Genomic DNA, 55241 nt, shown 5'->3' on the forward strand with positions numbered 1-55241 from the left:
GGCGGCTGTCGGACCAGGACAGTTCGAGGTCGAACAGCCCGCCCGGGCGCAGCACCGCGCTCCCGTCGAGCGGGACGAGGGCCTGGGACCAGTGCGAGGCGGTCTTCTCCGGCTCGTTGCCGAGCACGATGCCCTCGCCGTAGTCCAGCGCGAACCACACGACGAGCCCGTCGGCCCGGCCGCCGTCCGTCACCGGCAGCGACACCCGCCGCGAACCGGGCAGCAGCGGCGCCGCGCGCAGGTCCCACCGCGCCAGGGGCGCCCGCTGCGACAGCGTGCGGTGCGGCCAGGTGTTCAGGCGTACGGGGAAGTGGCCCGGGGTGGCGACCGTGTTCATCAAGGACACGTCGTAGTCGGCGGCGGACCGCACCCGGTTGAGCCCGGCCACCGCGGCGCTCTCGATGAGCTGGCCGTGCAGCTGCGCGCCGGCCGGCAGCATCAGTCCGCCCGGCGCCAGCAGGTGCTCGCGCGCGTGCCGGACGGCGGGGAACAGCCCCTCGCCGACCAGCCCGCAGTCGACGATCTCCGAGATGAGCACGTCCGCGCGGCGCGGCAGCTCCCCGCCGACCGACAGCGCGGTGGAGCGCCGGGGGACCACGGTGACGGCGTCGGACATGCCGTGCCGCGCGATCGTCTGCCGGGCGATCTCCGCCATCAGCGGGTTCTCCTCGCAGGTGACGACGTGTCCGGCGCCGGCCTTGACCGCCGCCATCGCCAGGAACCCCGTCCCGGTGCCGATCTCCAGCACCAGGGACCCGGACGGGATCTGCTTGTGCAGCGCCAGGGCCAGCGCCTCGTTCCGCTCGGTGTCATTCAGCATCGGGAAGTGCCAGCGCGGGATCGAGCGCCGGGCGATGTCGGTGAAGCCGTCGGACTGCGGCGTCCCGGCCCGGGCCAGCGCCTCGGCGGTCTCCTCGGCCAGGCGGCTGAGCTCCCACGCCCTGGTCTGCAAGGACGCCAGGGCCAGCCGGGCGGACGGCGACGACCAGGCAGGGGTGCTGTCGGTGCCGTCGGCGTGGTCGGCGCTGTCCGGCGGGGCGAGGTCCGCGGCGGCCCCCGCGGCGGGACTGTTCTGCACGGAGTCGGTCATGCTGTCGAGCACACTCCTTCGTGGTGCTCCAGGGGGATCAACAGGGGCGGCGGTGCGCCGCGGGTTCCCGCGTCCGGTACGCGGCCGGCGGCCGCGCCCTCGGCGGGCACGGCGCAGCGGCAACCGGAACGTGCGGAGTACGGCTGCCGACGAGGTCAGGGCAGCTGAGGATGCGGGCCTGACGCGGCCCGGTCCGGGCGCGCGGCGGTCACGCCCGGGTGCGGGGACAACACGCCGCGCGGAAGGGCGGGAACAAAGGGCGCGGGTGGCTGTGCGCGCGCCGGCAGAAGGTCGCTCGGGAATCGTTCATCAATTCCTCCCGCGTCTCAGGACGGTCGGGGGCGTATCGCTGCCGAGGGCAGCCCCCTCAAACGGTCGGTCCCGTCCGCAAGATGCTCTTCCGTGTCGGCCGGAGAAATACTGATCAGAGCGCGCGACTGAATCAATAAAGTCGGCGGGACGGCACCCAACATAAGCCAGCCCGGGGGAAGTGAAAACCGATTCCCGCAGGTTCCGGTCGTTGCGTGAATGGCCGGTAGTGGCCTAGGGAGAGATTCCGGATTCCGGTGCGTGAATTCGATCAACTGCCGCGGTGATCGCGTGTTTCCGGAAATCGATCTCCGGGGCGCCGGGGGCCCCGGCACCGGGCCCCGGGTGCCGGCCGGCCGCGCGGGGGCCGCAGGAGCCAAACGGCGTGGTCACCCCCGGGAGCACTCCGGCCCGCCCGTCGCGGCGGGAACACCGCCGCGCCCGGCCCGCGCCGCCGCCGCGGGCGGCGCCGGCGGGCGCGGGCGCGGTGCCGGCGGGCCGCTCGCCGGTCCGCGGTGGCCGCCCACCGCTCAACAGCGCTCACCGGTGGCCGAGTTGTGACGCAGGCCACCCCGGCGCGGGCGGGCGCATCCGGCGGTTTCTGTACCTCTGCCCGACCGCCCGCGCCCACCGGCGTACGCCCCCGGGGCCGGTCGGGGGCCGGCGGGAGCCCTCCGGGGGCCGGGTGCGGGGGATCAGGACGCGTCGAGCCAGGCGTGGCCGGCGGCCTTGATGTCGGCCTCCAGGGCGCTGCCGCGGGTGGGGAACTCCCGCACGATCGGGAAGCCGGACTTCACCAGCAGGTAGGCCAGTGCGGCGTACTCGCGCGGGAAGCCGCGTACCGCCTTCTCGTCGATCTCGTGGACCTTGGTCAGGAAGTTGAAGTAGCTCATGTCGTAGAAGCTCTGGCGCTTGGCGATGCGCCACTCGCCGTCGCGCTTCTCCACCTGGTCCCAGAAGCGGTTGTGCGCGGTGGCGCCGAGTTCCAGGTCGGTGTTCTCGGCGAGGACCATCGCGTTGGTCTCCACCAGGGCGCGGTCGCCGTTGAAGGTGATCGAGGGCCCCGCGATGACGTGCTTGGTGCGCAGGGCGGACGCGCCCATGCGCGCCGATCCGTCGACGAAGTCGGTGGCCAGGCCGTCGAACCAGGTGATCTCGACGGTGGCGCCCGGGTGGAAGAGGTCGCGCAACCGGTCCCACTCGCTCAGGTCGCGGTGAATCCAGGCGGTCATCAGGTCGGCGATGGCCGCGCGGTCCTCGAGGCGTGTGCCCATGGTGTGCTGCTCCTGTAAATAGAGAACGATTTGGTTTCTTAAAGCCACGTTACACCCCGCTGCCGATCGACGTGCGCAGAGATCAGGGGCTATAACGGGGAGGGTGACCGCCTCTCCAGCAGCCCCCACCCCGCCGCCGGGCAGGGCCCCGGGAACCCGCCGGCGCGGCGCGGAGCTGACCCGGGCGATCTACCGGGCGACGCTGGAGGAGCTGGCCGCGAGCAGCTTCGAGGAGCTGAGCTTCGAGAAGATCGCGCCGCGGGCCGGCACCGGGAAGTCCGTGCTGTACCGCCGCTGGAGCACCACCGCGGAACTCGTCCTGGACGCGCTGAAGGACGAGGACGCGGGACTCGGCCGGCTCACGGCGCCAGACACCGGCACCCTGCGCGGCGACCTGCTGTTCCTGCTCACCAGGTTCGCCCGGGTGCTGGACGAGCCGCGCGGGCGGGCGCTGCGGCCCCTGCTGACCCAGCGCCCGCGCCACCCCGAGCTGTTCGCCCGGATCATGGACCAGGTCGTGCTTCCGCACCGGGCACTGCTGCTGGACTGCATCCGCGCCGCCGTCGACCGTGGCCAGGCCGCCCCGGAGCGGGCCACCGTCCGCACCGCCTCGGTGGGCCCGCGGCTGATCGTGGCCGAGTCGATCGACCGCGGTTCCGTCCCGGACGAGGAGGTCAGGGCCGTGGTCGACGAGGTCCTGCTCCCGCTGCTGGCGCCGTAGCCTCCCGGTGGTAGCCGCCGCGGGTAGCCGTCGGCGGGCAGGTCAGCGGCGTCGGCGCAGCGGGCCATCGCGCCGACATGCGCGCTGAGCTGCGCGTATCCTGATTCTTCCGGCCGACTCGGCCGACCGAGCGCGCAACCACCGGGACGCGCACGGCGAAGACCTAACCCCTGCCGGTGTCCGGCTCGCGGCTCAAGGACAGCCCTGCGTGATCGAGGGCGGCGAGGTGGCTGTTCCAGACCAGGGTGTCGAAGAACGCGGAGCCCAGGTCGGGCAGTTCGGCGATGTCCTCGGGAGGCAGCACCTCGGGCAGCCGCGGGCCGGCGGCGCTGCGGAGCGTCATCACCGCCAGGGTCTCCACGGCCAACGCGCGGACCACCGCCTGCTCGACGCTGGTCCCGGTGGCGACGATTCCGTGGCCGCGCAGGATCGCCACCGGTCGGTCTCCGAGCGCCTCGGCCACCTCCCGCCCGAGTTCCGGCCGCGTGACCAGCACACCGCGCGGGTAGACCGGGATACCGTCCAGGGCCATCCGCATGGCGGGGATGTCGTAGGCGCCGACGATCGGACGCAGCGGGAGGCCCGCAAGGTCTGCGGCGACCACGTGGGGCGGATGCACGTGGACGACCGCGGACACGTCCGGCCGTGCCCGCAGGACCTCACGGTGGATGGGCAGTTCGTTGGGCACCCGGTAGCCCTCGGGCACTTCCGGTTCCCCGGACAGCGCCACCGGGTGGACGTCCCCCGGCTCGGTGAAGAGCAGACCGCGTTCCCGCGGGCCGCGGCAGCGGACGTGGAGGCCGTCGCCGTCGCCGGTGCGTACGGAGATGTGGCCGAGGATGTCGGCGGCCAGGCCCCGGAAGGCGAGGATGCGGCAGCCGAGGGCTACGGTATCGGGCGCGGTATCGGGTGCTGCGGTGGTCATGGGCCTTCCCTTGCAGAACTGCAGGACTTTCTCCCCGAGGCCCTCCGCGTCGGTCAGTCCTGGGCTTCGGTGACTTGCTGTTGCGTCTGGTGCCCGAGCCACCGTACGTGGCGGGCAGCCGCCGCCGTCCGACCGGCCTGCGCGCGGCCCCGGTCCCCGTGATCCGGCAGGGGTAGGTCCGCTCGTACGCGGCCTTGTCGAGGCGGGCCACCGGCCCGAAGGCGGCCACGCCGGCGCCGGACATGGTGGGCTGGAGGGAGGTGTCGTACTGGTTGAAGAAGTAGTTCGCGACGGGGTGGCGTGTACGTATCGTTTCGGCGGAGGCCGCCTGCCGGCGAGCGGAGCGGCGCGGGCGGACGCCGCTCGCCGCAGGTCGGGACCACCAAGCCGGGCGGCTACAGGACGAAGGTGTCGGAGGCGGCGGCGAGCACCAGTTCCTCCGCGGTGCGCCGGTGTTTCACCAGGTGCTGCTCGTGCTGGTAGCGGGCGAAGGTCTCCAGTGCCTTGCGGTTGCGCTCCAGGCCGTAGTCCCACCAGCCCTCCCCGAGGGCTTCCACGGTGGCGGCGAGGTGCTCCTGCAGCCACGGCAGCATGACCTTCAGGGCGCTGCGGTAGCGCAGGTCCGCGTAGGCGATGTCCAGCGACTCCTCGAACGCCTTGGTCAGGGAGCGGGCCACCCAGGGGTGCCGCTCGGCGATCTCCCGGCGTACGGCCACGACGTGCATGATGGGGAAGATCCCGGTGCGGGCGTAGTAGGCGCGCTCCTCGGCCGCGAAGTCCTCGAAGAGGTGGCGGATATGGGGCTCGCGGCCCATGCACGACGGCTGGCTGGCACTGTAGATCGCGTCGATCTCGCCGTCCGCCAGCATCCGGGACAGCGTCTGGCCGGCTCCGAGCGGGGTGATCCGGACCGAGTCCGGCAGGTCGAGCGGGAGCTTCTCCGGCCGGCCCGGCTGCTCGATCCCGCCGGTGAAGTAGCGCACCGACTCGACCGGGACGCCGTACTCCTCGGCCATGATCCCGCGTTGCCACACGGCCGCGGTCATCTGGTACTCGGGGATGCCCACCCGCTTGCCGACCAGGTCGGCCGGAGACTCGATACCGCTGCGGGAGTTGACGTAGATGGACTGGTGGCGGAAGAAGCGGGACGGGAAGACCGGCAGCGCCACGAACGGCGGGTCGTCCCGATCGAGCGTCATCGCGTAGCTGGAGAGGCTGAGTTCGCTGACGTCGAACTCGCGGTGGCGCAGCTGGCGGTAGAAGGTCTCCTCGACGCCGAGCGGAAGGAAGGTGAGGTCGATGCCTTCCGGTCGCACCCGGCCGTCCTGAAGGGCGCGCATCCGGTCGTAGTCGCCGCAGGCGAAGGAGAGGCGGAGTCGGTGGGTCACGGGTAGGACACCTCCATGGTGGGGCCGGTGCGGGGCGCGCCGGTACGGCGGGCCAGGGGCACGCACAGCAGCAGCGCGAGCAGGGCGCAGGCCCCGCAGACGGCGAATCCGGTCAGGTAGGACGCGAGGGCGGGCAGCCCGGCGGGGGTGGTGAGCGAGGTGAACAGGACGCCGGCGATGGCGCTGCCGGCCGAGTTGCCGACCGCGTACATCACGACGGACAGGCCCAGGGCCACGCCGGACTCCGCGGGCGCCACCGCGCGCAGCACCAGGAGTTGGGTGGCGGCCAGGGTGACCGCGAGCCCCATGGCGTCGAAGCCGAGTGCGACCAGTTCGACCAGTGGCACCGCGTGGCCCGCGGCGAAGCCGAGGAATCCGACGCAGATGGCGGCGAAGCCCACCGCCGCGGTCAGCACCAGTCCGCGCGGACGCAGCCGGCGCAGCACCACGATGCCGGCGACGCTGCCGAGGGCCTGCGGCAGGGCGAACCAGCCGGCGGCCAGCGCGCTCCAGCCGTAGCCGAAACCGGTGGCGGACGGGGTCTGGGCGAGGCGGGTGACGGCCGACAGCGAGCCGTAGATGCCCACCGCGATCAGGAAGGTCATCAGGTAGGGGAGCGCCACAGCCGGTCTGGTCAAGTAGCCGACGTCGATCAGCGGTGTGCGCGTGGAGCGTTCGTAGCGCCACCAGACCGCGCCGACCGCGACGCCGCCCACCAGCAGGGCGAGTACCGCCGCCGAGGACCAGCCCCAGGTGGGGCCCTCGCTCAGGCCCAGCAGGAACGCGCCCAGCGCGACCGCGAGGAGCAGTGCACCCGGCACGTCGAGGCGGCCGGCGGCGCGCAGCGGCGAGTCCCGGACGGTGAGGGCGGTGGCCACCAGGCCGATCAGCCCGGCCACCGCGCCGACGGCGAAGTAGACGTGCCAGCCGTTCTCCTGCCGGCCGGTCAGCGCGCCCAGCAGCAGGCCGCCGGAGATGCCGAGGCCGGTGCCGACGTGGATCGCGCTGATCGCGGTGTGCGCGCGGGCGGGCGGCAGGGTGTCGCCGGCAACCGCCTCGGGCAGGGCGAGCATGGGCAGTTGGGCGCCGATCAGCACGCGGCCGGTGATCAGCAGCGGCAGGTTCTCCGCGAACGTGCACAGGGTGCAGCCGACGACGACCAGGGCCATGGCGATCAGGATCGCGGTCTTCTTGCCGATGATGTCGGCCAGCCGGGACAGCACCGCCAGGAAGATCGCGCCGGACAGCAGACCCGAGGTGAGGACCCAGGAGGTCGCCGTGGCCGAGGCGTGCAGCGAGCGGCCGATCGACGGCAGCAGCGGGATCAGGCCGACCTGCACCAGTTGCAGGGCGAAGCCGAGATAGGTCAGCGTGCCCACGGCCAACCGGCCGTTGACAGTATTCGGAGCTGCCATGGGGATGTCCCTCCTCATTGAAGGAGCGGTGGGTGCCGCGTACGCTAGGCGTGCCCCAATGTTTATGTCAACGCTTACGTAACGCCTTACGTACAGAAGGCCGCGGGAGATGGAGTCGGAGTGTCGCTGCGCCACGCACTGCTGGGCCTGCTCGATTCGGGGCCGAGGACCGGTTACGAACTGGCCCGGCTCTTCGACGCCTCCGCGCATCGCGTCTGGCACGCCACCCATCCGCAGGTCTACACCGAGCTGCGCAAGATGGAGGCGGACGGCCTGGTCACCGCGGAGGAGCAGCCGCGCGGCGGCCCGGAGGCCCGCGCGGTCAAGCGCGCCTACGGGCTGACCGGCGCCGGGCGCGACGAGCTGGCAGCCTGGGTCGGCGCCCCCGAGGAGCCCCCCGCCCTGCGCGACTCCGGCCTGCTGCGTACCACGTACCTGGAGTACACCGACCCGGAGGGCGCCCGGCGCCACTTCCGTCTGCACCGTGACCACTACGCGCGGATGGGCGAGTACTGGCGGCAGGAGGCGCGCCGCCTGGAACGGCACGAGAGCGATCTCCTGCGGGCCCGGCTGGACCAGGCCCCTCCAGGGCGGCACCAGGCCATCGTCCGCTACAAGGTGCACGTCTACCAGGGTCTGGCCGAGCGCGCGGATGCCGAGATCGCCTGGGCCGAGAAGGGCCTGGCCCTGGTCGACGAACTCGGCGATGAGTCCGTCGGGTTCGGTTCCCCGACTGGTGAGGGGGCGTCGCTCTGACGAGCCGATCCAGTTGATCGGATACGTCCCGCCCGCCCCGCCGCCAGGAGCGGGCGGCGTGGCCCTGCCGGCAGGGGAGGGGCGCCGCGGGACGGTGCCGCGGCCTCCGGCGAGCAGCCCGGCCGGCGCCCTGGTGCGGCGCGCCCATGGCGCCCGTCCCTGCCCGACGACCGGGCTGACATCGCGCCGCTCCGGGACCAGTCCGCGGGGACGGCCGGTGATCGGCCTACCAGGGCGGTGGGCGAGCGGAAGCCGACCGCGGTCGGCGGCGTGCAGTCGCGTCCCGTCCGGGAGCCCGACGGCGACCTCGCAGGCGCCGTGGTGGTGGACATCTCCACCTCAAGCCGGATGAGAGCCGAGCAGCTTGCAAGGGGCGCCACCGCGCGCGGGTGGGCCTCGGCGGCCACCGTGGGTTCTCCCACTTCACCGTGCTCACCGGCTTCTCTGCGAAGTCCAGCGGTGCACCGCGTAGTTCAAGGCCGCGACGAAGGTCTTGCGCTTGCGGCGTCGCCGTCGCTCCGAGAGCCGCTTTCCCGTCCAGCCGCAGCTTGAAGGCGTCCAGCATCTCCGGCACCCCGAGCGGCTCCTTCAAATCCGTCAGCGGCCGGGACGCCTTCGCCACCCCCGAGCACCCGGGTGCGGAGGTCACTGAGTCTGCTCGGCGGCGGTGAACAGTTCGACGAAGCCGAACGGTGCGCGGTCGCCGAGCAGAAGGTCCAGCATGGCGTGTGCCTGGGCGTAGAAGGGTTCGGTGCGGGCGAACAGGGCCTCTTCGTAGGCGGTGAGAGCCGCGTGGATGTCGTCGGGGTGAGTGGCGATGGCCTTGCCGAGTTCGGCGCCGTCGAACATCGCCAGGTTCGCGCCGTCGCCGGACGGCGGCATCAGGTGTGCGGCGTCGCCCAGGAGCGTCACGCCGGGGACGCGTTCCCACCGGTGTCCGTCGGGGAGCGTGTGGATCATGCGCGCGACCGGCGCGGTCTCGCCGTCGGTGATCAGTGCGGTGAGTTCGGGTGCCCATCCGTCGAACTCGGCCGCGACGCGGGCGGTGGCGGTGGCGGCGTCGGTGAAGTCGATGCCGGCGACCCACTCGGCGGATCGGTTCAGCTCGACGTAGGTGTGCAGGACGTTTCCCGCCTCGCGGTGCCCGGCGATTCCCGCACCCGGTGCCAGCGCGCACATCGCGCCGGCTCCGACCGCCTCGGCCGTCGCGGCGTGCCGCTCGTCGGCGTCGTGGAGGTAGGTCTCGATGAAGGTGGTGCCGGTGTACCGCGGCTCGGCGTTCGACAGCAGCGGCCGGACCTTCGACCAGGCGCCGTCGGCGCCGACCAGCAGAGCGCTGGTCACGGTCGCGCTGTCCGTGAACGCCAGCTCGTGCCGGCCCTCGCCCAGCGGCCGGACGCCGGTGACCTTGCGTCCCCATTGGACCGTCTGGTCGGGGAGGGAGTCGAGCAGGATGCGGCGCAGGTCTCCGCGGAGCACTTCGGGGCGCCGCCCCGTGCCGTCGTCCGGCTGGTCGAAGAGCACCTTGCCGTGCTGGTCGAGGATGCGCATCGCCTCGGCGCCCTCGTGGATGATCGAGCGGAACTCCTCGGTGAGGCCGGCGTCGGCCAACGCGCGTTGCCCGTCCTCCTCGTGGATGTCGAGCTGGCCGCCCTGCGCGCGGGATGCGGCGGAGGGGTCGGCCTCGTAGACGGTCGCGGGGATGCCGTGGACGTGCAGTACCCGGGCGAGGGTCAGGCCGCCGAGGCCGGCGCCGACGACGGCGATCGGGTGGTGGGCGGTGTTCATGGGCTTCCTCTTTCCCGCACGGGCGGCACTGGGCCGTACCGGGCCATTATGGATCGGCGTTCCATAAAGATTATGGAACGCCGTTCTAGGCGTGTCAAAATGAGGTCATGCCACGGACACGAGGAAGAGCACCCGCCGGAGGGCGCGCCGACGCCCTCTCACAGGAGGTCGTCGTCGGCGCGGCGATCACCCTGCTGGACGAACTCGGCGAGCGAGGACTCACCTTCCGGCTGCTCGCCGAACGGCTGCAGACCGGCACCGGCGCCCTGTACTGGCACGTGGCGAACAAGGACGAGCTCGTGGCGCTGGCCGCCGACCAGGTGCTCGGCCACGCCATGGCCGCGGCTCAGCTCCCCGCGGAAGGCGCCGGCTCCGCGCTGCGCGCGCTGGGCATCGCCGTCTTCGACGGCCTCGACCAGCACCCGTGGGCCGCCTCCCACCTCACCGCGCCCACCGCCCTGCACCACGGGCTGCGCCTGCTCGATCGCATCGGCACGCTCGTCGCGCGCACCGGGCTGCCCGCGGAGCGGCAGTTCGCCGTCTCCACGGTGATCTTCTACTACGTCACCGGAGTCGGCGCCCGCATCATCGCGCCGGCCGTCACCGTCGGCGCGGTCACCAGCCGGGAGGACTTCCTCGCCCGGGCCGGCGAGCGCTGGAGCAGCCTCGACCCCGGTGAGTACCCCTTCCTGGCCGGCGCCGTGGAGGACCTGCGCGGCCACGACGACCGCGACCAGTTCGTCACCGGCCTCGACATGCTCCTGAACGGCCTCCACACGACCCCGGACCCGACACCGCCGGCGTGACCGAAACCCCGACGGCGACGGACCGCCGGCGAGCTGGAGCAGGAGGACGACGATCCGTGCGCCGGCACGGCGGGACAGCCGTTGCGGTGGGCGGCGGGAAACGCCGGACCAGCCGCACGCCTCGGAGCGCTCGCTGGCCGCGCCGCGCTGGGTCCCGAACGCAGGCACCGCCGCGCGCGGCCCCCGACTCAGAGTGCTGCGGCGTCGTCACGCGAGGCTGCGGGCGATTCCCCGGGCGGCGACACGCAGGGCCGCCACCAGCCGCGGGCGGGTGCGCCGCAGGTCGGGCACGACAAAGCCGACGGAGGCCACGACGCGGTCGGCGACAACGACCGGTACGGCGACCGAGCAGGCGCCCAGTGACATCTCCTCGACGGTCGTGGCGAAGCCGTCGGCGCGCACGCGGTCGAGCTGCTGCCGCAGCCGCGCCGGCGCCGTCACCGTATACGGCGTGAACCGGCGCAGCCGCTCGCCCAGGACCGTCTGCCGCACCTCGGCGGGCCCGTACGCGAGCAGGACCTTGCCGACCCCGGTGCAGTACAGGGGCAGGCGCGAGCCGATGGTGCTCACGATCGGGACCGACGCGTGGCCCGCGAGCCGGTCGACGTACAGCACCTCGGTCCCGTCGCGGACCGCCAGGTGCACGGTCTCCAGGGTCGCCCCGTAGAGGTCGTGCAGGAACGGCGAGGCGGCCTCGCGCAGACCGGTCTGGACCGGGGCGAGCATGCCGAGGTCCCACAGCCGCCGGCCGACGACGTACGCGCCGGTGTCGAGACGGCGCAGGGCTCCGCACGCCACCAGTTCCGCGGCCAGCCGGTGCGTGGTGCTCAGCGGCAGGCCGGACCGGGTCGCGATGTCGGTCAGCCGCAGGGTCCGGTGGCGCTCGCCGAAGGCCCCCAGGAGCGCGAAGACGCGCGCGGTGACGGAAGGCGTCGACATCGGGGCCTCCTTCCGCTCAGTGGAAGTCCAGAGTGGATGCGGACACCGCGGCGGCGCCAGGGTGACGGCTATGAGCTTCACCACCCAAGCGCAGATCTCGGCCGAGATCGCCGAGATAGCAGCGGCCCCCGGCCAGGACGCCGTGCCGCAGCCGCGGATCGACTATCCGCCGTACCGTTCCAGCGTCCTGCGCCACCCGACCAAGAACCCCCGGCACGCCGACCCCGAGACGATCGAGCGCTGGGCTCCCTGCTTCGGCCACCGCGACGTGCACGCGCTGGAGGCCGACCTCACCATCGGGGCCGGCCGCGGGCCCGAGCCGGACTTCTCCGGCGAGCCGATCGGCGAGCGGATGACGGTGTCCGGCCGGATCGTCGACGGCGACGGGCGGCCGGTCGCCGGCCAACTCGTCGAGATCTGGCAGGCCAACGCCGCCGGCCGCTACATCCACAAGCACGAGCAGCACCCGGCGCCGCTCGATCCCAACTTCACCGGCGTCGGCCGCTGCCTCACCGGAGCGGACGGGTCCTACCGCTTCCTGACCATCAAGCCGGGACCGTATCCGTGGGGCAACCACCGCAACGCCTGGCGGCCCGCGCACATCCACTTCTCGATCTTCGGGAACGCGTTCACCCAGAGGCTCGTGACCCAGATGTACTTCCCCGGTGATCCGCTCTTCGCGCTCGACCCGATCTACCAGTCGATCACCGACCAGAAGGCGCGCGACGCGCTCGTGGCCACCTATGACCACGACCTGACGGTGCCCGAGTTCAGCACCGGCTACCGCTGGGACGTCGTCCTCACCGGCAGCGGCCGCACCCTGATGGAGCCCGAGGAGGCTGCGCAGTGATCACCCCCGGACAGACGGTCGGCCCCTTCTTCGGCTACGCGCTTCCCTACGACGGCGACAGCGAACTCGTGCCCGCCGGCCGCGCCGACGCGATCCGGCTGCACGGCACCCTCTTCGACGGCGCCGGTGAGCCGATCCGGGAGGCGCTCGTGGAGATCTGGCAGCCCGACGCGCAGGGCAACGTCCCGCGGGAGCCGGGCTCGCTGCACCGCGACGGCTGGACCTTCACCGGCTGGGGCCGGTGCGAGGCCGACCGGACCGGCCACTACTCGTTCTCCACGGTGCTGCCCGGCGCCACCGACGAGGGCAGGGCCCCGTTCTTCGCGGTCACCGTCTTCGCCCGCGGGCTGCTCGACCGCCTCTTCACCCGCGCCTACCTGCCCGGCCACCCCGCCAACGCGGCCGATCCGCTGCTGTCGTCGCTGCCGGCCGGAGAACGTGATTCCCTGGTCGCCGTGAAGGAACCCGACGGACTGCGGTTCGACATCCACCTCCAGGGCGAGCGCGAGACGGTTTTCCTGACCCATGGCTGATCTGTTGTGGCCGGGCGGCGAGCGGGCCGGCGACATCTTCACCGACGCCGCGTTCCTCGCCGCCATGGTCCGTGTCGAGCAGGCCTGGCTGGACGCGCTGGCCGGCGCCGGGCTCGCGGCGCCGGTGTCCCTGGTCGCGCCGGACGCCGACGTCGTCGCGGCCGGCGCGGAGTCGGGCGGCAACCCGGTCATCCCCCTGGTGTCGGCGCTGCGCCGGCAATCGCGCGACGTCCACCGGGGCCTGACGTCGCAGGACGTGCTCGACACCGCCCTCGTGCTGTGCCTGCGCGACGCCGTGCGCGCCGTCGAAGGGGCGCTGTCCCGCCAGGCCGCCGCACTGGCCGGACTGGTCCGCGCCCATCGCGGGACCGTCATGGCCGGGCGCACCCTGACGCAGTACGCCGTGCCGATCACCTTCGGGCTGAAGGCCGCCACCTGGCTGAACGGGGTGACCGCGGCCGCCGACCGGCTCACCAGGTGCGCCCCGCTGCCCGTGCAGCTCGGGGGCGCCGCCGGCACCCTGGCCGCGTCGGACGCCCTCGCCGGCGGCCCCGACGGGGCACTGCGGCTGGTCGAGGACACCGCCGGTCGGCTGGGTCTGCCGGTGTCGGCGCCGTGGCACACCGAGCGCTCCGTCCTGACGGAGCACGCCGACGCGCTCGTGGCCTGCGCGGACGCCTGGGGCCGGATCGCCGGGGACGTGGCCCTGCTGTCCCGCCCGGAGCTGGGCGAATTGCGCGAGGCCGACGGCGGCGGCTCCTCGACCATGCCCGGCAAGAGCAACCCGGTGCTGTCCGTCCTGCTGCGCCGGCACGCCCTGGCGGCGCCCGGTCTGGCCGCGACCCTGCACACCGCCGCCGGTTGCTACGTCGACGAGCGGCCGGACGGCGCCTGGCACGCCGAGTGGGACACCCTGCGGCTCCTGGCACGGCGCAGCGTCGTGGCCGCCTCGCAGGCCGCCGCACTGGTGGAGGGCCTCGTGGTCGACGCGGACCGGATGACCGCGCGGGCCGGCCAGGAAGCCTCCCAGCTGACCGCCGAGCAGTGCAGCATGGGCGGCGGTCAGGGCCCCTACCTCGGCGCGGCCGACGCCCTCGCCGACGCAGCACTCGGGCGCGCCCGCCGCCTGTGGAAGGACCTCCCGTGAAGCTCTCCCTCGTCCAGTTGGCAGGCGCCGAGGGGCGCCCCACCCTCGTGGTGGGGCCGTCGCTCGGCACCTCCGTCACCGCGCTGTGGAGCCGTGCCGCCGCCCATCTCGGCGAGCGGTTCCACGTCGTCGGCTGGGAACTGCCCGGCCACGGCAGCGGCACGCCCGTGCAGGACCCCTTCACCATCGCCGATCTGGCCGCCGGGGTGGTCGAGGCCGTCGACCGCACGCTGGGCGCGGTCACCTTCGGCTACGCCGGCGACTCGGTCGGCGGCGCGGTCGGACTGCAACTCGCCCTCGACGCACCGGACCGGCTGACGGGAGCCGCGGTGCTGTGCACCGGTGCGCGGATCGGCAGCGACCGGTCGTGGCACGAGCGGGCGGCGCGGGTGCGCTCCATGGGCACGCCGGCCGTGGTGGAGATGTCCGCCAAGCGCTGGTTCGCCCCGGGGTTCCTGGAGCGCGAACCCGAAGCCGGCACGGCCCTGCTGCGCTCGCTCCAGGACGCCGACCGGGAAAGCTACGCCCTCGTCTGCGAGGCCCTGGCCGCGTTCGACATCCGCGGCCGGCTGTCCGCGATCGGCGTGCCGGTCCTCGCCCTGGGAGGCAGCCACGACGCCGCGACCCCGGCCGCGGTGCTCCGGGAGGAGACGGCGGCCGTACCCGGCGGGCGGTTCGTGGAACTCGACGGCGTGGCCCACCTCGCCCCGGCCGAGGCGCCGCGCACGGTCGCCGACCTGCTCACCGACTTCTTCGTCCGCGTACCGGCCCGCGACCCCGTGCACGAGGCCGGCATGAAAGTGCGCCGCGCGGTCCTCGGAGACGCCCACGTCGATCGCGCGATCGAGCGGACCGGTGACGTGACCCGGGACTTCCAGGAGTTCATCACGCGGTACGCGTGGGGGTCGGTCTGGACACGCCCGGGCCTGGCCCGGCGGGACCGCTCGATCGCCGTGCTGACCGCGCTGGTGGCCGGACGCCACTTCGAGGAACTGGAGTTCCACCTGCGGGCCGCGCTCACCAACGGGCTCTCCCGGGAGGAGATCGTCGAGGTGCTGCTGCAGTCGGCGGTCTATGTCGGGGTGCCGGCGGCCAACACCGCATTCGGTGTCGCCGCACGGGTCCTGGCCGAGGGCTGACGCCCGCCGGGGGGTTCAGAACAGACCGCGGATGACCTCCACCGCCCGGGCCAGGTGCGGCTCTCGGCGGTCCGCACGGTGCGCGACGGCCAGTTCGATCGACGCCGATCCCGCGAGGGGCCGGTAGACCACACCGCTGAGAGCGAGTGCCGTGACCGGCTCGGGCACGACCGCGACCCCCAGGCCGCCGGCGACGAGGGTGACGAGGGTGGACGTCTCCCCGACCTCGTGCCGGATGCAGGGCTCGACGCCGGCGGCCCGCAGGAGGTCGAGCACGACGTCGTGCATCACCGAGTGCCGGTCCGCCAGGTGCACGATCAGGTCGGCGCCGGCGAGGTCGGCGGCCCGCACCCGGGACTCGGCGGCGAGCGCGTGCTCGGCGGGGAGCGCCGCCACCAGGCGCTCCCTGCGCAGGACATGGACCGACAGCGCGGGATCGGCGGCGGGCGGACGCAACAGGGCCACGTCGATCGCGCCGCTGTGCAGCGCCCCCACCTGGTCCGGCACGAGCATCTCGCCGCGGAAGGCGAAGTCGATGCCCGGCAGTTCGGCGGTGAGGTGGCGCGACAGCGTCGGCAGCAGGCTGTACGTGGCCGAGCCCACGCAGCCGAGTGTGAGGTGGCCGACCACGCCGGCGGCGACCCGGCGGGCGTGGTCGGCGGCCTCGTCGATCCCGGCGAGGACCGCCCGCACCCGGTCGAGGTAGGCGCGGCCGGCGTCCGTGAGGTCCACCCGGCGGGTGGTGCGGTGGAAGAGCTCGACCCCGAGCTCGCCCTCGAGTTGCCGGATCGCCTGGGACAGCGGCGGCTGGGCCATGTGGAGCCGGGCGGCCGCGCGCCCGAAGTGGCGTTCTTCCGCGACCGCGGCGAAATACCGGAGCTGGCGTAGATTCATATCCTCAGCATCTCAATCAACGACGGAACTGATACTTCCGGATATCGGCGTGGGCGTCTAGCGTCGAGCCATGAGCAGCGCATTCCTCTACGCCGCCGTCCGCACGCCCTTCGGCAGGTACAACGGCGCCCTGTCCGACGAACGGCCCGACGACCTGTCCGCCACCGCCGTCAACGCGGTGCTCGCGCAGGCGCCGTCGCTGGCCCCCACCGCGATCGACGAGGTCGTCTGGGGCAACGCCAACGGCGCCGGCGAGGACAACCGCAACATCGGCCGGATGGCCGCGCTGCTGGCGGGGCTGCCGACGAGCGTGCCCGCCACGACCGTCAACCGGCTCTGCGGCTCGGGTCTGGACGCCGCGATGATCGGCTCCCGGGCGATCGAGACCGGCGACGCCGCAGTCGTCCTCGCCGGCGGGGCCGAGTCGATGACCAGGGCTCCGTGGGTGCTGCCCAAACCGTCACGCGCCTTCCCGGCGGGCGACGTCACCGCCGTGTCGACGACGCTGGGCTGGCGGCTGGTCAACCCGCGGATGCCCAAGGAGTGGACGGTCCCGCTGGGGGAGTGCAACGAGCAGCTCCGGGAGCGCTTCGGCATCTCCCGCGAGCGCCAGGACGAGTTCGCCGTCCGCTCCCACCGGCTCGCACACCAGGCGTGGCAGGACGGCTTCTACGACACACTCGTCACCCCGGTCGCCGGCCTCCTCCGCGACGAGGGCATCCGTCCGGACTCGACCACCGAGAAGCTCGCCGCCCTCAAACCCTCGTTCCGGCCCGACGGCACCATCACCCCGGGCAATGCCTCCCCGCTCTCCGACGGCGCCTCCGCGGTGCTGCTGGGCAGCGAGGCGGCGGCAGCGGCCGTCGGCCGCGACCCGCTCGCCCGGATCGCCGGCAGGGGCGCGGCCGCGCTGGACCCGCAGGACTTCGGCTACGCGCCGGTCGAGGCGGCCGGCCGGGCGCTCGCCCGCGCCGGGATCACCTGGGACCAGGTGGGAGCCGTCGAGCTCAACGAGGCATTCGCCGTCCAGTCACTGGCCTGCGTCGACGCCTGGCTGAAGGACGGCCTGCGCGACCCCGGCGTCGTCAACCAGCGCGGCGGGGCCCTCGCGATCGGGCACCCGCTGGGCGCCTCCGGCGGCCGGGTCCTCGCGACGCTGGCCGCGGTCCTGAAGGAGCGCGGCGAGCGGTACGGCGTGGCAGCGATCTGCATCGGAGTCGGCCAGGGGCTGGCCGTCGTCCTGGAGAACCCGGAGGCGTCGAAGTGAGCCGCGCCGTCGTGCTGGAATCGACCGACGAGGCCGTCGCCGGGATCGAGGACGGCTCGACCGTGCTCGTCGGGGGCTTCGGCCTGGCCGGCATGCCGTTCGACCTCATCGACGCCCTCATACGGCAGGGCGCCAAGGACCTGACGATCGTCTCCAACAACGCCGGCAACGGCGACGTGGGCCTGGCGGCCCTGCTGGCGGCGGGGCGGGTCCGCAAGGTCCTGTGCTCCTTTCCGCGGCAGACCGACTCCTACGTCTTCGACGCTCTCTACCGCGAGGGCAAGGTCGAGCTGGAGGTCGTGCCCCAGGGCAACCTCGCCGAGCGGATGCGCGCCGCCGGCGCCGGGATCGGCGCGTTCTACTGCCCGACGGCGGTCGGAACCCCGCTCGCCGAGGGCAAGGAGACCCGCACCATCGACGGACGCGACTACCTCCTGGAATACCCGATCAAGGGCGACTACGCCCTGATCGCCGCCCACCGCGCAGACCCGGTGGGCAACCTCGTCTACCGCAAGACCGCCCGCAACTTCGGACCCGTCATGGCGACCGCCGCCGCGACCACGGTCGTCCAGGTCGACGAGGTCGTCCCGCTCGGCGGCCTCGACCCGGAAGCCGTCGTCACACCGTCCCTCTACGTCGACCGCATCGTCCCGGTGCCGTCCCGTCACTACACCGTCCAGGGGGCACGATGAGCACCGACGCCACCGCCGCGACCGGCCCGTCCACCACAGGCGGCGTACCGGTGGCCGCGGACCGACCGCTCGGCGTGGACGAACTGGCCGCCGTGATCGCCCGGGACATCCCCGCCGGGGCTTTCGTCAACCTCGGAATCGGCCAGCCGACCCGGATCGCCGACCACCTGCCCGCGGACCTCGGCGTGGTCCTCCACACCGAGAACGGCATGCTCGGCATGGGGCCCAAGGCCGAGGGCGACCTGATCGATCCCGACCTCACCAACGCCGGCAAGGTCCCCGTCACCGAACTGCCCGGTGCCGCGTACTTCCACCACGCCGACTCCTTCGCCATGATGCGCGGCGGCCACCTGGACGTCTGCGTGCTCGGCGCCTACCAGGTCTCCGAACGAGGCGACCTGGCCAACTGGCACACCGGCAAGCCCGACGACATCCCCGCCGTGGGCGGAGCGATGGACCTCGCCATCGGGGCGAAGGACGTCTACGTGATGATGACGCTCTTCACGAAGTCCGGCGCACCCAAGCTGGTCCCGCACTGCACCTACCCGCTCACCGGCGTCGCCTGCGTCAGCAGGGTCTACACCGAGGTCGCCACCTTCGACCTGCGCCCCGACGGCGTCCACGTGCTCAGGACCTACGGCCTGACCGTCGACGAACTGCGCGCACGCCTCGACATCGAACTGCACTGACCGCGCCCCGCGGCCGGACCTCCCACTGAACGGAAGACGACGCCGGCACAGGCGGACCTGGCCGGCGTCGTCGCGTCCCGGGCCGGTTCGACGTACCCGGCGGCGGGCTGCGCCGGGTGGCCGGGACACCCGGTCAGAAGGGGTAGCGAGCGGCACTACCGCGCATGGTGATCCAGCGGGTCTCGGTGAATGCCTCGATGTTCGCGGTCGCACCGCCGAAACGGGAGCCCGTACCCGATGCCTTCACCCCGCCGAACGGCGCCACCGCCTCGTCGTTCACCGTCTGGTCGTTGATGTGCACGATCCCGGTGGGGATCTGCTCGGCCACCGCCAGACCGCGCATCACGTCCCTGGTCACGATGCCGAGCGACAGCCCGTACTCGCTGTCCGCCGCGATCCTGACCGCGTCCTCCACCGACCTGACGCGTGTGACCGGCGCCACCGGGCCGAAGACCTCTTCGGTGAAGGCCGGCGCCGTCAGCGCCATGTCCGCCAGTACCGTCGGGCGGTAGAAGAGGCCCTCGTGGGTGCCGCCCGCCGCGAGCCTGGCTCCCTGGGAGACGCTTCCGGTGACCAGGCGGTGGATCTTGTCGCGCTGACCGGCGTCGATGATCGGCCCCAGAGCGACGTCGCCGCCGAACGGGTCGCCCACCGGCAGGCTCTGCGCCTTCGAACTCGGCGGCCTGCCGGACCTGGTCACCGAGCACTTCCCGGGGCTGCTCGCCCACCCCACCCGCCTCAACGTCTACATGGACGGTTCCACCCCCGACGGACAGCCCGTCCTCGGCCCGCTGCCCGGCACACCGGAGGTCGTCGTCGCCGGGTTCTCCGGCCGCGGCTTCAAGATGGCCCCGGCGATCGGACACCTGATGGCCGAACTCGCCGTCCGGGGTGGGACCGCCACCGACCTGAGCCACTTCGACCCGGCCCGCTTCCTCCCGGAGCCCGGGGTCGCCTAGGGCCTGTCGTTTGGATCTCCGTGGGAGAAGGAGCGGGGTCCGGTGCGTGCAACTGCAAGGCGGAGGAGGGAGTCGACGCGGAGCGTCGGTGACCGACGAGAACGCAGCAGATGTGCGTGCCGGGCGACGCGACGCCGCGGAGATCCAAACGACAGGCCCTAGGGACCCATCCGATGGGCCGGCGGGGAGAAGAGCGGGCGGCACGCCGGCGTCGGTGCCCGCGCGGGCCTCTTCTGAAGGTCAAGGCAGTGAGCTTCTCGCGGAGGTGTGCGTGGGCAAGAGGATGCGGACGACCACGGATTGGCCTGCCCGGGGAAAGGCGGTAACGGAGCCGGTGCTCTGACCGGGAAGGGCTGCCGGGTTGGGCTGGCGCGTCCGTATGGCCAGCAGGCAAGATCGCCTGATGACTCATCTCGGACTGGTGACCGTTGTCGTGCGGGACTACGACGAGGCCATCGCCTTCTACCGGGACATCGTCGGCTTCGAGCTCCTGGAAGACACCCGGATCGACGAGGGCAAACGGTGGGTGGTGGTCGCTCCGCCGGGCGCGCGGGAGACCGCGGTGCTCCTGGCCAGGGCCGTGACCGGCGGGCAGGAGGCGCGCATCGGAGACCAGACCGGCGGCCGGGTCGGCTGGTTCCTGAACACCGACGCCTTCGAGCACGACTACGAGCGGATGCGGGCAGCCGGGGTCGTCTTCGAAGAAGCGCCCCGGCAGGAGCCCTACGGCACGGTTGCCGTCTTCCAGGACCTGTACGGCAACCGCTGGGACCTGATCCAGCTGCGCCGGCCCAGTGGCGTCGGGCGGTGATCCGTTCCGGCAGCTCGGGAGCCGAGCATGTCCGGGATCGTAGCGGGCGGCTGAGCTGCGGCAAGCAGGAACCGGACGGTCAACTCCCCGCTTGTGCTGCTGACCCCTTGCCCAGGAACTGCTTTGCGGATCTCCACCCACGACAACATCAACGACCCACCTGCGCACCCGTCAGGGGCAGTAGTCGTCCGGGTTGATGCCCTCCCGGAACCGGGCGAACAGCGGCGGGGAGTTCCATCCTGGCTGCTGACCGCCCATCCACTCGTCCACCGCCGGCGTGGGCGGGTGGCGCACCCCGCCGGCCACGTACAGGGCGACGCCGATCACCGCGCCCGCGACGGAGATGCCGAAGCAGATCCACAGGGCCGTCCTGGTGCCCGCGTCGAGGTCGGGGCCGACGGTGGCGGCGATGTACAGCAGGATCGGAGCGATCAGGAACGCCGCGACCGCCCGGACGAGTTCGATGATCGCGAACACGCGCTGCACGTTGTTGGAGCGCAGCGAGAACCCGGCGATGAACAGCGCCGGGACGACCGAGGCGCCGACGCCGATGCCGACCAGTCCGGAGCCGACAGCGGTGAGCACTGCAGTGGGCGGGGCGGCGGCGTTCATGGCCACGATGCCCGCAATGAGGAAGCCCATGCCGACAAGGACGTAGTAGTGCAGCGCGCGGGTGCGGAAGATGACGCTGAAGGCGGCCGCGGTGACCACCGCGCCGCCGAACTCGGGAAGGTAGAGCAGCCCCAGGTGCAGCGGGCTGTGGTGGGGTGCGAGCGAGGTCAGGGTCAGCGAGATCGCCGACACCGACGCGGCCGCCGCGCAGATCGCGGCGATGATGCCGGCGACCGGGAGCGTGCTGGCCAGGCTCCGGACGCACAGCAGCGGATACTTCGCCGTGTACTCGTGAACGAGGAGGGCGACGATCAGCAGCAGCCCCCCGAGCAGCGGCCCGCACGCCGTGGGATCGAGGAAACGGTGCGTGAGCAGCCACGAGGCGCCGAAGAACGAGGCCGCGCAGCCCAGTGTCGCCAGCCCGAGCGCGACATAGTCGATCGGAGCCCCGGGATTCACCGGCGGCGTGTCCTGGAACGTCAGCAAGGACAGTACGAGCGCCGCGAAGGCGATGCCGGCGATGATCCAGAACAGCGGCCGCCAGCCGTGCGCGTTCGCCTGGATGCCGCCGAGCACCGGACCGAGCGCGACCGCCCCGAAGATGCACACGTTCAGGATCACCACGGTCCCGCGCAGCTTGTCCGGCGGATAGCCGATGATCAGCGGTGGCGCGGCGGCGATCAGCAGCAGACTTGTACACAGACCCTGCAGGAGGTGCCCGACGATGAACATCGAGGGGTCGACGGCCGCGGCGGTGAGCACCGAACCGATCACCAGCAGGGTGCCGTAGACGATCAGCATCCGCCGCTGGTGCAGATGCTGGGCGAACTGCACAGCCAGCACCGTCCCCACCGCGTAACCGGCATTGGCCATGCCCGTCGTCACGCTCATCGCCTGCACGCTCATACCCAGTTCTTCGGCGATATGCGGGGTGAGCGGCCCCAGCGCCGCCGACAGGGCCAGGTACGGCACCAGGGCGAGCACCACCATGGCCGCCACTACCGGATAGCGACCAGCCAGCGGACCCTCGCGCATCGGGCATTCCCTCCCGTTCACCAACGATGATGAGACGACTGCATGAGGTCACCATGCTGCTCCGTGGCCGCTGCCTTGGCGTCAAGCACACCCGCGATGTCACCTGATCGACCCTCAAGCCGGTGCGCGCCACCCGGTACTCTCCGGTAACGGGACTGTGAGACGTTCGGGTCTGTTCCGTAGTCGGTGGTGACGGAGGATGTGGTCAGCCCAGGAGGATGCGGTGGCGGAGGAGGGGGAAACTCGCGCGGCCGTACATCTGGCGCTTGATCAGTTTGGTTTTGTAGTTGACGCCTTCGGTCCCGCCGTTATGGTGCGGCAAGGTGAGGGCGGCGTCGACTGCCGTGTGCCGCAAGGCGGAGGCGTATGACACGGGCACGGCCATCGATGGGGCGAGCCGGGCGGAGGCCCGGCCGCACGACTCCTTGACCACCTCGGAGAGCTGGCTGGTCAGATGCGCGGTACGGCGCTGATGGCGCTCCAGGAGCCCGGGGACCTGCTCTCGGAGGGTCTGCCGACCGCAGCCCCGAACCGGGTAGACCCGCCGCCGTATCCTCACCCGGACCACGACCTGCCGGCCATCGACCGGCACGTCCCGCACTGTCCGGCCGTGATACCCATGGACCCTCCCCGTCAGCACCCCGCGCGCCGGACAGGGAACGGGAACATCCCGGGTCCGGGCCGAACCCCGGACCATCTCGCCGCCGTCCGCCACATCCTCGATGACCAACGCGGACAAGCCCGAAGACACCGTTCCCACAAGCGTGTTCGCATCATGCACGCTCGATGATCACAGGCGCGCACTCGCCGTCACCACCGACTACGGAACAGACCCGAAGGTCTTACAGTCCCGATCCCGTGGCCGCAAAGCGCTTCTCGAAGGAGACCGGGCCTATCGTCGGTGGTTCGCCACCGCGGGCGGCATGGGTGGGTCGGCGTCGTAGGTGGCCTGGGCCGCCTGAATGGTGCTGGTGTGGTGGTCGACCCAGGTGACGAGGTCCTTGAGGCGCGGGGCCAAATCTCTTCCCAGGTCGGTCAGTTCGTAAGTGACCTGGATCGGCACGGTGGGGGTCACGGTGCGGCTGACGAGCCCGTCCCGGGTCAGGGCCCGCAGGGTCTGGGCGAGCATCTTCTCGCTGACGCCTCCGATGCGGGCGGCCAGCTGCGAGAAGCGGTGCGGCCGGGCCGTCAACGCCGTGATCACCAAGGTGGCCCAGCGGCTGGTGATGTCGCCGAAGATCGGCCGGACCGGGCAGTCAGCGGCGAAGACGTCCCGTTGTGGGCGCACCCGCTCCTGATCGTTGGCCGTCTCCGGCATCGGCTGGTTCATGGGTAGGTAGCTTACCAAGAGGTATGTCCTTACGATCGGTAAGCCTGTATACCGTCGACTCGTCAGGAAGTCAGTGCTGAAGCGAGGAGCAGGACAATGGTCGACCTGAACGGACGTGTCGCCTTGGTGACCGGAGGAGGCAAGGGCATCGGCCGGGGAATCTCCTCCGCGCTTGCCGCTGCCGGTGCCGCGGTCGCGGTGAACTACGCGGCCGACCGCCCGGCCGCCGAAGCAGCCGTTGCCAGTATTGTCGGCAACGGCGGCAGGGCCGTGACGGTGGCCGGCGACGTCGGCAGCCCTGACGACGTCGAGCGTATGTTCCAGCAGGCCAACGCCGCTCTCGGTCCGGTCGACACGCTGGTGAACAACGCGGCGGTCTACTCCTTCCAGCCGTTCGAGGACGTCACGCCGAGCGAATTCGACCGGCAGTACCGGACCAACGTGCTCGGCGTGTTCCTTACCTGCCAGACTTTCGTCAAGCAGGTGCCCGAAGGCGGCGGGTCGATAGTGAACATCTCGACCTCCGACATCTCCAGCAACACCCCCGGCTCGGCCCTCTATACCTCGACCAAGGGCGCCCTCACCACGCTGACCAGAGTTCTGGCCAACGAACTTGGGCCGCAGAACATTCGGGTCAACGCCGTCGCTCCGGGTGCCACCGACACCGAAGGCGCCCGAGCGCTCGGCCTCATCAACGACGAGAACGTGGCCAGGGTGGTCGCCACCACGCCGCTCGGCCGTCTCGGGCAAGCCGGCGATGTCGGCTCCGCGGTGGCTCTTCTTGCCTCCCAGGACGCCGCATGGATCACGGGCGACGTTGTTTTCGCCTCCGGCGGGCTGCGCTGACGCCGCGCTTGCGGGGGTGGGGCGGGATGGTGAGAGCGTCCCAAGGGGGCGGTGGGGTGGTGGTCACGGGCTCGGCTTTCGGTCCAGTGGTCGTCCGATACCGGGCACTGTCCGGAGAACCGAAGGTTTGGTCGCGGCGCGATCCCCTGGTAGGGGCGACGCCGAACGCGTGGATACTGGCCGCATGCGTATCGACTTCGATCCTGCCCAGACGGACCGGAATGCGTTCTACCGGCTGTTGACCTCGGTGGTCGTGCCGCGGCCGATCGCCTGGGTGTCGACCACCAACCGGGACGGTACGGCCGACAACCTCGCGCCTGCGAGGTTCGCCGGACAGCGGTATCGGTGAAGGCCGACGGTACCTTTCGCGGCGTCGCCCGATCAAGAACCTTGGACCGTGTAGCCGCCGGCGGGCAGGTTGGCGGCGTTGGCGCAGCGGGCCAGGCGGCTTGCGAGATGCCGCTGTTCGGGTGATGTGCGGTTCGGGGCATGGGCCCGTGCCAGGAGCGCGTCGTGTGCGGCTCGCAGAATACGCACGGTAGGTCATCGGCTGGTCGGCGACGGGCGAGCGCGGGGAGCGGCGGGGGACCGCTCAGGCCGGTGGCCGCAACTGCCGGAGGACGGTGCGGTTGAAAGCCGGCAGGTCGCCGTGCCTACGGCTGGTGATCAGGGTGTTGGGTCTCACCGTGCAGATTTCCACTTCTGGCCCACCCACGTTGCTCCTGCGTTGCGCAGATCGGTCTGCAGACTCGGCCACGAGGTGAGGGTGCGGTCGCGGGCCGTGCCCGCCTCGATCAGCGTCCACGGCGCATGGCCGATCGCCGCTACCGGCTTGCCCTCGAGGAAGAAGCCCCGGCGAGTTAGAGCGCTCGGTGTCCTGATGCAGCATGTCGGGGTTAACCACACCGCCGGGTAGTACCAGCACGTCGAAGTCGTCCACCGACGCCTCGCGCACGGCGAGGCCGGCGGGGAAATATCGGCCTTGTCCAGGTGGTCGAACCTCTGGACCTCCCCCCGTCGGGCGCGATCAGCGACGGCGTCGCGCCGACGCCGGACAGGCCCTCCCTCCCACGGTGAGGTCAGCTCAAGCTGCTCGACTCCTTCGCCCGGGGTCAGGAATGCGGCTCGCACGACATCACGTCCTCTCGTTGCCGGCGACCCGTATCCGGCGCCGTCACCAGAGAGCCCTTTTCATACGGGGCGAGGCACCGCGGGTACCTGGCCCGACCGCCGGGAGAGGGACACCAGAACTACGGGGCGAGTTGACGGTTCGGCTCGTCCAAGACGATGCCGGGATCGACGACGCAGGTGCGCCCCTCGGCATCGACCGAGACCAGCAGGTCGCAGAGCTTCGTCCAGTCCACGACGACCGCGGTGTTCATGCACTGGCCGCCCAGGCTGGTGCGGCGGCCCCGGGAAAGCACGGGGCGCGCCTAACCGGCGCCCGCTGCTGCGCAGTTGTCAGCCGGCGGCATCGGCAATGGCGTCCCCGCGCTTGCGTTCCAGGATCACGAGTGGACAGTTCAGCGCCTGGGCGATCTTGATCAGATTGGCGGGCGTGGCGTTGCGCCGGCCTGACTCGATGTCGCCCATGAGCTGCTCGGAGATCCCGACCCGAGCGGCCAGGGCCCGCTTGGTCAGCCCCTCCCTTTCGCGGGCCCATGTGACGGCCGCCGGTTCCTGACAGAGCCTTCTGGGCCGAGTCCCAGCACGTGATGGCATCCCTGCTCCCAAGCTGTTCAATCGCCGGCATCACACCGGCGGTTTGCTGAAGGTTTCCTGCATCAGGGGGCGGGTTGGCCGGCGATGGCCAGGCCGAGGACGAGTCCGATGGTCAGGGCCAGGGCAGCGATCAGGGCGATGCCGGTCCAGCCGGCGATGAGGGCGATCTTCCAGTGGCGGATCACGGGAGATCGGCCTTGCTCTCGTTGTCGGCGGGGGGCGTGGGGTGGTGGGTGGCCCAGTCCTCGCGGGCGGTGGTCAGGGTGGGGAGGACGGTGGTCTCGAAGTAGTCGGCCTGGGTGCGGATTTGGGTGGCGAAGCGGGCGAGGTCGGCAGGGGAGAGGCCCTCGAAGTCCCACTCTTCGATGATCGTGAGGCTGGCGGTGGGGACCTGCTGGTGCGGCTGCGGGGAGTAGGGGTGGCAGGCGATCTGGGAGGCGAACATCAGGCTGGTGGACTCGCGGTAGCGGGTGCCGTTGATCTCGATGTCGAGGGTGGCGGGCGGCAGGACCGGGTCGACGGGCAGCATCGTGTAGTGGGCGTGTTCGCGCAGGTGGTTCATGGCCTGGTCCAGCGTGATGTCGGTCCGGCTGGGGTCGTCCATGGACCAGTCGGGCTGGCGGCCGGTGAGGGTGATGCCCTCGATGGTGCTGATCGTCCAGGTGCGCGGCGTCACGGTGGGCTCGGGGTCGGGGGGCGGCGTGACGGTGGGTTTGGTGAGCAGGGTCGTGAGGCTCATGTCCGATGGCTCCTGAGTGGGTGTGGAGTTGGTTGGTCAGCGGGTGCCGGTGCGCAGGGCGTGGAGGTGCTCGATGGTCTGCGCGGGAGTGAGGGCCACATCACGCAGCTGGTCGTACTGCCGACTGAGTTCCTCGACGTCGTCGGGGTCGTCGGTGAGGTGGTCGGTGAGGGTGCCGTGCGCGTAGGCGAGGGGGTTGCGGGCGCGGAAGGACAGCAGCTGGAGGGGGCCGCGGAGGTCGTGAGGCCCTGCGTGCAGCGGGAGGAGTTGCAAGGTGACCGCAGGTTCGTGGGCGGTGGCGATGAGGCGGTCGAGTTGGCCGTCCCAGGTCGCCTGGCTGCGGGCGCGGCGGTGGAGGACCAACTCGTCGAGGACGGCGCGGTAGCGGACCGGGTGGGGTGTGGTGGCGGTGAGGCGGGCTTGGCGTTCGCGGAGCGCGTCGAGCTGTGCGGCCAGGGCTTCCGGCGACTGCGGGATGGTGGTGGCGAGCTGCTCTTCGGCGTACGCGGGCGTCTGGAGCAGGGCAGGGATGGTGGTGAGGGCGTATTCCTGGATGCTGGTCGCGGCGGCTTCCAGGGCGGTGAGTCCGCCGGCCGCGCGTTTGGCTTCCCGTTTGGCCAGGCGCCACAGGCCGGCGAGGAGAGTGCCGGTGCCGTAGTAGCGGTCGAGGGCTTGGGCGACGGTGAGAGTGCCGAGACGGCCGCCGGTCTCCAGACGGTGGAGGTAGGACTGCTCGTAGTGACACTGATCGGCCAACCCCTGGAGGGACAGGCCGGCCTTCTCACGGAGGAACGCGAGGTGGTGGGCATACAGGGCCCGAGCGCTGACCTGACCGGCCGCGAACGACGCGGCAATGCGAGCGAGTTGGCTGGCGCTGGTGCTCTCAGGGCCCGTGGCGGCGGGTGTGTCGGTGCTCACTGGCGGGCCCCCGTTCCGGAGGTGTGGTGGGTGGTCCATTCGGCGCGGATGTCGTTGAGCTGGGGGATGACGACGCGGTCGAGCCGGTCGGCCACCGCGCGCAGCCCCTGGACGATCTCGGTCAGGCCTGCCGGATCGAGGCCAGTGATCTGGTACGCGTCGGCGACCCACACCGTGGCGACCGGGATCGCCGGCTCGGTCACCCCGGCATAGGGCGTGCAGGTGATGCTGGAGCGCAGGATCTCCAACCCCTCCGGCGCGTCCGTCCCGTTGCCGGGCGGGTACGCGTGCAGGACCTGCCCGGGGAACTCGGTGACGTGGCGGATGTCGGTGAGGCGCGCGGCCAACTCCTCCGGGAGCACGTCCTGTTCGCTGGGGTCTTCGGTGGCCCAGGGCGGCAGATAGCCGGTGGTGCGCTCGCCGGTGGTCGTAGTGATCAACCACCGCCGTACCGAGCTGGGCGTGGTGTCGGGCGCGGTGGCGGGTAAAGCGGTGGGCGCGGGGACCGCGGGGTTCATCGTGCGGGTGTCCTGTTCGTGGTGGGACGGTGGAATCGGCTGGTGGCGTCGAGCACGCGGCCGTCGGGGGGCCGGGCCCGGTCGGCGAGGAGCGGACCGAAGAGCGCGGAGAGGTCCGGTTGCGGTCGAGGGTCGCTGAGGTCCCAGCTGTGGGCGCCGGGGTGGCCGGCGTACTCGCTGCACGCCTCACCGCCGTCGGCGGTCGTGGCGGGGCAGTCGGGGAGCGTGATGGCCAGGTAGGGCTCGATGCTGTCCCGCCAGGCGGCCCAGATGGTGCCGGCGTCCGGGCCGCGCAGGTTCATCACCACGCTGTGGTGGACCGGGCCGCGGTGCTGCTGGAGCGTGCAGACGAGCAGCTTGTAGACCTCGTCGGGGTCATACACCAGGCCGTCCCAGGCCGGTTCGGCGGTGTGGGCCATGCCCAGGGCCGTTTCGGCGAGCTGGGCCGGTACGAGGCTCCGTCGACCGCAGATGAAGCGGCGGCTGGCGCTGCGGTGAGGCATCACGTACGGCTCTTTCGTCGGATCGCTTCGTATGAAGGGGTGTTGGCCCGCTCCGGCCAGGTGTGCCGTGAGTCCGTCACGCCCTAAGGGGAGCTGGGGGTTTGGATGCCTGCTTGACTCGGCGTGGCCGGAGCGGGGAAGGGGCCGCTCCAGCGGCACAGGTGCCCGCTGCCGCCCGCACGGGGACGGAAGTGCGTACGGCGACGTGGGTGACGCCTGCGGGCATGCCGCTGAAGCGGAGCAGAGAGGCGTTACGGCTAACCGTGTGGGTCTGCCGTTGCCGTGCTTCCGTGGTCGGTCACCACGGTCATCGCGCGGCATGCGCGGGCACTGCTCGACAGTTCAGAAGAGGAGGTCGGACCAGAAGGTGTGAGGTTCCTCTTCGTAGCTGGATCTCCGTTGCCTTCGTGATGATGAGGACGTGCCGTTGACGGAATGGTCCGAGCGACAGAAACAGTCGTGCTTTCGCTGCTTGCGCGAGTACCCCGAGCGCGAGCGATGCGACGTCGAGTGTGGGGTTCCCACAACTCGTCAGGGCGCACCGGAGGGGCTGTCGGTAACAGCAGCCGGAGCTGCGCCCAGACGACCTTGCCCTTCCCGTGCGGCACCAGGTGGTAGCCCCACACACCGTGACTGAGCGCGGCGACGAGATGCAGCCCCCGACCGTTTTGAGCCTCGCCGGACAACGGCCGAAGGATGGGAGGTTGATCGCTCGCATCGCGCATGGTGATGTGGAGGCTGTCCAGGCTGGCGCACAGTGCGAGTGAGCACTCGCGGACGCTTCGCCTGTCATCCCGCGGCTCCGGCGGGCAGGAGGAGCCACCCGCGTGCCGTACCGCGTTGCCGGTCAGTTCGGACACGATCGTCAGCGCGTCCGCCACGGCGTCGGGGACCGCGCCCCATCGCTCAAGGGCCTCCCGTGCGTGGGTCCTGGCGTACCGGACGGCGGACGGCTCGCAGGTCAGATTCAGCCTGCTCCAGTGGATGCTGCTGGCGTTCAAGGTCACACCTCCTGACGCGTGAAAGCGCGGCACCGGAGTTCGGCGTCGGCCTCTTGCCTGCACTACGCAACCGTGTGTGCACGCAAAGCGGTACTGCACGGGGAGGTGCGGGGCATGAAAGCCATGAAAGCCCGGAGCGTCGCCGACGCTCCGGGCTATGACCTCGTAGGAGTGGCTCTCTGCACGTTCCGCGACGGCTCTATACGACGGTGCCTTTGCGGGCGGCGACCTGGCGGGCGCGCTCATGCAAGGCCCGTACGGGGCGGGCGGTGCGGTGGGTGCGGATCATCGTGCGCATCGTGTCGAAGTGTTCGTCGCCGCGTGCGGAGGAGACCTGTTCGTAGTCGCCGAGGAAGGCGGTCCAGGTGGCGCAGGCGGCGTCGAGGTGGCCGAGTTCGGACTGCCGTTGGGCGAGGAGTCCGTTGGCGTGGACGCGTCCTTGCCGTTCCTGCTCGGGTTGGGTGCGCAGGCAGTCCTGCATGGCCTTGATGGAGCCGGGCAGGTCGCCGAGGTGGTACAGGACGGTGCTGGTGTGGAAGAGGTACGCGGACAGGTCGTAGCCGCCGACGGCGTCCTTGCGGGAGTCGGCCTTGGACAGTGCGGTCTCGGTTTCGGCGAGGCGTGAGAAGGCGGTGCCGCGGTCTCCGGTCATGGCGGCGGAGGCGGCCTGCTGGCCGGCGAGGAAGGCGTGCAGCCGGGGGCCTGCCTTGGGGGAGGCTTCGGCTGCGGCGTCGGCGAGTTGGAGCGCTTTGGTGCCGTGTCCGAGGTTGCCGGCTTGCAGGCTCATCCCGCGCAGGGTGCGGCAGTAGGTGATGTGGTCCTCGGCGGCGCCGGCCAGGCCGAGCGCTTTGACGTAGTAGCGCTGGCCGAGGCCGTGCTCGCGTTCGTACATCGCCATCCAGCCGGTCAGGTAGACCAGGTCGGAGGCGGCCGAGAGCAGGTCCGCGCGGACCGCGGAGGTCGCGTCGGCCCGCAGGTACGGCGCGACGGTGTTCACCAGGAAGGCCGCGGCCATGGGGCGTGCGTGGCCGCCGCCGAACAGGTCGAGGATGTCGGCGATCCGCTCGGTCATCGACCGGACGGTCTCCACCTCGCCCGCGCCGACCCGGGCCGTGCGCCGGGCGGTCGCGGTCCGGTCGGCGCCGGCGAGTTCGGGGTATCCGGGCACGACGAGGGCGGCGGAGTACAGCGCCTTGGTCAGCACGCCCCGGCGGGAAGGGTCCATGTCCGCCTTTCCGAGTTCGAGGAGATCGTCAACAGTCTCTCCGCTTCCGGGGTTCGGGGAAGGGCCGATATCCGCCAAACCGGCCTCGGCAGGCGTGACGGGCCGCTTCAGCTTCCGGGCGAACGCCTCAACGATGATCGGCCGCACCTTGGCGCGCGGCATGGTTCCGCTCACCCAGTGGCTCACTGCGCTCTGGTCGTAGTGCAGCGACAGACCGGCCTCCTGGCCGGCGCGGTTGACCGCCCGGGCGCACTGGGTCAGTGACCAGTCGGCCTCGTCGAGCAGTGCCGCCAGACCGGTGTTGCGTGGAGTCTGCTGAGCCATCCCGGTCAACTCCTGCGAGATCCGCGGGTTTTCAAGGGTTTCATGCTCGCCCACCGCTTTCACGGTACCGCTCAGCGTAGCCGCACGGTTGCCTAGTGCGTACAGCAGACGTCCACCGGGCCGCTTCGCCCAGGCCGGTCGCTCGGCTCCCGGTTTTCCGCGCATCGATCACGGGCGGCGTCGGCGTCGGTCCGCTCGCGGGGCGGGGTCCGCTGTCAGGATGCCTGCCATGGGCGCCACCCCGGCGTCACCGTAGGAGGAGTACCCGCACATGTCCGCAACACCCGTTCCGCAGGCGCTGATCCTGGCAGGCGGCCAGGCCACCCGCATGCGCCCCTACACCGACGACGCCCCCAAGGCGATGGTGCCCGTGGCCGGCGCGCCCATCGTCGGCTACCAACTCGTGTGGCTCGCCCAGCACGGCATCACCTCCGTGACGATCAGCGGTGGCTACAAGCACGAGATGATCAGCGACTACGTCGGCGACGGTGCCCGCTTCGGCCTGAAGGACGTCCGCTACGCCATCGAAGCCGAACCGCTCGGCCGGGGCGGGGGGTTGAAGTTCGCCGCACGCCACCTGCCCGAGCCCGACTCCCCGTTCTACGTCCTCAACGGCGACGTCATCAGCTCCTTCTCCCTCACCGCGTTCGCCGACTACCACGAGGAGAACCACGGCGCGGTCACCGTCGCACTGTCGCCGTACCGCTCCAACTGGGGCGTCGCCGACCTCGTCGACGGCAACCGCATCCGGGGATTCAGGCAGTCACCGGAACTGCCGTACTGGATCAACGCGGGCATCTACGTCTTCAACCCCGACGTCGTGCCCATGCTCCCCGACCTGGGCGACCACGAGGACAGCACCTTCCCTGAACTCGCCCGCGACGGCCGCCTCGTCGGCTACCGCCTGTCCGGCTACTGGCGCGGCATCGACACCGTCAAGGACGTCATCGAAGCCAGCCGCGAAGTCCGCGCCACCGGCGGCCTCCTCCCGCCCGAGCTCCACACCACTTCGCCCGAGAACTAACGCCAGAACCGAGGAACACCGGCATGGTGATCAACGCCAACGACGTCATCGGCACCCACCACATCCTGTTCGTCACCTTCGACTCCCTGCGCTACGACGTCGCCCGCGCCGCCCTCCATGCCGGCCAAACCCCGCACCTCGCAGCCCTGTTACCCGGCGGGAAATGGGAAGAGCGGCGCACCCAGGGGTCATTCACCCTGCCCGCGCACATGTCCTTCTTCGCCGGCTTCCTGCCCGTGCCCTCCGGCCCCGACCGGCCCCACCGGCTCTTCGCCTGCCAGACCCCACGCGGCACCACCATCGGCCCACGCACATATGTCTTCGACGCACCCGACATCGTCACCGGCCTGGCTGCTGCGGGCTACCACACCGTCTGCATCGGGGGTGTTGGCTTCTTCTCCCGGCAAACCCCGCTCGGCAGTGTCCTGCCCGCCCTCTTCCAGGAGAGCCACTGGAGCCCGGACACCGGCCCCGACAGCCCCGACTCCACCCGCCACCAGACCGACCTCGCCCTCAAGGCCCTGGACAACCGCGACCCGGCCCAGCCGCTCTTCCTCTTCCTCAACGTCTCCGCCACCCACACCCCCACCCACGGCTACCTCCCCGGCGCCACCGCCGACTCCTGGGAGAGCCAGTGCGCCGCCCTCGCCTACGCCGACACCCACCTCGGCCGCCTCTTCCACGCGCTCCCCGATGCCGGGCCCTGGCTCGTCGTCCTGTGCGCCGACCACGGCGACGCCTTCGGCGAGGACGGCCACCACGGCCACGGCATCACCCACCCCACCGTCTGGAACGTCCCCTACGCCGAACTGCTCCTGCCCGGCCGACCACGAGGCGACGTGTAACCGACGACAGGGCAGATGCGCCTGCTCCGGAGTTCACGGCGTCAGGGGTTGCGAGCGCGGTTGCCCACAGCTGCCTGGACTTTTCCTTGTCCCCCTGCCGAAGCTATGCGAGCACGGGTCCGTGACACGCGTAGGCATCGGAGACGCGCACCAGCCACTCGGTGTCTTCGCGGAGATCCTTACGGGACACCGCCGCCCTTCTCCGCGGGGCGATCTCTTCGGCGAGTCTGCCGGCATGCAGCTCCGTCAGCGCTGCTTTCACCGCGGCGGCTTCGATGGCCGCGTCCCTTTCAGGCGTGTCCGCCTTGGTAGCGCGCTCGACGGCTTCGAGGAAGTTCTGGGAGCGGTAAGGGCGGAGGGCGAGGAGGGCGTCGTTGATTTCGATCACGCGGCGCTGGAGCCTGAAGTCCGGTTCGGCTGCGGGGCATCGGTCGTGGTGCAGGACGATGTGCGGCATGGCGGTGGTCAGGTCGTTCCACAGCGGGCCGAGCGCGGCGAGGGAGCGCTCCTCCCAGTGGCAGCGGCGGGCCTGGCTGATCGGGTAGGCCACGGCGGGCAGCGTCAGTCCGATGCAGAGCAGCAGCATCGAGAGCAGCGGGCACGTCATGCCGAAGAAGCACGGCGCGGTGGCCAGCGACGAGCATCCGGTGTTGTCCGGGATGGCGTTCAGGCCAAGGCCCAGGGAGGCCACGACGCTCAGCTTGTACGCGGTGTACATCAGGGCGAAGGCGCAGCTGCCTGTGGCCAGGCTCAGGCCGAGTCGGACGCTGCTTCGGGGCGCGGCTGCCGACTGCCGCAGCGTCTGCTGCGCGAAGCCGATGATGGCGTAGCTGAGGTAGGAGATGTACAGCAGCACGTAGAGCGCGTACGCCTGCGGGGAGTCGTGGACCGTCTGCCGGTAGGTGAACAGCGTGGTCATCCCGAGGACTGTGGCGGCGAGGAGGGCCAGGTTGATCCGGACCAGGCGTCGTGCCTGCGCGGGTTCGACGGTGAGGTGGACGCACACGGCCAGGACGAGGTGCGCGGCCGTCAGCGAGGAGCAGTTGCTCAGCAGCCGGTCCAGGTGCGGTACCGCCGTGTCGGCGGCGTTCGCGCCCAGTGGTGAGTTGAGGGTGAAGGCGATCGCGAAGGAACCGAGGAGCGCTCCGACGGTGCGGGTGCCGGCTGGGCGGGGCGTGCCCCGGTCGAGGCTCCAGTAGCCGGCGGCCGCGGCGAGCAGGCCGGCCACGCCAAGGAACACGACGTTCATCACGTTCATCTCGAGCGCAGCCGACCCCGCCTGATGGCCTGTGAGAAGAGGGCGTCCCAGCTCTCGGTGCCCCTGCCCGGTCGGCGGGACGGTGCTTCACGTTCGCGGTACATGCGCTGGCGGATGATCGTCGCCATCGTCTCGGCTTCGCGTTCGTCGGTGGTCGAGTAGCTCGTACGCCCCGACATGCGGAGGACCAGGGTGGGGTTCACCCCGAGGACGTGCGCCGCGTCCGCGTCGATCTCGAGAGTGCCGGGGTGGTCGCAGTAGATGTGGCACAGCTCGTGCGTGAGGATGTGCCGCTGGTGGTGGACGGACGTCCCCTCCTCGTAGAAGAGGAGGTCTGCCGCGGGCATCTCCAGCCGGATGCCGCACGGCGCGTCGAGCGCGCCGAGCGCGCCGAGCGCGCCGAGCGCGCCGAGCGTGCTCAGGGGTTTGAGCAGGATCGGCTTGTCCCGCAGGGCGGCGATGGAGTCGCGCAGGTCGCGCGTGGTGAAGCGGTGGGGAAGGCGTAGGCGGTCGACCTGCTCTTCGCAGGCTGTCCGCAGTCGGTTGTCCTCGACTTCCGGCAACGGCATACCCATGTCTGCGTCTCCCCTCGGGGCGGTCTGTGAACCGACCTGCTCGTGGCGATGGCAGGAGGATGCCAAGGCGTAGCTGGAACTCGCGCTTCCACGAACGGTGCCTCTCGTGCACAGCGAGTGACCAGCTGCCCGAGTGTGCGGTGCCGGGCCGGCGGATGTGCCGGAGGGGTAGGTGCGCGAGACCGCCGGTGATCTGTTTGCGCGGCCCGGGAGTTGTGACGGGGGACGGAGGCGGGTCGAACCGGCTGCCGGCGACTACGCGTAACTACGCTGAATGACGGTTTCGTGATCCTTTGAGGTCCGGCCCCGGCGTTTTGTGTCCCATGTCACACGATGATGCGACCTAGTCTCGCCGCCATGGACTCCCGGCGCGGACAGCGCGACCTCGGCGATACTGACGGGCAGTCCCTGCCGGAGCTGTTGCGCGCGTGGCGCAAGCGGGTGGACCCGCGGACGATTCGGGGTCTGCCGTGGCATGAGCGGCGGGGTGAGGGGCTGACCCAGGCTGACGTGGCTTGGCTGGCCGGTCGTACTCCGCGGTGGTACGGCCGGCTGGAGCAGGGCAGGCGTGCCAACTACTCCACCGACTTCCTCGACAAGGTCTCCACCGCGTTGCGGCTGAGCCGTGCGGAGCGGCAGATCCTGTTCGTGCTGGCCGTGGGGCACCCGCCCGCGCTGGCCGCGGTGCCGGCGGCGGACGCTGCCGAGGAGATGGATGGGACCCTCCAGCACTTCATCGACAGCCTCATGCCCCACCCAGTCGTCGTCACGGACGTGGCGTGGAACATGATCGGCCACAACGAGTCCGCGAGGCGCTGGTTCCCCGGAGCGATCCGTGAGGCCAACCAGATGCGGTGGACCTTCCTCAGCCCCGAGGCCCGCGAGCAACTGGTGAACTGGGAGGACGACTGGGCCCGCCCCTACCTCGGGCAGATCCGGTACGAGCGAGGCAACCATCCGAAGAACGAGGCTCTGCGGCTCCTGGAGCGGGACATCCTCGCCGGCGCGCGGGACGCGCGACGGATCTGGGACCGGTGGGAGATGGTCGACCACGGCGACGGTGCCCTGCGCAGGGTCAAGCTTCCCTACCACCGCGGGCGCGAGGTCGCCGTTCGTACCGTTGCCCTCCGGCCCGCGCGCAGTGACAGACTCCGCGTCATCGCGCTCATGGAGAACCGCCCGGAAGACTCCTGATCCGTCGGCGTCCTCATGAGCTTTCTATGTGCTGTTTGGGGTTCGGATCATGAGGTTGACGTGAGGTGCTTCAGCCACATGATCGGTCCGCGGAGGTGGAGTCGGGCCTCGGAGTGGAGCCGGGAAAGGCACTGTCGCTGGCCCATGTCCGCGATCCGCCTGTTCGGCGTCAGCGACACCACCGCTATGCGCTACATCACCGCCGCCCACCCCCAGCGCGCCGCGAAGCTCCCTCGCTCGCACCCCGAGGGTCACGCCGCAGCAGCCAGGCAACCGGTTCTCGGCAGGCGGCGGGCTCGCGCTGATCGATAGGGTGCACGCCGTCCGACCGGAGGCGGATCAGTCGTGGACCGGCAGGCGGCCGATCTGGTGGTCGGCGGCGCCGTTGAATGCCTCGTCAGGCGGACGGTGCGGGTAACTGTGGCGCGGCGTGTACACCACGCGGCGGCCGTCCTTGTGGGTCTTGACCAGCCCGACCAGACGCAGTCGGCTCAGTTGCTGACCGGCCGACGTTCTGGTTGCGCCGTAGCCGGTGCTGCTTGAGCCGGCTACCTTGCCGCATCCACCGTAAGGGCCTCCTCCCAGAGGCCTCGCCCGTAGCGCGCGTAGCCCGGGGCGCCAGGCGGTCCGTTGGCGGCACGCCGGCCACCGCGGGTCGAGACGGGGGAACTTGTGAATGCGTGGCCAGGGGGTGCGGCAGGGTCGGTCTTCGGTGTTCGTGGAACCATTGGCCTCCGGTTGCTTTGAAGTCGTGCTCTGTTGGACAGACGTCCGCTCTCAAGGCGCCGAGAAGTCGTCGAGACGAGGAGGGCTGCGGGTGAGCGGGCAGGCTGACCAGGTCTGGGGACTCCTGGGTGTGAGTGAGTACGACGTGCGGCTCTATCGTGCGGTCTTGGGTCAGCCGGACAGCGAACCGGAGACGTGGGCGAAGACTGTCGACAGTGATGCGGAAACGGTGGCCCTCGGTGTTCGCCGTCTCGTGGACCTGGGTCTTCTGGCTGCGGGGCCGGGGCCGGGTTCCTGTAGGGCGGTCGATCCGCACTTGACTTTGCGGAACCTGCTGAGGGCGAAGGACGATGCGCTGTTCCGGATCGCTGCGATGGCCGAGGGCCTGGCCGAGGAGTACGACCGTGGCCGGCTGAGGTCGCTTCCCGAGCGCCTGGTGGAGGTCATCGTTGGTGAGCATGCGCACAGCGAGCGGCTCAAGCAACTGTATGCCAGTGCGGAGCGAGAGATCGTCATGATCGACACTCCCCCGTACGTGGTTTCCTTCGAAGACAACCAGGACGCTCAGGCTGACGCGCTCGCCAGGGGAATCCGATTTCGCACCCTTTATGCTGTCGCGGCTCTTGAGGATCCTTCTCGGCTTGAGCAGGCTGAAAGCATGGTCGGCAAAGGGGAGCGGGCCAGGGTGGTTGCCACCGTTCCGCTGAAGCTAGTGTTGATCGACGGCAGAACTGCGATGACGCCCCTGACGAACGGGGAGACCGGCACGGATTTTCACGCCATCGTCATCCATCCGTCGACGCTGACTTTGGCCTTGTGGTCCTTGTTCGAAAGCTTGTGGGAGAGTGGGACACCGCTTGACCGGAGTGCGGCTCTGCCCCCGGGGACGGACGGTTTGAACCCGTCCGAGCGGCGACTGCTGAAGCTGCTGGCCGTTGGGCTCAAGGACGAGGCCATCGCACGGCAGTTGGGGATCTCCTTGCGTACGCTACGTCGTCGGATCGGTGACTTGCAGGACCGGCTGGGGGCAGCGGGCAGGTTCCAGGCGGGTGTGCAGGCGGCCAAGCGAGGATGGATCTGATCTGGGCCGGCCGGAGTTGGTTGGGCCGCGCGTCGCGGGGACGCGCGGCCCGTCGAACCGCTCTGATGGGGTGCGGCTCAGCAGCCGTCAGCGGGTGCGAGGGTGAAGTCCTGGGTTGTGGTCTTTCCCTTCTTGAGTTTCACGACGGCAGCCCTTGGACCCCAGCCGTCCTTCGCGGCGGAGACGAGGAGCGGGTTGTTGGCGACGTCAAGCCACAGTTGATAGTGGCCGGCTTGGTCGACGGCGAGGGTGTATTCGGCCCTGCTCCCTTGGATTCCCACCAGGGCGCCGGGAATCGCCTTGGCCGTGCTTCCACAGGGTTGGGCGCTGACGGTGCCGCTGACCTTCCCCCAGTTGCTGGGGGCCTTCATGGTCACGTGGATGTCGACGGGTTGGGCGGGGTAGGGGGTGTTGTCGGTGACGTTGAGCCGTGCGTGCCAGATTCCGGGCTGGCTGGCCGCGACACCACTCAGGTCGTACGACAGCTTCACTGTGATGCTGTGGCCTGGTGCCAAGGTCGCCTGGCCGGTGCTCTCCGACAGCCAGTCCACTCCCGCGTCGGTGCCGCATTGGTCGTATCCGGGCAGGAGCTCGGCGGTGTTGACGAGCTGGTAGAAGGTTTCGCTGCCGCCGAGCCGGTAGAAGCCGCAGGCACCGGCGGCGCGGATGACGTTCTCGTTGGCGTTGGGCAGCGTCGACCAGGTATTCGTCGTGGGGTCGTAGGCATAGCCCTTGTTGCTGCGTGTGGTGTTGTCCCATACGCCGCCGGACAGCAGCAGTTCTCCGTTGGCCACCGTGGTTGTCGAGGTGGACGAGGTCTCGGGGAGGTCCGCGATCGGTGACCATTCCTGCGTCGCCGGGTCGAAGGAGTAACCGGAGGCGATGTCCTTCTGGTTGCCGCCTCCCACTTCTACGGTGCCACCGGCGCAGTAGATCTTCCCGGTGATCGCGCCGCAGGAGTACCAGCCGCCGGTGAGCGGATATGGGGTGGTCGTGGACCACGTGTCGTCCAGTGGGTCGTAGACCTGGACCGTGTTCTCTGTGCAGTAGTCGTATCCGCAGCCGCCGATGATGTAGACCTTTCCGTCCACCACGGCGGTACCGGCGCGGGCCACCGCGTCGGGCATGTTCGCCCCTGCGGTCCACGTTTTGGCCTTCGGGTCGTATATCTCCACGGAGTTGGTATTGTTGCCGGTGCTCCAGCCTCCGAAGACGTACAGCTTGCCGTAGAGGTATGCCGCCTGGGCGGACTCCCGGAAGCGGCTCATATCGGGCAGGGTGCTCCAGGTGCCTGCTTTGGTGTCGTAGGCGTAGACCTTGTTGAGCACGCCGCCCGTGTCGTAGGAGAATCCGCCGACCGAGTAGACGACTCCGTCTCCTGCTGCTCCGGCGTTGTCGGCAACGGTGTTCGGCAGGTTGGGTACCGGTGTCCAAGTGGCACCTGCCGCACCGGACGGTTCGGAGGCGGCGGCCGCATGGGGTGTTGTCATGGTCAGCGGGCCGCGATTGGTGTCGGCCTTTGTCTGGATCAGTGGCGCCTGGGCTGTCTTGACCAGCGGAGCCGACGAGCCGGGTTGCTCCGCCAGAGACAGGGTGACTGAGGCGGAACCTGAGTTGGTGAACGTGACGTTCGTGCTCCCCTTGCCGAGCCAGCTCACCTCGGGGTTGACGGACGTCTTGCTGACCGACAGCCGAGGCGCCGACAGCGTGATGGACTGCTGGGAGACGGTGTCATCGGTGACGGTGGCCTGCAGCGAGGAGGCGGTGTAGTTCGACGCCGACACTCGGTATTGCGCGGTGCCTGCCGCGTGGAACAGTGCGTAGAAGCCGTCGCCGACTGCTGGATCGTCGGGGGTGGAGACCGAAACCGCGCTTGCGCCTGAGGTGTCGGTTGCGGTGATGGTCGCCCCCGCTACGCCCTGTCCGGTGTTCTTGTCGATGACCTGGCCGGTCAGTAGACCGCCCGGGATCACTGCACAGGTCGCGGGGTCGGCGGTGGCCGTCTTGTAGCCGGGCGCGCTGCACGTGGTGGCGTCCGCGAGGGGCGCGAAGTCCTTGTGGACGCTGGTGTCTCCAACGGTGACGGAGGTCGTGCTCTCGGTGTAGCCGGGGTATGCGGGGTCGGCTAGCACGGTGTAGGTGCCGTCGACAGGAACTTCAAGGGTGAACTTGCCGGTCAGGGGATCGGTGTGGACGGCACTGGTGGCCTCCTCGGCGACACGGACGGTGGCGTAGAGGGGCCACCCGTGTCCCGAGCCGTCCTTGACCGTACCGGTCACCTTGACGAGCGCCTTCGCGTTCAGTGCGAGGTCGGCGGTCACGGATGCCCCGTCGCCGACGCTCACTGCCCTGCTCGCCCCGGTGTAGCCGAACTTGACGGCGCTCACCTGGTAGTTCCCCACCGGCACCGGGAGGCTGTAGGTGCCGTCGGGGCCGGCGGTCGCCGACAGGGATCCGATCGTGACCGATGCGCCCTCGATCGGTTTGCCGGTTGCGGAGTCGGTCATGGTGCCGTGCACCGTACCGTGCGGAGCACCCTTGAACGCGGCGGTGCCGTTGGGCGTGCCCAGACCCGTCGGGCCGTCGTAACCGGTTCCCGCTGTGCATATGTAGCTGGTGGTGCAGCTGCCGTTGTTGCCTGCCGTCACGTCGTGCAGTGCGCTGGGGAGCGCGTACGGGTACGACATGGGCCTGCTGCCACCCACCGGGGTGCCGGCGAGTGCGTACACCGAGGCGATGATCGGGGAGGCGGCGCTGGTGCCACCGACCACGTGCCAGGTGCCGTCTTCGTAGACTGCAACCCCGGTGTTCGGGTCGGCGACTGCGGAGACGTCGGCGACCGTACGTGCTGTGCAGCCGGAGTTGGTCTGGACCGCCGGCTTGGGCTCGTAGCCGGAACACCCGCTGCCTGCGCCCGACCATGCGCTCTCCGTCCAACCGCGGCTGGACGACGCGTCCTTGACGAGCGTGGTGCCGCCTACCGCGGTGACGTAGGGCGAGGACGCCGGCCACACCGTCCCGTACGCGTACCCGTAGTCGCCGCTGCTGACAGTGATCGCGACGCCCGGGTGATCGAAGTAGGCGGTGTCCGCGCTCAGCTGGCTCGGATCCTCGTTGCCGCCCCAGCTGTTGGAGACATACATCGCGCCCTGGGCCACGGCCTGGTTCACCGCGACACCCAGGTCGGAGGTGTACGAGCTGTCGGCTTCCACGAGCATGATGTGGCAGTCGGGACAGACAGCGCTGACCATGTCCAGATCGAGCGCGATCTCCACCGACCAGTTGCTGTCAGGGGTCGGGTAGGTGGTACCACCGCGCTGGTCGATCTTGGTGAAGCAGCCGTTGGCGGTCGTGCATGCAGGCAGACCGTACTCGCTGCGGTAGGCCGCCAGGTCCTCCTCGGCCGAGGGATCGTCGTAGGCGTCGACGATCGCAACGGTACGGCCGCCGGATGACGCAGAGTCCAACGAGTACGCGGCGCGCAGGTCGGACGGTGCCAGTCCAGCAGGGGCGGCGTCTGCCGAGGCGAGCTGGGCGGGGGTCGTTTTCACATCGTCACGGATGCGGGCAGCACAGGCCATCTGGCCTGCGCGTTTGGGAAGGGCGCACGCCCGGGACGACGCGTGGTTCGCGACTTTACCTGTCGGGTCAGGAACGATCTTCCGTTTGTGTTTGGCCACGGGCGACGCGCCTGCGTCCTGCACAGCCGCCGCTTGGGAGGAGGCGCCGCTCGCCGGCGAGGCGGAGGGCAGAACCAGCACTGTCAGGACGAGTGCGAGAAGACCTGAGATGGCCAGAACTCTTCGACGTTTTGGGGCATTCCGCATACAGTCCGCGTCTCCTTCGTGGGGGTCGGGTCGGGCCGCGTAACCACCGATATCCCGGTGTCGTGCAGGTGAGGATGTCACCAACTCCCGGCCGCGCTTGTCCCGAAACGGACAAGTGCCTGTATCGGCCAGCGGAGCGCAGGACACGTAAGAGACCCGTGCGTCATGCTGACAGGCCGAGACAGGACACTCGCCTCCCCAGCACGAAGGCAAAGGAAAATTTCGGAAAGATCTTGCGGCCTCTGGGTTAGGTCCAGCACTCAAGGGCGTCGCGCACCTTGGTGCAAAATATGGCATAAGGTGCAAAATTAAGGTCAATTGCTCCCTCGCTAGCCGGGGTTGAAACGCACCTCAGTGCAGCCCGGTCCGCTGACTGCGCCGATGCGAGTCCCTGTCAGCTCCTTGCCTGCCTGATGAACACCTGCTTCTAGCGCCTCCACCTGCGCTTATGGAGAGGCAGGTTGCACCGTCTCCCGCTAGTGCCTTGACGAGGACCAGTGACCGGGCTTCACGCCAGACTGCCTCCGGCGGCTGAAGACTTGCCGCAAGAAATTGCAACATTCGTCGTCCTGGCTCTTGACCCGGAATCACGCTCAGGGCGAAGCTCCTGCGCGGAACCCACGGGACGGGGTTCCCTCTCCGGCGGCCTGACGCGTGGCCACGTCAGAGTGCACTCCCATGCCCAATTACTGAAGGAGCCGCCCATGAGATCCAGGGTCCTCAACGGCGCTGTCGCCGCGGTGGTCGCCGCCGCGGGACTGGTCGCCGCCGCCTCGCAGCAGCAGGCGAGCGCGACGCCGCCCGGCAGCAAGGACGTCACAGCCACGCTGTTCCAGTGGAACTGGAACTCGGTCGCCAAGGCCTGCACCGACCAGCTCGGCCCTGCCGGTTACGGCTACGTGGAGGTCTCCCCCGCCACCGAGAACATCCAGGGCAGCCAGTGGTGGACCGCCTATCAGCCGGTCAGCTACAAGCTCCAGAACCGCCTCGGCACCGAGGCGGAGTTCCAGAACATGGTCAGCACCTGCCACAACGCAGGCGTGAAGGTCGTCGCCGACGCGGTGATCAACCACATGTCCGCGGGTTCCGGCACCGGCACGGCCGGCACCAACTACAGCAAGTACAACTACCCCGGCTACTACCAGAACCAGGACTTCCACTCCTGCCGGACGAGCATCTCCAACTACGCCGACCGGTACAACGTCCAGAACTGCGAGCTGGTGGGCCTGGCAGACCTCGACACCGGCAGCGACTACGTCCGCTCCACCATCGCCGGCTACATGAACCACCTCATCTCCCTGGGAGTGGACGGCTTCCGCATCGACGCCGCCAAGCACATCGCCGCGAGCGACCTGGCCGCGATCAAGTCCAAACTGAGCAATCCGAACATCTACTGGGCGCAGGAGGCCATCTACGGCTCCGGCGAGGCGGTCCAGCCGACCGAGTACACCGGCACCGGCGACGTCGATGAGTTCCAGGGCGCCTACGACCTCAAGCGGATCTTCAGCTCCGAGAAGCTGTCCTACCTCAGCCAGTGGGGTCCCTCCTGGGGTGCCGGCTACCTCTCCAGCGACAAGGCCCGCACCTTCGTCAACAACTGGGACACCGAGCGCAACGGCTCCACCCTCAGCTACAAGGACAACGCCACCTACACGCTGGCAAATGTCTTCATGCTGGCCTGGCCCTACGGCTCGCCAAACGTCTACTCCGGCTACGAGTTCTCCGACACCGACGCGGGTCCGCCCAACAACGGCCAGGTCAACGCCTGCTACAGCGACGGCTGGAAGTGCCAGCACGCCTGGCCGCAGATCTCGAACATGGTCGGCTTCCGCAACGCGGTGAGCGGCACGGCCATGACGAACTGGTGGGACAACGGCAACAACGCGATCGCCTTCGGCCGAGGCAACAAGGGCTACGTCGCGATCAACCACGAGAGCGGCTCGATCACCCAAACCTTCCAGACGTCGCTGCCGGCCGGCACCTACTGCGACGTCCAGCACAGCGGCACCCCCTACACCGTCGGCTCCGACGGCAAGTTCACAGCCACCGTCGGCGCCAACGACGCCGTCGCCCTCTACGCGGGATCCTGCTCCGGCGGCAGCACAGGAGGCGGCACGGGGGGCAGCACCGGAGGCGGCGGCGACAGCCACACCGCGACCGTCTACTACAGCACCGACAAGAACTGGTCCTCGTACTACCTGCACTACTCTCCGAACGGCGGCACCTGGACCACCGTCCCCGGTGTGGCCATGAGCAGCGCCTGCACCGGCTGGGTGTCCAAGACCGTCGACCTGGGCTCGGCCACCGGGCTGGCCGCCACCTTCAACAACGGCAGCGGCACCTGGGACAACAACAACAGCAAGAACTACGCACTCGGCAACGGCGACGTCACCGTCAAGGACGGAGTCGTCGGCAGCGGCAACCCCTGCGGCACCAGCGGCAGCACCGGAGGAGACACAACCGGCGGGACCGGGGGCACCAACCCGGCAACGGGTGCATCGTTCGCAGTAAACGCCACCACCGTCTACGGCCAGAACATCTACGTCGTCGGAGACATCTCCGCCCTCGGCGGCTGGAACACCTCCAGCGCGCTGCTGATGTCCTCCTCCGCCTATCCCGTCTGGAAGCTCGACGTAAGCCTCCCGGCCGGTACGTCGTTCCAGTACAAGTACATCCGCAAGGACAGCAGCGGAAGCGTCACCTGGGAATCCGGGACCAACCGCACCGCCACCGTGCCCTCCACCGGCAAGGTCTCCCTCAACGACTCCTGGCGCAGCTGACCCTCCTCCCCAGGGGATCCCGCTGCGCTCAGCCCCGCCCGCCGCTCCCGTCAACGGGAGCGGCGGGCGTTCCCCGCGGGCGCATGCGACGTTCTTCCGCAGCAGCTTGATCGCCCCACCCGCAGGCGCCAACAGCCGAACTCGCACCGCCGCGTACGTATCCCTCAAGTGGGCGGTCTGGTTCGAGGCCATTCAGCCGCGGGTTTCCTGGAACCTGCCGCACGCTTCTACATGATGAGAGCAGTACTTTTCGACCGCTTCGTCGGCCCCGTGGCGCTGTACACGGGCCAGCTACCACGTCCCGCACCGGCGCCCGGCGAGGTACTCGTGCGGGTGCGGGTGCGGGTGTTCAGCGTCAACGGCATTGAAACGGCGGCCCATTCCGGTTGGCCTCGCTTCTTCACCGGACGGAAGTTCCCGCAGCGCGTCGGGTTGAACCTCGCCACGGACAGCTCATCGATCGGTTGCGTCCCGGTCGCATCGGCCTGCGGTCACACAGTGTCTGCGCACGCACACCCTCTACCGTCGCAGAACGCGATGTCACGTTCGCTCTTCCGCATCCAGCGCGTCTGGCGCAGACCAAGGCGGCGCATGCCGTGGCCGTTGACGAACTCGTTGATCGTGCCCTTGACAGCGGCCCGCAGCGCGTAGCGCGAGAGCCGCTCCTGAGCCTCCTGCTCGGCCCGCGACTCCGACTGGATATCGTGGAAACTGCGGGGGCGGGTGACCACCTGCTTGGCATCCCAGTGGATGGTAAACGCTTTGCGGTAAAAAAGGTGCCATCGCGGGAATGTGGGTGCTTCTGCCCGGATGGGTCGGCGCGATGATCCAGACGAAACGGCCTACGTAGGTCAAATCTCGTCGAGCAGGTCGGAGTCGGCGGGGTCGTCGGGGATTCCCTCGAGTCGGCGGGCCTGGTCGATCACGGCGGCCACCATCTGTAGGCTGCCGACGCTCAGGCCGTTGGCGCGCAGGGCGACTCTGCGGACGTCCGCGTCGCGCATCGCCGTGACCACGTCGATCTCGGCCAGCGTCCGTGCCGCCACCTCTTCCTCGAAGAAGTAGCTGGGGGGCACGCCGAAGAAGGCGGCCAGCGCGCGGATCGTGGCCATCTTCGGGTTCTCGTTCTTCCCGGTCCGAAGCTGTTGGATGGCGCTCGCGGTGAGGGAGAACCCGGTCGACTCCCGTACGCCCTCGGCGACCTCCGCGTACGTGTACGGGCCGCGCCCCGCGGGGTGCACCTCCCGGAACAGGCGGTCGAGCAGGTCCGCCACGCTGCGGGGCTGCTGCTGCTCGGTCATCGTTGCTCCTCCGGTGGCGGGCCCGAAAGCCATCCACTCTGCTTGCGCTCGCGCGGCATTCTGTCTCTGCTGGCGACATCGTAGTTGACGAGTGGACGCAAATGCGATGTACGGTTTCCCCGCTGCTCATCCATATCAGTGTTGCATGCCTGGTGGGGTGGTGTGTGAAGGCGCTGGACGTGTGGCGAAGGCTCGCCCTATGGTTCTGGTCCCCGCACAAGCGGATCAAGGACCGGCGGCACGCCGGACGGGAGGGGGAGATGCGTACGGGAGAACCGTGACCGGGGTGCAAACGCGACCGGCGCCCGGGAGCTACCAACTCCCAGACGCCGGGCCGGCATCCCGAAGGACACCGATTCACATCGCGCGAGCAGCAGCGCAATCTCTTCGCACGAGAACTGCTGCCCGCGCTCCTACGAACAACGGAGTATCGCATGCACACCGCCGACGGCGGAAGTTCGGCCTGCCCGGATGCAGCCCGGCAGCAGCGTCTCGCGGAGCAGCTCATCGACATGATCCCCGGCGCGACCACCCTGCGCGTCAGCCTCACCGATCCGACGCAGACCTGGCCCCACCCGCATGCCGTCGCCAAGGACGCGGACGGGGCACGGGTCGAGCTGAGCCGGACGGCTGCGAAGACCGCGGCGCGCTGGGTCCTGCGGGTCTGGCCGGAGGCCGACTGGACCCGCCCCCACACCTTGGACCTGGCCACCGCCACGCTCACCCGCAGCGACCTGGTCGCGGCAGGCCGGGGTCGCTGACGTGCCGCGCATCCGATCGATCAAGCCCGAGACCTGGACGTCCGAGACGCTCGCCGAGGTCAGCATCCCCGCCATGGTGACCTTCCTGGCGATGACCAACATGGCCGACGACTGGGGGCGGCACCGCGACAACGCGGCCATCATCTTCGGCATCATCTGGCCGCTGCGCGCCGAGCACGGCGCGGTCCAGGTCGAGGACGACCTCACCCAGCTCGAGAACGCCGGGGCGATCTGCCGGTACACCGGGTGCGACGGGCGGCGCTACTTCCACTACCCGACCTGGTTCAAGCACCAGAAGATCGACACCCCGTCCCAGTCCCGCCTCCCGGCGTGCCCGAAGTGCGAACCGCAACGGTGCGGGGTCTGCAAGGGACCCTGCACCGAGCGCCCCGAGGACTCCCCGAAGGCTCCCGGAGACCTCCCGGAGGGTTCGGAGAACCCTCCGGGAACCTCCGAACCGCCCGCGCAGCCCACGCCGACCGCTCCCGCACCCGCCCGGGACGCCCCCGCGCCCGCACAGGAACCCGCCGACACCGCCGGTACCGGCGTCAGCACCCGCCACGAGTCGGCCGACAAAACCGCAGGTCAGGATGTATTCGCCGAACCCTCCCGGAAGGCTCCCCGAAGCCTCGGGGAACTCTCGGGGTCTGGATCTAGGATCTTGGATCCTGGATCTTTCTTCCCTACGGGGCGCGATGCGCCCGACGCGGGCAGCGTCTCAGCCAACCAGCTTGTCGGGGAGTACGTCGCATCGTGCGACCAGCGCCCGCCGGGCGACGTGATCGGTCACCTCGGCCGGGTGGTCAAGAAGCTCCTCGGCGAGGGCATCGCGGTGGAGCACGTGCGGGCGGGGCTGCGGCGCTTCGGCGAGATCCAGGGCCACCCGTCGCGGCTGCCGAGCCTGGTCAACGACGCGATGAACGCCCCCGGCGGGACGGGGGCCGGTTTGGCCCGTCCGGGATTCCGGCCTACCGTGCCCGCTCACAGCGCGTGGACCAACCCGGTCGATGCTGCCACCGCCTACGCCGAGGAGCTGTGATGCGCACCCGAAACCGCGAACCGCAGACCCTCGCCGGTGCCGGAACCCTGGACCGGATGGCCAGGATCCTGGCCTCCCGGAACATCGACCCCGCACTCGCTGCCGCCGCCGTGGCGGACGAGCCCGAGCCGTACGCGCCGCTGGACGCCTTGCGGGCGGGGATGCTGCCGCGCTACCGCGACGCGGTGGCCGACCACCCACAGGTCCTGGCCTGGTGCCGGGAGGTCGCCGCGCAGGCGGTCGCGCCGGGCATCGGGGCGCGGCGTCAGGTGGCCACGGGTCCGTCGCTGCTGATGGCCGGGGTAGTCGGCGCGGGCAAGACGCACCAGGCGTATGGCGCGGTCCGGGTCCTGGTCGGGGCGGGGGTCGGGGTGCGGTGGCGGGCGACGACGGCGGCCGACCTGTACGCCGAACTGCGCCCGAGGGCGGGGGTGGACAGCGAGCGGGAGCTGGCGGCCGTGGCCCGGGTGCCGCTGCTGATCCTGGATGACCTCGGCGCGGCGAAGCCGTCGGAGTGGACCGAGGAGATCACGTACCGGCTGGTCAACCGCCGGTACAACCACTGCCTGCCGACGCTGATCACCACCAACCTGCGCATCGGTGACCTGCGCGCGTACGTCGGCGACCGCGTCGCCTCCCGCCTCACGCAGATGACCAGCCGGGTCGAGTTCGACCTGGTCGACCGCAGACGCGCCCGCGCCGCCTGACCCCGCATCAGGCCGCCCCCAGCGCGCCCACCGACTTCCCGACCAGGCACCTCCGCCGACGCCCACCGCGCGCGGAGAGCGATCGGAGCACACCGGCATGACCAGCACGACGACGACCCCTGCCCACCACCGCTCGCTGGGGGACCAGACCTGGCAGGACCAGGCGGTCTGCCAGCCCACCGAATACCACCCGGTCGACCCCGAACTCTTCTTCCCCGACCCCGAGGAGATGGACAAGATCCGCGCCGCCAAGGCTCTGTGCGCTCAGTGCCCTGTCCGCCAGACCTGCTTGGACGCCGCCCTGGAGAACGCCGACACCCACGGCATCCGGGGCGGCCTCACCGAACACGAGCGCGCACCGATGCACACCCGGCTCCCGCACCGCCTGGACTACTCCCGCGTGAACGCGGCCGTCGCCGGACGCGACATCCACCTCACCGCCGCCGAACGGCAGGCCGTCATCCACGCCGCCTACCGCCACGGGCTGCCCGCCCACCGCCTCGCCTGGATCCTGAAGATCGACGAGGAGACCGCGCAGAAGCGCTACCGCGAGACCCGCCACGCCCTTCGCCACCGCGACCTCGACGCCGCCACGCCCACCAGCCCGCCACCCGAGCACGGCAGCCAGACCCCGGACCAGGGCGACTTCGGGACGGCCGCGTGAACCCCGCCAGCGCGCCGACGACGGCGCTCGTCACCGGCTGGGACCGCCTCGCCGTCATCGTCCTCGGCGGAGCCGGGTGCGCCCTGTCCGCCAGCGCCCTCATGCAGATGGCCATCGCCATCCACATCCGGCCCACCCTGTGCTGGCTCTTCCCTCTGGTCGTCGACGGCTTCATCGCCTACGGCATCCGCGCCCTGCTGGTCCTGCGTACCGCACCGCTGCGCGCCCGCCTGTACGTCTGGACGCTCGTCGGTACCGCGACCGGGGTCAGCGTGTGGGCCAACGCCCTGCACGCCGTCCGCCTCAACGACCAGGCGCCTTCTGCCGGCGGGTTGCAGCTCGGCGACACCGTGGTCGCTTACCTGTCCACCGTCGCACCGCTGGCCCTGGCCGGAGCGGTCCACCTCTACATCCTCGTCGCCCGAGGCCCGGGCAACCGCAGCGAACGCATCGGCCGGGCTGACCGAGCCGGTCACGATCAGGCCGGTCAGCGGTCACTCCACCCCGCTCAGGTCAGTGCCGGTCAGCCGATCGGTGCGCCGCCCGACACAGACCGGGTGATCGCTCACCGCTCGGAGGACAGCGTGGTCACTGCGACCGACCGGGCTGGTCAGCGGTCACCGCACCCCGGTCAGGCCGGAGCCGGGCAGCCGGTCAGCGCGCCGACCGACCCGTCCCGGGTGACCGCCACCCCGCCCACCGCGCCCGCCTGGTCACTGACCCGGGCGGGTGACCGAGCGGACGACGGCCACCCGGTCACCGGTCACCAGGGCACCGACGTTCGGGGAAAGCAGGGGGCTGACCTGGGCGGTCAGCCGGACAGTGGCCCGGCGGTCAGTGGCCGAGCGGACGTCACCGCGCCGGCCACCGCCCGCCCGGTCAGCCACCCGCCGGTCACTGACCGGCCGGTCACTCCTGCTCCGGTCAGTGACCGCGAGCCCCGCAGAGCCGGTGACCGGCGTCCTGACCCGGACACCGAGGAGCTGCTGGAGATCGCCCGGTCAGCGGTCAAAGCGCAGGACAAGCTGACCCGGCAGGTCGTCGCGCAGGCCATCCGGGGCCAGCGGATCCCGCTGTCCAGCGACACGCTGACCGCGCTGATGGCTCAGCTCCGCGAGCAGCGCGACGAGCCGGTCACCACCTCCCGCGACTGACCGGCCACCCGAGGTCGGGTGACCGGGGCGGACAACCCGGCCGGTCACCCGCCCCCGGACAGCCACCTTCGGACTTCCTCCGACCGACTGGAGAGCACCATCATGCGCACCAACCCCGCCACCCCGGCCGAGGTGGACACCTGGCTGGCCGTCCTGGTCAGCCAAGGCCACCTCCACCGCGCCGAAGCAGGCCCGGACACCACCTGGATCGTGCAGAAGGGCCGGCACAGTCGCCCGTGGACGCTGCACCATCCGGTCCTGGCGATGGACTTCATCGAGGACATCCTGCGCGAGGTCCACCAGCGGGAAACGGAGTCGGGCCGGTGACCGCCAACGACACATCGCCCAGCACGTCCGGACAGGAGCGTGAGGTCACCACGGCCCCTGGGGCAGCAAGTTGTCGCGTTCGACGGTCCCACGGCCCGTCGATCGCACTTGCCCCCGCCCAGGGGGGCGGGGGAAGTCCGGCGGGTTCCCGAGCGAGGGCGCACGGGGACCTGCCGGACTCCCGGCACCAGAGGGCGCCGGAGAGGGGAGAAGCAGACGACCGCGCGCCGCGCGAGCAGCCCAACCCGCCCGCGTTTCCCGACCGCGCTCCGCGCCGCCGCTCCCGAAACTCCAGCCAGCGCACCTACAAGTTGACCACGCGCCTGTCCCTCGCCGAGAAGACCGAGATCAGTGACGCCGCAGCGCAGCGCGCGGTGACCGTCGCGCGCTTCCTTGCCGCCGCCGCCCTCACTGCCGCCCGCGGTTCGCTGCCTGTGCACGGCAACGAGCAGCTTGACACGGCGATCGACGAGCTGGCCGCCCTGCGCACCGCGGTCTCCCGCGTCGGCAACAACATCAACCAGATCGCCTACGTCTACAACTCCGGCGGCCAGCCCCGCTCCGGCGAACTCGACCACACCCTCGGCGTCCTGCACCGGATCTTTGCCCGCATCGATGACACTGCCGACGCCCTGGCACGCAGGCGGCTGTGATGGTCCCCAAGATCCGGCGCGGCTCGCGCACCCACGGCGTGCTCGTCTACCTTTTCGGCCCCGGCAAGCGTGACGAGCACACCGACCCCCACCTCGTCGGCTCCTGGGACGGCTTCGCCCCCGACCCCGGCCGAGACACCAGCCCCGATCCCGACCCGAGGGCCACCCTCGCGCGCCTGGCCGCCGCGTTGGACCTGCGTGTCAAGCAGGCTGGCACTCGGGCCCCGGCACAGCACGTGTGGCACTGCTCGGTCCGCACCGACCCCGGCGACCGCACGCTGAGCGATGCCGAGTGGAGCACTGTCGCCCGCCGCCTGGTCCAGGCCGTCGGCCTTGCACCCGATGGTGATCCGGACGGTTGCCGCTGGGTCGCCGTACGGCACGCCGAGGACCATATCCACATCGTGGCCACCATGGTCCGGGGCGACCTGCGCCGACCCCGCATGAACTACGACTACCGCAAGGCCCAGGCCGAATGCCGCCGCATCGAGAAGGAATGGGGCTTGCGCCGGCTCAAGCCCGGTGACGGCACCGCAGCGAAGAACCCCACCAGCGCCGAGCGATTCAAAGCCGAACGCGTCGGCCGCAGCGAGACCCCACGCGAGACACTGCGCGAAGCCGTCCGGCAGGCGCTTGCCGGAGCCGCTGACGAAGCCGAGTTCTTCACCCGGCTCCGCGACAAGGGCCTGCGCGTCAAGCTGCGCGAGGCTCCCTCGGGCGACAGCATCGGGTACTCGGTCGCGCTGCCCGGCGACCGCAACCGCGACGGAACACCGATCTGGTTCCCCGGCTCCACCCTCGCGCCCGACCTGTCACTGCCCAAGATCCGCCTCCGCCTGGCCGACCCACCCGGCGACGACCCGACAGCCCCGGAGGTTGGTACCGGCCGAACCGCGTGGCCACCGACAGCCCAGGGTCGGCGCACCGCGACCGGGATCGCGGAACGCGCCGCCGTGGTCCTGGACGGCGGCGACGACGAAGCCGCCACCCAGCTCGTCGGGATGGGCGAACTCCTCGACGCCGTCGCCCAGACCTCCCCGGCCGCCACCCGCGCCGAGCTGGCCGCCGCCGCCCGCTCCTTCGAACGCGCCACCCGCAGCCACATCCGCGCGGAAAACGCCGATGCCCGCGCGATGCGCTCCGCCGCGAGGGGCATCATCCAGGCCGGCGGCGCACTGGGCCGGGGCGAGGACGGCGGCGCCACCGCGATGCTCCTGTCCACCCTGGTCCTGGCCGCCATCACCGCCGCCCGCTGGCACTCCGCCCGCGGACACGCCCAGCAAGCAGCAGCCTCACGCCAGACCGCCCAGCACCTGTGCGCCGCCTACCAACAGGCCGCCGCTTCACCCATGCAGGCCCTGCACGCCCACGGCCGAGCCCTGCCTGAAGGCCAGCGCCGCGGCTATGAGATCACCATCCGCGCGGCACTGCCCCACGATCTCCCCCGCACCGATAGCGAGGCCCAGCACGACGCGCTGGCCGCCACCCTTGCCCAGGCGGAACAGGCCGGCCACGACCCCGACGCCCTACTCCAACAGGCCGTCGACATGCGCGAACTCGACTCCGCCGAGAACGTGAACGACGTCCTGGTCTGGCGCCTGCGCCGTCTCGCCGACCTCCCTGCACACCCTGGCCCCATCTCCCCACTCCCGAAGGCCGGCACCGGTCGCACTGCGCCTCCGGCTCGCCGACCTGGTGTCCACCGTGCGCCGCCCTCGGCGCCCCGCCCGGATACTCCGGACTCTCGCAACCGTCCGCCGCGCCGCTGACACTCCGGTCCGAAAGGCCCGCATCCGGCCTGCCGGACCGGCTGAAACCCCCTGGACAACCGGCCCCACCTGCTGTTACGGATGAACAGACAGGCTCACACACGGAGATGACGCTCGTGCTCAGAACGAACAACCACCGCGCAGAGGCACCTCCCGCCCCGCCTGCTGCCCCGGCCAGCAGCGACCCGCTGCTGCAACTCCAGCATGAACTCCAGCCTCCCACCGGCCCCCGCGCCTACCGCTACATCCGCCACCCCCAGGTGCTGGCCCTGCGCGGCATCCCCGTGATGTGCACGGCCTGCCGAGCGCGGCGGGACTGGCTCCTGATCAACCAGGGCCGCAACACCTGGGTCCACTGCCGCTGCAACAACGAGTGGCACGAACCCGAGATCACCCGCGCCGCCTTCGAGGCGCTGACCCGCCTCCCCGACACCATCACCTACGCCAGCGTGGAGGAGGGCGTGGCCGCCATGGGCTTCGACGGGACCTTCACCGGCATCTACCTGGAGTAGCCGAGCGGCATTGCATCCGAAGTGGATTTTATCGGTGCGGCATCGCGAGCCGTCTCTGCTCATGTGCCGTGCGAGTGAGGTCAGATGATGATCTGGGACTCCACAGGACGGTGGCGGAGATGGCCCTTGCAGGACGAATGTGGTGGGTGGCTTCAACCGATGTCGGACAGGAACCGGGCGAAGGAGGCCGTGAGGTCGTGGATGGGTTGGGCGGCTCCGGTTCCGGCGACGAAGAATCCGAAGAGGAACAGGAGGATTGCTCCGCTGGCGTTGGTCGACTTGCTCTTAAGAGCGAAGAAGGAGGCAATGCCGAAGACCAGCACCGCCGAGGAGGTCACGGTCATCGGGCGACCTTCCGGCGGTATTTGGTGGATAGACCGGTCGGTTTAGGTAACTGGCGCGTCAGGGTGACCTGTCCGGAGGGCGCCGGTGGAAAGTCGCGTAAAGTCGCAGAGCGGGGGACGGGCCAGTCGGACAGGTGGTGGGGAGTCGATGGGGAGGGAGAGCTACCGGCAGCGGCCATTCGTCTTCCTTGGGTTTCTGTGGGACGGGTGAGAATGGTGCACGGAGCACGTGAGACGTGTGCCTCGGTCCACTTCTTCACCACAATGGCGTGACGCGCCGTCTCTGTCGTCCTTCCTGTCCTGGCATTGCCGATACTCAAATGTCAGTACGCCTGCTTCGTCACCTACAGCGCCTGCAGTACGGGAGCGGCGCTGGCGCGATGTCCGAACGGAGTCGTGGTCAGGTGTGAGGGGTTTCGGGGCGTACGAGGCCGTTCTGGTAGGCGATGACGACGAGTTGGGCGCGGTCGCGGGCGCCGAGTTTGGTCATGGCGCGCTGGATGTGGGTGCGGACGGTCAGGACGCTGAGGACGAGGTGTGCGGCGATCTCGTCGTTGGATTTGCCGTGGGCGGCGAGGGCGGTGACCTCCTGTTCGCGTGGTGTGAGGTCGTGGAGCCGTTCGGCCGGGGCGAGCGGCGGTGTCGTAGGGGTGGTGAGGAAGCGGGTGATGAGGGCCTGGGTGGCGCCGGGGGACAGCAGGGCCTCGCCCGCGGCGACGGTGCGGATGCCGGCCAGGAGGGTGTCGGTGGTGACGTACTTGCCGAGGAAGCCGCTGGCTCCGACGCGCAGGGCCTGGGCGACGTACTCCTCGGTCTCGAACATGGTGAGGATGAGGACGCGGGTGCCGGCGAGGTCGGGGTCGTCGCAGATGGCGGCGGTGGCGGCCAGGCCGTCGGTGCCGGGCATGCGGATGTCCATGAGGACGACGTCGGGCTGGCGTGCGCGGGCGAGTTCCACGGCCTGCTTCCCGTCGGCTGCTTCTCCTACGACTTCCATGTCCTCGACGGAGTCGATGAGCATCCGGAAGGTGCCGCGCAGGAGGGCTTGGTCGTCGGCGAGCAGGACACGGATGGTCAACGGGAGTCCTCGTGCGGGTCGGCCAGGTCGTCGGCCTGGGGCAGGGGTTGGATGGGGAGGTTGGCGGTGACGTCGAAGCCGCCTTCGGTGCGGGGGCCGGCCCGAAGGTCGCCGCCGACGGAGTGGGCGCGTTCGCGCATGCCCATCAGGCCGTATCCGCCGCCGGGGAGCGCTGGCGGGCCGGGTGGGCCGTCGTTGGCCACGGTGAGGCGCAGGTGGGTGTCGGTGTAGGTCAAGTGGACGCGGGCGGTGCGGTCGGAGGCGTGCTTGGCGGCGTTGGTTAGGGCTTCCTGGATGATGCGGTAGGCCGTCAGGTCCACCCCTGGTGACAAGGGGCGCACGGTGCCGTCGGTGGTGACGGTGACGGTCAGGCCAGCCGACTCGCAGGCGGCCGTCAGTCGCGGCAGGCGGTCCAGGCCGGGGGTGGGTTCCAGCGGGTCGGCCTGCGGGCCGTCGG

53 protein-coding genes and 5 pseudogenes (2 of these 58 cut by a window edge) are annotated in these 55241 nt (G+C 70.5%); 28 read left to right on the plus strand and 30 right to left on the minus strand.

Annotated features, from left to right (window positions below):
- Together AC3EVP_RS06455 and AC3EVP_RS06460 are read right to left on the minus strand one after the other, a co-directional pair.
- Window positions 1-1090 carry the 5' portion of a class I SAM-dependent methyltransferase gene (locus AC3EVP_RS06455; protein ID WP_335972415.1) on the minus strand. 14 nt of this gene lie to the left of the window's left edge, so the window shows 1090 of its 1104 coding nt (coding positions 1-1090); its start codon is at window positions 1088-1090; its stop codon lies off the left edge, out of view.
- 1004 nt (window positions 1091-2094) lie between these two features.
- The gene (locus AC3EVP_RS06460; RefSeq protein WP_435127059.1) at window positions 2095-2673 is read right to left on the minus strand and encodes a nuclear transport factor 2 family protein; all 579 of its coding nucleotides are present in this window, start codon (window positions 2671-2673) and stop codon (window positions 2095-2097) included.
- A 103-nt stretch (window positions 2674-2776) separates the two neighbouring features.
- Here AC3EVP_RS06460 and AC3EVP_RS06465 point away from each other — a divergent pair, with 103 nt between their 5' ends.
- Window positions 2777-3394 carry a TetR/AcrR family transcriptional regulator gene (locus tag AC3EVP_RS06465; RefSeq protein ID WP_435127061.1) on the plus strand — a complete coding sequence of 206 codons (618 nt, stop codon included), beginning with the start codon at window positions 2777-2779 and terminating at the stop codon, window positions 3392-3394.
- A 163-nt stretch (window positions 3395-3557) separates the two neighbouring features.
- On the opposite strand, the gene phtC is transcribed toward AC3EVP_RS06465, so the two are convergent.
- From phtC to AC3EVP_RS06480, 3 genes are all read right to left on the minus strand, one after another.
- Entirely contained in the window at window positions 3558-4319 is a 762-nt protein-coding gene (gene phtC / locus AC3EVP_RS06470) for a 3,4-dihydroxyphthalate decarboxylase (RefSeq protein WP_435127063.1), read from the minus strand.
- A gap of 395 nt (window positions 4320-4714) precedes the next feature.
- Window positions 4715-5707 (minus strand): ABC transporter substrate-binding protein, encoded by a 993-nt coding sequence (locus AC3EVP_RS06475; RefSeq protein ID WP_435127065.1) that lies wholly within the window; start codon window positions 5705-5707, stop codon window positions 4715-4717.
- Window positions 5704-7122, minus strand: coding sequence for an MFS transporter (locus tag AC3EVP_RS06480; protein WP_335972410.1), 1419 nt, complete (start codon window positions 7120-7122; stop codon window positions 5704-5706). Before AC3EVP_RS06480 ends, AC3EVP_RS06475 begins: the two co-directional genes overlap by 4 nt.
- Window positions 7123-7242: 120 nt before the next feature.
- Here AC3EVP_RS06480 and AC3EVP_RS06485 point away from each other — a divergent pair, with 120 nt between their 5' ends.
- A complete protein-coding gene (locus AC3EVP_RS06485) occupies window positions 7243-7878 on the plus strand; it encodes a PadR family transcriptional regulator (RefSeq protein ID WP_435127067.1) in 636 nt (211 codons plus the stop codon).
- Window positions 7879-8523: 645 nt separating this feature from the next.
- Here AC3EVP_RS06485 and AC3EVP_RS06490 read toward each other — a convergent pair.
- A complete protein-coding gene (locus AC3EVP_RS06490; protein WP_435127069.1) occupies window positions 8524-9666 on the minus strand; it encodes an FAD-dependent oxidoreductase in 1143 nt (380 codons plus the stop codon).
- Window positions 9667-9773: 107 nt separating this feature from the next.
- Here AC3EVP_RS06490 and AC3EVP_RS06495 point away from each other — a divergent pair, with 107 nt between their 5' ends.
- On the plus strand, window positions 9774-10472 hold the full coding sequence (locus AC3EVP_RS06495; protein WP_435127071.1) for a TetR/AcrR family transcriptional regulator C-terminal domain-containing protein: 699 nt from the start codon (window positions 9774-9776) through the stop codon (window positions 10470-10472).
- A 207-nt stretch (window positions 10473-10679) separates the two neighbouring features.
- Here the strand turns inward: AC3EVP_RS06495 and AC3EVP_RS06500 are convergent, their stop codons facing one another.
- On the minus strand, window positions 10680-11411 hold the full coding sequence (locus AC3EVP_RS06500) for an IclR family transcriptional regulator (RefSeq protein ID WP_435127073.1): 732 nt from the start codon (window positions 11409-11411) through the stop codon (window positions 10680-10682).
- A 70-nt stretch (window positions 11412-11481) separates the two neighbouring features.
- On the opposite strand from AC3EVP_RS06500, the gene pcaH reads away from it, so the two are divergent.
- The 4 genes from pcaH to pcaDC are packed head-to-tail and all read left to right on the plus strand — an operon-like array spanning window position 11482 to window position 15080.
- On the plus strand, window positions 11482-12261 hold the full coding sequence (pcaH, locus tag AC3EVP_RS06505) for a protocatechuate 3,4-dioxygenase subunit beta (protein WP_335972405.1): 780 nt from the start codon (window positions 11482-11484) through the stop codon (window positions 12259-12261).
- Complete coding sequence (pcaG, locus tag AC3EVP_RS06510; RefSeq protein ID WP_435127076.1) at window positions 12258-12794, plus strand: protocatechuate 3,4-dioxygenase subunit alpha; 537 nt, start codon at window positions 12258-12260, stop codon at window positions 12792-12794. Before pcaH ends, pcaG begins: the two co-directional genes overlap by 4 nt.
- Window positions 12787-13941: a lyase family protein gene (locus AC3EVP_RS06515; RefSeq protein ID WP_435127078.1), complete on the plus strand. Its 1155-nt coding sequence runs from the start codon at window positions 12787-12789 to the stop codon at window positions 13939-13941. The genes pcaG and AC3EVP_RS06515 overlap by 8 nt, the downstream gene beginning before the upstream one ends.
- Complete coding sequence (pcaDC, locus tag AC3EVP_RS06520) at window positions 13938-15080, plus strand: bifunctional 3-oxoadipate enol-lactonase/4-carboxymuconolactone decarboxylase PcaDC (protein ID WP_435127080.1); 1143 nt, start codon at window positions 13938-13940, stop codon at window positions 15078-15080. The genes AC3EVP_RS06515 and pcaDC overlap by 4 nt, the downstream gene beginning before the upstream one ends.
- A gap of 15 nt (window positions 15081-15095) precedes the next feature.
- Here the strand turns inward: pcaDC and AC3EVP_RS06525 are convergent, their stop codons facing one another.
- Window positions 15096-15974, minus strand: a complete 879-nt coding sequence (locus AC3EVP_RS06525; protein ID WP_435127082.1) for a LysR substrate-binding domain-containing protein — start codon at window positions 15972-15974, stop codon at window positions 15096-15098.
- Window positions 15975-16044: 70 nt separating this feature from the next.
- Here AC3EVP_RS06525 and AC3EVP_RS06530 point away from each other — a divergent pair, with 70 nt between their 5' ends.
- From AC3EVP_RS06530 to AC3EVP_RS06540, 3 genes are read left to right on the plus strand one after another with little or no spacing between them, the layout of a single operon-like run.
- Entirely contained in the window at window positions 16045-17241 is a 1197-nt protein-coding gene (locus tag AC3EVP_RS06530; protein ID WP_435127084.1) for a thiolase family protein, read from the plus strand.
- Window positions 17238-17933, plus strand: a complete 696-nt coding sequence (locus tag AC3EVP_RS06535; RefSeq protein WP_335972399.1) for a 3-oxoacid CoA-transferase subunit A — start codon at window positions 17238-17240, stop codon at window positions 17931-17933. The genes AC3EVP_RS06530 and AC3EVP_RS06535 overlap by 4 nt, the downstream gene beginning before the upstream one ends.
- On the plus strand, window positions 17930-18622 hold the full coding sequence (locus tag AC3EVP_RS06540) for a 3-oxoacid CoA-transferase subunit B (RefSeq protein WP_435127086.1): 693 nt from the start codon (window positions 17930-17932) through the stop codon (window positions 18620-18622). The genes AC3EVP_RS06535 and AC3EVP_RS06540 overlap by 4 nt, the downstream gene beginning before the upstream one ends.
- Before the next feature lie 133 nt (window positions 18623-18755).
- On the opposite strand, the pseudogene AC3EVP_RS06545 reads toward AC3EVP_RS06540, so the two are convergent.
- A pseudogene (locus tag AC3EVP_RS06545) lies at window positions 18756-19298 on the minus strand (aldehyde dehydrogenase family protein); the annotation flags it as partial.
- On the opposite strand from AC3EVP_RS06545, the gene AC3EVP_RS06550 reads away from it, so the two are divergent.
- A complete protein-coding gene (locus tag AC3EVP_RS06550; RefSeq protein ID WP_435127088.1) occupies window positions 19231-19581 on the plus strand; it encodes an FAD-dependent oxidoreductase in 351 nt (116 codons plus the stop codon). The pseudogene AC3EVP_RS06545 and the gene AC3EVP_RS06550 overlap by 68 nt on opposite strands.
- Before the next feature lie 403 nt (window positions 19582-19984).
- On the plus strand, window positions 19985-20392 hold the full coding sequence (locus AC3EVP_RS06555) for a VOC family protein (RefSeq protein ID WP_435127090.1): 408 nt from the start codon (window positions 19985-19987) through the stop codon (window positions 20390-20392).
- A gap of 171 nt (window positions 20393-20563) precedes the next feature.
- Here AC3EVP_RS06555 and AC3EVP_RS06560 read toward each other — a convergent pair whose 3' ends face one another.
- From AC3EVP_RS06560 to AC3EVP_RS06570, 3 genes and pseudogenes are all read right to left on the minus strand, one after another.
- On the minus strand, window positions 20564-22039 hold the full coding sequence (locus AC3EVP_RS06560) for an MFS transporter (RefSeq protein WP_435127092.1): 1476 nt from the start codon (window positions 22037-22039) through the stop codon (window positions 20564-20566).
- A 349-nt stretch (window positions 22040-22388) separates the two neighbouring features.
- A pseudogene (locus AC3EVP_RS06565) lies at window positions 22389-22820 on the minus strand (transposase family protein); the annotation flags it as partial.
- Between the two features lie 111 nt (window positions 22821-22931).
- Complete coding sequence (locus AC3EVP_RS06570) at window positions 22932-23369, minus strand: winged helix-turn-helix transcriptional regulator (protein ID WP_435127094.1); 438 nt, start codon at window positions 23367-23369, stop codon at window positions 22932-22934.
- 96 nt (window positions 23370-23465) lie between these two features.
- Here AC3EVP_RS06570 and AC3EVP_RS06575 point away from each other — a divergent pair, with 96 nt between their 5' ends.
- Complete coding sequence (locus tag AC3EVP_RS06575) at window positions 23466-24215, plus strand: SDR family NAD(P)-dependent oxidoreductase (RefSeq protein WP_435127096.1); 750 nt, start codon at window positions 23466-23468, stop codon at window positions 24213-24215.
- Window positions 24216-24399: 184 nt separating this feature from the next.
- Window positions 24400-24543 (plus strand): annotated as a pseudogene (locus AC3EVP_RS06580) (flavin reductase family protein); the annotation flags it as partial.
- A gap of 264 nt (window positions 24544-24807) precedes the next feature.
- On the opposite strand, the pseudogene AC3EVP_RS06585 reads toward AC3EVP_RS06580, so the two are convergent.
- The 10 genes and pseudogenes from AC3EVP_RS06585 to AC3EVP_RS06630 all read right to left on the minus strand — a co-directional run bounded on the left by AC3EVP_RS06585 (window position 24808) and on the right by AC3EVP_RS06630 (window position 31165).
- Window positions 24808-25346 (minus strand): annotated as a pseudogene (locus AC3EVP_RS06585) (DJ-1/PfpI family protein).
- A 125-nt stretch (window positions 25347-25471) separates the two neighbouring features.
- Window positions 25472-25642 (minus strand): annotated as a pseudogene (locus tag AC3EVP_RS06590) (FAD-binding protein); the annotation flags it as partial.
- 34 nt (window positions 25643-25676) lie between these two features.
- Entirely contained in the window at window positions 25677-25937 is a 261-nt protein-coding gene (locus AC3EVP_RS06595) for a helix-turn-helix transcriptional regulator (protein ID WP_435127098.1), read from the minus strand.
- Between the two features lie 62 nt (window positions 25938-25999).
- Window positions 26000-26122, minus strand: a complete 123-nt coding sequence (locus AC3EVP_RS06600; protein ID WP_435127100.1) for a hypothetical protein — start codon at window positions 26120-26122, stop codon at window positions 26000-26002.
- Complete coding sequence (locus tag AC3EVP_RS06605) at window positions 26119-26676, minus strand: DUF6907 domain-containing protein (RefSeq protein WP_435127102.1); 558 nt, start codon at window positions 26674-26676, stop codon at window positions 26119-26121. Before AC3EVP_RS06605 ends, AC3EVP_RS06600 begins: the two co-directional genes overlap by 4 nt.
- A gap of 36 nt (window positions 26677-26712) precedes the next feature.
- Entirely contained in the window at window positions 26713-27594 is an 882-nt protein-coding gene (locus tag AC3EVP_RS06610) for a helix-turn-helix domain-containing protein (protein ID WP_435127104.1), read from the minus strand.
- Complete coding sequence (locus AC3EVP_RS06615; protein ID WP_435127106.1) at window positions 27591-28112, minus strand: DUF6907 domain-containing protein; 522 nt, start codon at window positions 28110-28112, stop codon at window positions 27591-27593. Before AC3EVP_RS06615 ends, AC3EVP_RS06610 begins: the two co-directional genes overlap by 4 nt.
- Window positions 28109-28615: a hypothetical protein gene (locus tag AC3EVP_RS06620; protein WP_435127108.1), complete on the minus strand. Its 507-nt coding sequence runs from the start codon at window positions 28613-28615 to the stop codon at window positions 28109-28111. Before AC3EVP_RS06620 ends, AC3EVP_RS06615 begins: the two co-directional genes overlap by 4 nt.
- 257 nt (window positions 28616-28872) lie before the next feature.
- The gene (locus tag AC3EVP_RS06625; RefSeq protein ID WP_435127110.1) at window positions 28873-29862 is read right to left on the minus strand and encodes an ATP-binding protein; all 990 of its coding nucleotides are present in this window, start codon (window positions 29860-29862) and stop codon (window positions 28873-28875) included.
- Window positions 29816-31165 carry an NsdA family TPR-like regulatory protein gene (locus AC3EVP_RS06630; protein WP_435127382.1) on the minus strand — a complete coding sequence of 450 codons (1350 nt, stop codon included), beginning with the start codon at window positions 31163-31165 and terminating at the stop codon, window positions 29816-29818. The genes AC3EVP_RS06625 and AC3EVP_RS06630 overlap by 47 nt, the downstream gene beginning before the upstream one ends.
- 271 nt (window positions 31166-31436) lie before the next feature.
- On the opposite strand from AC3EVP_RS06630, the gene AC3EVP_RS06635 reads away from it, so the two are divergent.
- On the plus strand, window positions 31437-32189 hold the full coding sequence (locus AC3EVP_RS06635; protein ID WP_435127112.1) for a nucleotidyltransferase family protein: 753 nt from the start codon (window positions 31437-31439) through the stop codon (window positions 32187-32189).
- 23 nt (window positions 32190-32212) lie between these two features.
- Window positions 32213-33034, plus strand: coding sequence for an STM4013/SEN3800 family hydrolase (locus tag AC3EVP_RS06640; protein WP_435127114.1), 822 nt, complete (start codon window positions 32213-32215; stop codon window positions 33032-33034).
- Between the two features lie 103 nt (window positions 33035-33137).
- On the opposite strand, the gene AC3EVP_RS06645 is transcribed toward AC3EVP_RS06640, so the two are convergent.
- Both AC3EVP_RS06645 and AC3EVP_RS06650 read right to left on the minus strand, forming a co-directional pair.
- Complete coding sequence (locus AC3EVP_RS06645) at window positions 33138-34283, minus strand: MAB_1171c family putative transporter (RefSeq protein WP_435127116.1); 1146 nt, start codon at window positions 34281-34283, stop codon at window positions 33138-33140.
- A 5-nt stretch (window positions 34284-34288) separates the two neighbouring features.
- The gene (locus AC3EVP_RS06650) at window positions 34289-34867 is read right to left on the minus strand and encodes a regulator component (RefSeq protein WP_435127118.1); all 579 of its coding nucleotides are present in this window, start codon (window positions 34865-34867) and stop codon (window positions 34289-34291) included.
- A gap of 357 nt (window positions 34868-35224) precedes the next feature.
- Here AC3EVP_RS06650 and AC3EVP_RS06655 point away from each other — a divergent pair, with 357 nt between their 5' ends.
- Complete coding sequence (locus AC3EVP_RS06655; protein WP_435127120.1) at window positions 35225-36061, plus strand: helix-turn-helix transcriptional regulator; 837 nt, start codon at window positions 35225-35227, stop codon at window positions 36059-36061.
- Window positions 36062-36878: 817 nt separating this feature from the next.
- A complete protein-coding gene (locus AC3EVP_RS06660) occupies window positions 36879-37868 on the plus strand; it encodes a LuxR C-terminal-related transcriptional regulator (RefSeq protein ID WP_488179792.1) in 990 nt (329 codons plus the stop codon).
- Between the two features lie 77 nt (window positions 37869-37945).
- Here AC3EVP_RS06660 and AC3EVP_RS06665 read toward each other — a convergent pair whose 3' ends face one another.
- A complete protein-coding gene (locus AC3EVP_RS06665; RefSeq protein ID WP_435127124.1) occupies window positions 37946-41548 on the minus strand; it encodes a carboxypeptidase regulatory-like domain-containing protein in 3603 nt (1200 codons plus the stop codon).
- Window positions 41549-42399: 851 nt separating this feature from the next.
- Between AC3EVP_RS06665 and AC3EVP_RS06670 the strand changes: the two genes are divergently transcribed.
- On the plus strand, window positions 42400-44475 hold the full coding sequence (locus tag AC3EVP_RS06670; RefSeq protein ID WP_435127126.1) for a carbohydrate-binding module family 20 domain-containing protein: 2076 nt from the start codon (window positions 42400-42402) through the stop codon (window positions 44473-44475).
- Window positions 44476-44966: 491 nt separating this feature from the next.
- Here the strand turns inward: AC3EVP_RS06670 and AC3EVP_RS06675 are convergent, their stop codons facing one another.
- Window positions 44967-45206, minus strand: coding sequence for a hypothetical protein (locus AC3EVP_RS06675; protein WP_435127128.1), 240 nt, complete (start codon window positions 45204-45206; stop codon window positions 44967-44969).
- Between the two features lie 120 nt (window positions 45207-45326).
- Window positions 45327-45776, minus strand: a complete 450-nt coding sequence (locus tag AC3EVP_RS06680; RefSeq protein ID WP_435127130.1) for a Secondary metabolite protein — start codon at window positions 45774-45776, stop codon at window positions 45327-45329.
- A 434-nt stretch (window positions 45777-46210) separates the two neighbouring features.
- Between AC3EVP_RS06680 and AC3EVP_RS06685 the strand changes: the two genes are divergently transcribed.
- From AC3EVP_RS06685 to AC3EVP_RS06725, 9 genes are all read left to right on the plus strand, one after another.
- Window positions 46211-46537: a transcriptional regulator gene (locus AC3EVP_RS06685; protein ID WP_435127132.1), complete on the plus strand. Its 327-nt coding sequence runs from the start codon at window positions 46211-46213 to the stop codon at window positions 46535-46537.
- A 1-nt stretch (window position 46538) separates the two neighbouring features.
- The gene (locus AC3EVP_RS06690; RefSeq protein WP_435127134.1) at window positions 46539-47576 is read left to right on the plus strand and encodes a hypothetical protein; all 1038 of its coding nucleotides are present in this window, start codon (window positions 46539-46541) and stop codon (window positions 47574-47576) included.
- Window positions 47576-48283, plus strand: a complete 708-nt coding sequence (locus AC3EVP_RS06695; protein WP_435127136.1) for an ATP-binding protein — start codon at window positions 47576-47578, stop codon at window positions 48281-48283. The genes AC3EVP_RS06690 and AC3EVP_RS06695 overlap by 1 nt, the downstream gene beginning before the upstream one ends.
- 97 nt (window positions 48284-48380) lie before the next feature.
- The gene (locus tag AC3EVP_RS06700; RefSeq protein ID WP_435127138.1) at window positions 48381-48947 is read left to right on the plus strand and encodes a WhiB family transcriptional regulator; all 567 of its coding nucleotides are present in this window, start codon (window positions 48381-48383) and stop codon (window positions 48945-48947) included.
- Window positions 48944-50101, plus strand: a complete 1158-nt coding sequence (locus AC3EVP_RS06705; RefSeq protein ID WP_435127140.1) for a DUF2637 domain-containing protein — start codon at window positions 48944-48946, stop codon at window positions 50099-50101. Before AC3EVP_RS06700 ends, AC3EVP_RS06705 begins: the two co-directional genes overlap by 4 nt.
- Before the next feature lie 102 nt (window positions 50102-50203).
- Complete coding sequence (locus AC3EVP_RS06710) at window positions 50204-50428, plus strand: hypothetical protein (RefSeq protein WP_435127142.1); 225 nt, start codon at window positions 50204-50206, stop codon at window positions 50426-50428.
- A 311-nt stretch (window positions 50429-50739) separates the two neighbouring features.
- Window positions 50740-51081 carry a plasmid mobilization relaxosome protein MobC gene (locus AC3EVP_RS06715; RefSeq protein ID WP_435127144.1) on the plus strand — a complete coding sequence of 114 codons (342 nt, stop codon included), beginning with the start codon at window positions 50740-50742 and terminating at the stop codon, window positions 51079-51081.
- Entirely contained in the window at window positions 51081-52850 is a 1770-nt protein-coding gene (locus AC3EVP_RS06720) for a relaxase/mobilization nuclease domain-containing protein (RefSeq protein WP_435127146.1), read from the plus strand. The genes AC3EVP_RS06715 and AC3EVP_RS06720 overlap by 1 nt, the downstream gene beginning before the upstream one ends.
- 107 nt (window positions 52851-52957) lie before the next feature.
- Window positions 52958-53362: a hypothetical protein gene (locus tag AC3EVP_RS06725; protein WP_435127148.1), complete on the plus strand. Its 405-nt coding sequence runs from the start codon at window positions 52958-52960 to the stop codon at window positions 53360-53362.
- A gap of 152 nt (window positions 53363-53514) precedes the next feature.
- On the opposite strand, the gene AC3EVP_RS06730 is transcribed toward AC3EVP_RS06725, so the two are convergent.
- The 3 genes from AC3EVP_RS06730 to AC3EVP_RS06740 form a co-directional block, all read right to left on the minus strand.
- On the minus strand, window positions 53515-53706 hold the full coding sequence (locus tag AC3EVP_RS06730; RefSeq protein WP_435127150.1) for a hypothetical protein: 192 nt from the start codon (window positions 53704-53706) through the stop codon (window positions 53515-53517).
- 400 nt (window positions 53707-54106) lie between these two features.
- Window positions 54107-54784: a response regulator gene (locus AC3EVP_RS06735; RefSeq protein WP_435127152.1), complete on the minus strand. Its 678-nt coding sequence runs from the start codon at window positions 54782-54784 to the stop codon at window positions 54107-54109.
- Window positions 54781-55241: the final stretch of a sensor histidine kinase gene (locus tag AC3EVP_RS06740; RefSeq protein ID WP_435127154.1), read on the minus strand. 760 nt of this gene lie beyond the right edge of the window; the window shows 461 of its 1221 coding nt (coding positions 761-1221); its start codon lies beyond the right edge, outside the window; its stop codon occupies window positions 54781-54783. Before AC3EVP_RS06740 ends, AC3EVP_RS06735 begins: the two co-directional genes overlap by 4 nt.

The sequence above is a fragment of the Actinacidiphila sp. bgisy144 genome (assembly GCF_057708105.1).

Excerpts from the sequence above, each read along its gene's own strand:
- AC3EVP_RS06650 (WP_435127118.1), bottom strand. The coding sequence starts at position 34,867 with ATGGGTATGCCGTTGCCGGAAGTCGAGGACAACCGACTGCGGACAGCC.
- AC3EVP_RS06685 (WP_435127132.1), top strand. The coding sequence starts at position 46,211 with ATGCACACCGCCGACGGCGGAAGTTCGGCCTGCCCGGATGCAGCCCGG.
- AC3EVP_RS06515 (WP_435127078.1), top strand. The coding sequence starts at position 12,787 with ATGGCTGATCTGTTGTGGCCGGGCGGCGAGCGGGCCGGCGACATCTTC.
- AC3EVP_RS06540 (WP_435127086.1), top strand. The coding sequence starts at position 17,930 with ATGAGCACCGACGCCACCGCCGCGACCGGCCCGTCCACCACAGGCGGC.
- AC3EVP_RS06670 (WP_435127126.1), top strand. The coding sequence starts at position 42,400 with ATGAGATCCAGGGTCCTCAACGGCGCTGTCGCCGCGGTGGTCGCCGCC.
- AC3EVP_RS06495 (WP_435127071.1), top strand. The coding sequence starts at position 9,774 with ATGCCACGGACACGAGGAAGAGCACCCGCCGGAGGGCGCGCCGACGCC.
- AC3EVP_RS06630 (WP_435127382.1), bottom strand. The coding sequence starts at position 31,165 with ATGGCTCAGCAGACTCCACGCAACACCGGTCTGGCGGCACTGCTCGAC.
- AC3EVP_RS06595 (WP_435127098.1), bottom strand. The coding sequence starts at position 25,937 with ATGCCATCACGTGCTGGGACTCGGCCCAGAAGGCTCTGTCAGGAACCG.
- pcaH (WP_335972405.1), top strand. The coding sequence starts at position 11,482 with ATGAGCTTCACCACCCAAGCGCAGATCTCGGCCGAGATCGCCGAGATA.
- AC3EVP_RS06640 (WP_435127114.1), top strand. The coding sequence starts at position 32,213 with ATGGTGATCAACGCCAACGACGTCATCGGCACCCACCACATCCTGTTC.
- AC3EVP_RS06680 (WP_435127130.1), bottom strand. The coding sequence starts at position 45,776 with ATGACCGAGCAGCAGCAGCCCCGCAGCGTGGCGGACCTGCTCGACCGC.
- AC3EVP_RS06695 (WP_435127136.1), top strand. The coding sequence starts at position 47,576 with ATGCGCACCCGAAACCGCGAACCGCAGACCCTCGCCGGTGCCGGAACC.
- AC3EVP_RS06605 (WP_435127102.1), bottom strand. The coding sequence starts at position 26,676 with ATGAGCCTCACGACCCTGCTCACCAAACCCACCGTCACGCCGCCCCCC.
- AC3EVP_RS06460 (WP_435127059.1), bottom strand. The coding sequence starts at position 2,673 with ATGGGCACACGCCTCGAGGACCGCGCGGCCATCGCCGACCTGATGACC.
- AC3EVP_RS06635 (WP_435127112.1), top strand. The coding sequence starts at position 31,437 with ATGTCCGCAACACCCGTTCCGCAGGCGCTGATCCTGGCAGGCGGCCAG.
- AC3EVP_RS06490 (WP_435127069.1), bottom strand. The coding sequence starts at position 9,666 with ATGAACACCGCCCACCACCCGATCGCCGTCGTCGGCGCCGGCCTCGGC.
- AC3EVP_RS06720 (WP_435127146.1), top strand. The coding sequence starts at position 51,081 with ATGGTCCCCAAGATCCGGCGCGGCTCGCGCACCCACGGCGTGCTCGTC.
- AC3EVP_RS06530 (WP_435127084.1), top strand. The coding sequence starts at position 16,045 with ATGAGCAGCGCATTCCTCTACGCCGCCGTCCGCACGCCCTTCGGCAGG.
- AC3EVP_RS06710 (WP_435127142.1), top strand. The coding sequence starts at position 50,204 with ATGCGCACCAACCCCGCCACCCCGGCCGAGGTGGACACCTGGCTGGCC.
- AC3EVP_RS06575 (WP_435127096.1), top strand. The coding sequence starts at position 23,466 with ATGGTCGACCTGAACGGACGTGTCGCCTTGGTGACCGGAGGAGGCAAG.
- AC3EVP_RS06700 (WP_435127138.1), top strand. The coding sequence starts at position 48,381 with ATGACCAGCACGACGACGACCCCTGCCCACCACCGCTCGCTGGGGGAC.
- AC3EVP_RS06730 (WP_435127150.1), bottom strand. The coding sequence starts at position 53,706 with ATGACCGTGACCTCCTCGGCGGTGCTGGTCTTCGGCATTGCCTCCTTC.
- AC3EVP_RS06620 (WP_435127108.1), bottom strand. The coding sequence starts at position 28,615 with ATGCCTCACCGCAGCGCCAGCCGCCGCTTCATCTGCGGTCGACGGAGC.
- AC3EVP_RS06500 (WP_435127073.1), bottom strand. The coding sequence starts at position 11,411 with ATGTCGACGCCTTCCGTCACCGCGCGCGTCTTCGCGCTCCTGGGGGCC.
- AC3EVP_RS06560 (WP_435127092.1), bottom strand. The coding sequence starts at position 22,039 with ATGCGCGAGGGTCCGCTGGCTGGTCGCTATCCGGTAGTGGCGGCCATG.
- AC3EVP_RS06555 (WP_435127090.1), top strand. The coding sequence starts at position 19,985 with ATGACTCATCTCGGACTGGTGACCGTTGTCGTGCGGGACTACGACGAG.
- AC3EVP_RS06525 (WP_435127082.1), bottom strand. The coding sequence starts at position 15,974 with ATGAATCTACGCCAGCTCCGGTATTTCGCCGCGGTCGCGGAAGAACGC.
- AC3EVP_RS06480 (WP_335972410.1), bottom strand. The coding sequence starts at position 7,122 with ATGGCAGCTCCGAATACTGTCAACGGCCGGTTGGCCGTGGGCACGCTG.
- AC3EVP_RS06725 (WP_435127148.1), top strand. The coding sequence starts at position 52,958 with ATGACGCTCGTGCTCAGAACGAACAACCACCGCGCAGAGGCACCTCCC.
- AC3EVP_RS06570 (WP_435127094.1), bottom strand. The coding sequence starts at position 23,369 with ATGAACCAGCCGATGCCGGAGACGGCCAACGATCAGGAGCGGGTGCGC.
- AC3EVP_RS06655 (WP_435127120.1), top strand. The coding sequence starts at position 35,225 with ATGGACTCCCGGCGCGGACAGCGCGACCTCGGCGATACTGACGGGCAG.
- AC3EVP_RS06615 (WP_435127106.1), bottom strand. The coding sequence starts at position 28,112 with ATGAACCCCGCGGTCCCCGCGCCCACCGCTTTACCCGCCACCGCGCCC.
- phtC (WP_435127063.1), bottom strand. The coding sequence starts at position 4,319 with ATGACCACCGCAGCACCCGATACCGCGCCCGATACCGTAGCCCTCGGC.
- AC3EVP_RS06625 (WP_435127110.1), bottom strand. The coding sequence starts at position 29,862 with ATGAGCGCGCCCGCCAGGTCGCCGCCCGCAAAGGCACCGTCGTATAGA.
- AC3EVP_RS06645 (WP_435127116.1), bottom strand. The coding sequence starts at position 34,283 with ATGAACGTCGTGTTCCTTGGCGTGGCCGGCCTGCTCGCCGCGGCCGCC.
- AC3EVP_RS06550 (WP_435127088.1), top strand. The coding sequence starts at position 19,231 with ATGATCGGCCCCAGAGCGACGTCGCCGCCGAACGGGTCGCCCACCGGC.